Annotated in this window: 45 protein-coding genes and 1 pseudogene (1 of these 46 running past the window's edge); 19 read left to right on the top strand and 27 right to left on the bottom strand. The window is 34.6% G+C overall.

All coding sequences use genetic code 11. The features are described 5' to 3' along the window. The 5 genes from B5X55_RS03075 to B5X55_RS03055 form a co-directional block, all read right to left on the bottom strand. On the bottom strand, nucleotides 1-85 hold the 5' portion of the coding sequence (locus B5X55_RS03075) for a VCBS repeat-containing protein (protein WP_079511142.1). Its footprint begins 3,170 nt before the window's first position; the window shows 85 of its 3,255 coding nt (coding positions 1-85); its start codon is at nucleotides 83-85; the stop codon falls past the left edge of the window. Further along, nucleotides 75-3,425 (bottom strand): VCBS repeat-containing protein, encoded by a 3,351-nt coding sequence (locus B5X55_RS03070; protein ID WP_079511584.1) that lies wholly within the window; start codon nucleotides 3,423-3,425, stop codon nucleotides 75-77. The genes B5X55_RS03075 and B5X55_RS03070 overlap by 11 nt, the downstream gene beginning before the upstream one ends. A gap of 1 nt (nucleotide 3,426) precedes the next feature. Further along, nucleotides 3,427-6,720 carry a VCBS repeat-containing protein gene (locus B5X55_RS03065; protein WP_079511141.1) on the bottom strand — a complete coding sequence of 1,098 codons (3,294 nt, stop codon included), beginning with the start codon at nucleotides 6,718-6,720 and terminating at the stop codon, nucleotides 3,427-3,429. A gap of 162 nt (nucleotides 6,721-6,882) precedes the next feature. Further along, nucleotides 6,883-8,514: a RagB/SusD family nutrient uptake outer membrane protein gene (locus B5X55_RS03060; RefSeq protein ID WP_079511140.1), complete on the bottom strand. Its 1,632-nt coding sequence runs from the start codon at nucleotides 8,512-8,514 to the stop codon at nucleotides 6,883-6,885. 19 nt (nucleotides 8,515-8,533) lie between these two features. Then, nucleotides 8,534-11,665 (bottom strand): SusC/RagA family TonB-linked outer membrane protein, encoded by a 3,132-nt coding sequence (locus B5X55_RS03055; protein WP_079511139.1) that lies wholly within the window; start codon nucleotides 11,663-11,665, stop codon nucleotides 8,534-8,536. A 354-nt stretch (nucleotides 11,666-12,019) separates the two neighbouring features. On the opposite strand from B5X55_RS03055, the gene B5X55_RS03050 reads away from it, so the two are divergent. The 7 genes from B5X55_RS03050 to B5X55_RS03020 are packed head-to-tail and all read left to right on the top strand — an operon-like array spanning nucleotide 12,020 to nucleotide 20,478. Beyond that, nucleotides 12,020-13,042, top strand: coding sequence for a LacI family DNA-binding transcriptional regulator (locus B5X55_RS03050; protein WP_079511138.1), 1,023 nt, complete (start codon nucleotides 12,020-12,022; stop codon nucleotides 13,040-13,042). Nucleotides 13,043-13,055: 13 nt separating this feature from the next. Then, complete coding sequence (gene pgmB / locus B5X55_RS03045) at nucleotides 13,056-13,730, top strand: beta-phosphoglucomutase (protein ID WP_079511137.1); 675 nt, start codon at nucleotides 13,056-13,058, stop codon at nucleotides 13,728-13,730. 50 nt (nucleotides 13,731-13,780) lie between these two features. After that, nucleotides 13,781-16,084, top strand: a complete 2,304-nt coding sequence (locus B5X55_RS03040; RefSeq protein ID WP_079511136.1) for a maltose phosphorylase MdxK — start codon at nucleotides 13,781-13,783, stop codon at nucleotides 16,082-16,084. Between the two features lie 48 nt (nucleotides 16,085-16,132). Continuing rightward, entirely contained in the window at nucleotides 16,133-17,908 is a 1,776-nt protein-coding gene (locus B5X55_RS03035) for an alpha-amylase family glycosyl hydrolase (RefSeq protein WP_079511135.1), read from the top strand. Between the two features lie 58 nt (nucleotides 17,909-17,966). Continuing rightward, the gene (locus B5X55_RS03030; protein ID WP_234999652.1) at nucleotides 17,967-18,656 is read left to right on the top strand and encodes a glycerophosphodiester phosphodiesterase; all 690 of its coding nucleotides are present in this window, start codon (nucleotides 17,967-17,969) and stop codon (nucleotides 18,654-18,656) included. Beyond that, on the top strand, nucleotides 18,656-19,933 hold the full coding sequence (locus tag B5X55_RS03025) for a BaiN/RdsA family NAD(P)/FAD-dependent oxidoreductase (RefSeq protein WP_079511133.1): 1,278 nt from the start codon (nucleotides 18,656-18,658) through the stop codon (nucleotides 19,931-19,933). The genes B5X55_RS03030 and B5X55_RS03025 overlap by 1 nt, the downstream gene beginning before the upstream one ends. Beyond that, nucleotides 19,933-20,478, top strand: a complete 546-nt coding sequence (locus tag B5X55_RS03020; RefSeq protein WP_079511132.1) for a DUF1697 domain-containing protein — start codon at nucleotides 19,933-19,935, stop codon at nucleotides 20,476-20,478. Before B5X55_RS03025 ends, B5X55_RS03020 begins: the two co-directional genes overlap by 1 nt. Before the next feature lie 24 nt (nucleotides 20,479-20,502). On the opposite strand, the gene B5X55_RS03015 is transcribed toward B5X55_RS03020, so the two are convergent. Further along, a complete protein-coding gene (locus tag B5X55_RS03015; protein ID WP_079511131.1) occupies nucleotides 20,503-20,976 on the bottom strand; it encodes a TspO/MBR family protein in 474 nt (157 codons plus the stop codon). An 81-nt stretch (nucleotides 20,977-21,057) separates the two neighbouring features. Here B5X55_RS03015 and B5X55_RS03010 point away from each other — a divergent pair, with 81 nt between their 5' ends. The 6 genes from B5X55_RS03010 to B5X55_RS02985 all read left to right on the top strand — a co-directional run bounded on the left by B5X55_RS03010 (nucleotide 21,058) and on the right by B5X55_RS02985 (nucleotide 27,278). Then, a complete protein-coding gene (locus B5X55_RS03010; RefSeq protein ID WP_079511130.1) occupies nucleotides 21,058-22,140 on the top strand; it encodes a diphosphomevalonate decarboxylase in 1,083 nt (360 codons plus the stop codon). Nucleotides 22,141-22,275: 135 nt separating this feature from the next. Next, nucleotides 22,276-23,214, top strand: coding sequence for a mevalonate kinase family protein (locus B5X55_RS03005; protein ID WP_079511129.1), 939 nt, complete (start codon nucleotides 22,276-22,278; stop codon nucleotides 23,212-23,214). Between the two features lie 12 nt (nucleotides 23,215-23,226). Next, the gene (locus tag B5X55_RS03000) at nucleotides 23,227-24,132 is read left to right on the top strand and encodes a geranylgeranylglycerol-phosphate geranylgeranyltransferase (RefSeq protein WP_079511128.1); all 906 of its coding nucleotides are present in this window, start codon (nucleotides 23,227-23,229) and stop codon (nucleotides 24,130-24,132) included. 75 nt (nucleotides 24,133-24,207) lie between these two features. Beyond that, nucleotides 24,208-25,050 (top strand): pseudouridine synthase, encoded by an 843-nt coding sequence (locus B5X55_RS02995; protein WP_079511127.1) that lies wholly within the window; start codon nucleotides 24,208-24,210, stop codon nucleotides 25,048-25,050. Nucleotides 25,051-25,086: 36 nt separating this feature from the next. Then, a complete protein-coding gene (locus B5X55_RS02990; protein ID WP_079511126.1) occupies nucleotides 25,087-26,148 on the top strand; it encodes a zinc-binding metallopeptidase family protein in 1,062 nt (353 codons plus the stop codon). A gap of 242 nt (nucleotides 26,149-26,390) precedes the next feature. Then, entirely contained in the window at nucleotides 26,391-27,278 is an 888-nt protein-coding gene (locus B5X55_RS02985) for a YihY/virulence factor BrkB family protein (protein WP_079511125.1), read from the top strand. Here the strand turns inward: B5X55_RS02985 and argH are convergent. From argH to B5X55_RS19325, 15 genes and pseudogenes are all read right to left on the bottom strand, one after another. Beyond that, nucleotides 27,275-28,552, bottom strand: coding sequence for an argininosuccinate lyase (gene argH, locus B5X55_RS02980; RefSeq protein WP_079511124.1), 1,278 nt, complete (start codon nucleotides 28,550-28,552; stop codon nucleotides 27,275-27,277). The genes B5X55_RS02985 and argH overlap by 4 nt on opposite strands. A 63-nt stretch (nucleotides 28,553-28,615) precedes the next feature. Then, nucleotides 28,616-29,680 carry a M20 family metallo-hydrolase gene (locus B5X55_RS02975; protein WP_079511123.1) on the bottom strand — a complete coding sequence of 355 codons (1,065 nt, stop codon included), beginning with the start codon at nucleotides 29,678-29,680 and terminating at the stop codon, nucleotides 28,616-28,618. A 1-nt stretch (nucleotide 29,681) separates the two neighbouring features. Next, a complete protein-coding gene (gene argB / locus B5X55_RS02970) occupies nucleotides 29,682-30,461 on the bottom strand; it encodes an acetylglutamate kinase (RefSeq protein WP_079511583.1) in 780 nt (259 codons plus the stop codon). A gap of 1 nt (nucleotide 30,462) precedes the next feature. Next, nucleotides 30,463-31,218, bottom strand: coding sequence for an SDR family NAD(P)-dependent oxidoreductase (locus tag B5X55_RS02965; protein ID WP_079511122.1), 756 nt, complete (start codon nucleotides 31,216-31,218; stop codon nucleotides 30,463-30,465). A gap of 4 nt (nucleotides 31,219-31,222) precedes the next feature. Beyond that, complete coding sequence (locus B5X55_RS02960; protein ID WP_079511121.1) at nucleotides 31,223-32,164, bottom strand: Rossmann-fold NAD(P)-binding domain-containing protein; 942 nt, start codon at nucleotides 32,162-32,164, stop codon at nucleotides 31,223-31,225. After that, nucleotides 32,161-32,925, bottom strand: a complete 765-nt coding sequence (proB, locus tag B5X55_RS02955; RefSeq protein WP_079511120.1) for a glutamate 5-kinase — start codon at nucleotides 32,923-32,925, stop codon at nucleotides 32,161-32,163. The genes B5X55_RS02960 and proB overlap by 4 nt, the downstream gene beginning before the upstream one ends. A gap of 96 nt (nucleotides 32,926-33,021) precedes the next feature. Then, nucleotides 33,022-34,218 (bottom strand): glutamate-5-semialdehyde dehydrogenase, encoded by a 1,197-nt coding sequence (locus tag B5X55_RS02950; protein WP_079511119.1) that lies wholly within the window; start codon nucleotides 34,216-34,218, stop codon nucleotides 33,022-33,024. Continuing rightward, nucleotides 34,215-35,342, bottom strand: coding sequence for an aspartate aminotransferase family protein (locus B5X55_RS02945; RefSeq protein ID WP_079511118.1), 1,128 nt, complete (start codon nucleotides 35,340-35,342; stop codon nucleotides 34,215-34,217). The genes B5X55_RS02950 and B5X55_RS02945 overlap by 4 nt, the downstream gene beginning before the upstream one ends. 48 nt (nucleotides 35,343-35,390) lie before the next feature. After that, nucleotides 35,391-36,185 (bottom strand): pyrroline-5-carboxylate reductase, encoded by a 795-nt coding sequence (gene proC, locus B5X55_RS02940; RefSeq protein ID WP_079511117.1) that lies wholly within the window; start codon nucleotides 36,183-36,185, stop codon nucleotides 35,391-35,393. Between the two features lie 130 nt (nucleotides 36,186-36,315). Continuing rightward, nucleotides 36,316-37,290 (bottom strand): N-acetyl-gamma-glutamyl-phosphate reductase, encoded by a 975-nt coding sequence (gene argC, locus B5X55_RS02935; RefSeq protein ID WP_079511116.1) that lies wholly within the window; start codon nucleotides 37,288-37,290, stop codon nucleotides 36,316-36,318. A gap of 63 nt (nucleotides 37,291-37,353) precedes the next feature. Next, nucleotides 37,354-38,538 carry an argininosuccinate synthase gene (argG, locus tag B5X55_RS02930; protein WP_079511115.1) on the bottom strand — a complete coding sequence of 395 codons (1,185 nt, stop codon included), beginning with the start codon at nucleotides 38,536-38,538 and terminating at the stop codon, nucleotides 37,354-37,356. A 68-nt stretch (nucleotides 38,539-38,606) separates the two neighbouring features. Further along, nucleotides 38,607-39,236, bottom strand: coding sequence for a GNAT family N-acetyltransferase (locus B5X55_RS02925; protein WP_079511114.1), 630 nt, complete (start codon nucleotides 39,234-39,236; stop codon nucleotides 38,607-38,609). Between the two features lie 237 nt (nucleotides 39,237-39,473). Next, a complete protein-coding gene (locus tag B5X55_RS02920; protein ID WP_079511113.1) occupies nucleotides 39,474-40,817 on the bottom strand; it encodes an MptA/MptB family glycosyltransferase in 1,344 nt (447 codons plus the stop codon). A gap of 52 nt (nucleotides 40,818-40,869) precedes the next feature. Beyond that, nucleotides 40,870-41,652: an agmatinase gene (speB, locus tag B5X55_RS02915; RefSeq protein ID WP_079511112.1), complete on the bottom strand. Its 783-nt coding sequence runs from the start codon at nucleotides 41,650-41,652 to the stop codon at nucleotides 40,870-40,872. 101 nt (nucleotides 41,653-41,753) lie between these two features. Further along, nucleotides 41,754-41,894, bottom strand: a pseudogene (locus B5X55_RS19325) (nuclear transport factor 2 family protein); the annotation flags it as partial. 74 nt (nucleotides 41,895-41,968) lie between these two features. Here B5X55_RS19325 and B5X55_RS02910 point away from each other — a divergent pair. After that, complete coding sequence (locus B5X55_RS02910; RefSeq protein WP_079511111.1) at nucleotides 41,969-42,262, top strand: Dabb family protein; 294 nt, start codon at nucleotides 41,969-41,971, stop codon at nucleotides 42,260-42,262. Nucleotides 42,263-42,475: 213 nt separating this feature from the next. Here the strand turns inward: B5X55_RS02910 and B5X55_RS02905 are convergent, their stop codons facing one another. Then, nucleotides 42,476-43,192, bottom strand: a complete 717-nt coding sequence (locus tag B5X55_RS02905) for an SGNH/GDSL hydrolase family protein (RefSeq protein ID WP_079511110.1) — start codon at nucleotides 43,190-43,192, stop codon at nucleotides 42,476-42,478. A 124-nt stretch (nucleotides 43,193-43,316) separates the two neighbouring features. Continuing rightward, entirely contained in the window at nucleotides 43,317-44,843 is a 1,527-nt protein-coding gene (locus tag B5X55_RS02900; protein WP_079511109.1) for a carboxylesterase/lipase family protein, read from the bottom strand. A 302-nt stretch (nucleotides 44,844-45,145) separates the two neighbouring features. Here B5X55_RS02900 and B5X55_RS02895 point away from each other — a divergent pair, with 302 nt between their 5' ends. The 3 genes from B5X55_RS02895 (at nucleotide 45,146) to B5X55_RS02885 (ending at nucleotide 48,250) form a co-directional block, all read left to right on the top strand. Further along, nucleotides 45,146-46,948: a DUF885 domain-containing protein gene (locus tag B5X55_RS02895; RefSeq protein WP_079511108.1), complete on the top strand. Its 1,803-nt coding sequence runs from the start codon at nucleotides 45,146-45,148 to the stop codon at nucleotides 46,946-46,948. Nucleotides 46,949-47,039: 91 nt separating this feature from the next. Next, nucleotides 47,040-47,717, top strand: a complete 678-nt coding sequence (locus B5X55_RS02890; RefSeq protein WP_079511107.1) for a class I SAM-dependent methyltransferase — start codon at nucleotides 47,040-47,042, stop codon at nucleotides 47,715-47,717. Between the two features lie 116 nt (nucleotides 47,718-47,833). Then, nucleotides 47,834-48,250 carry a hypothetical protein gene (locus tag B5X55_RS02885; RefSeq protein WP_079511106.1) on the top strand — a complete coding sequence of 139 codons (417 nt, stop codon included), beginning with the start codon at nucleotides 47,834-47,836 and terminating at the stop codon, nucleotides 48,248-48,250. 605 nt (nucleotides 48,251-48,855) lie between these two features. Here B5X55_RS02885 and B5X55_RS02880 read toward each other — a convergent pair. The 3 genes from B5X55_RS02880 to B5X55_RS02870 form a co-directional block, all read right to left on the bottom strand. Then, nucleotides 48,856-50,019, bottom strand: a complete 1,164-nt coding sequence (locus tag B5X55_RS02880; protein ID WP_079511105.1) for a hypothetical protein — start codon at nucleotides 50,017-50,019, stop codon at nucleotides 48,856-48,858. Between the two features lie 55 nt (nucleotides 50,020-50,074). Further along, complete coding sequence (locus B5X55_RS02875) at nucleotides 50,075-50,650, bottom strand: Crp/Fnr family transcriptional regulator (protein WP_079511104.1); 576 nt, start codon at nucleotides 50,648-50,650, stop codon at nucleotides 50,075-50,077. 136 nt (nucleotides 50,651-50,786) lie between these two features. Next, nucleotides 50,787-52,310: a glycosyltransferase family 39 protein gene (locus B5X55_RS02870; protein WP_079511582.1), complete on the bottom strand. Its 1,524-nt coding sequence runs from the start codon at nucleotides 52,308-52,310 to the stop codon at nucleotides 50,787-50,789. Between the two features lie 725 nt (nucleotides 52,311-53,035). On the opposite strand from B5X55_RS02870, the gene B5X55_RS02865 reads away from it, so the two are divergent. Next, nucleotides 53,036-54,880, top strand: coding sequence for a PLP-dependent transferase (locus B5X55_RS02865; RefSeq protein ID WP_079511103.1), 1,845 nt, complete (start codon nucleotides 53,036-53,038; stop codon nucleotides 54,878-54,880). Nucleotides 54,881-54,898: 18 nt separating this feature from the next. Here the strand turns inward: B5X55_RS02865 and B5X55_RS02860 are convergent, their stop codons facing one another. After that, a complete protein-coding gene (locus B5X55_RS02860; RefSeq protein ID WP_079511102.1) occupies nucleotides 54,899-55,879 on the bottom strand; it encodes a PLP-dependent cysteine synthase family protein in 981 nt (326 codons plus the stop codon). A gap of 425 nt (nucleotides 55,880-56,304) precedes the next feature. Here B5X55_RS02860 and B5X55_RS02855 point away from each other — a divergent pair, with 425 nt between their 5' ends. Next, nucleotides 56,305-57,360 (top strand): IS110 family RNA-guided transposase, encoded by a 1,056-nt coding sequence (locus B5X55_RS02855; RefSeq protein ID WP_079511101.1) that lies wholly within the window; start codon nucleotides 56,305-56,307, stop codon nucleotides 57,358-57,360. Nucleotides 57,361-57,671: the final 311 nt, after the last annotated feature.

Below are 57,671 nucleotides of genomic sequence, written 5' to 3'. Positions count from 1 at the left end.
GTTTCTTAAAAACCTCACCTTCATTTTTTGTGGAACAGCTTATTAGAAAGGAAAAGAAGAATAGTATTAGGATGCTATTTTTCATTTAATCGATAAATTTTCGGCTTCTCATTGTTAATGGCAGCGATTAAGAAAACACTGCCCATTTTGTCTTTGAACAATTCTAAATGTTTGACTTCTTCTTTTATGAAAATACCACTTTTATTATAGTTTTGCCAATCGAAGCCCATTTTACCATCACCTAACAAAACATTACCATAATTGGCATCTAATCTAGAAAATTGAGGTTTAAATTCGAAATTATTACCTGCCATAATTAAATCTAAATTTCCATCGTTGTTTACATCTGTACATTGAATACCACATATGCAAGAAAATTGTACGCGTGCCGGTAATTCTTGTATTGTAAATGTTCCATCTCCTTCATTTATGGCAATGACAGATTCAGCAATCGAAGCTTTTTTAACGATTGTATTTGCAATGATCTCTTTAGAGAATAGTTCGTCAATTGTTTTTTTAGCATATTCAGAAGCCTTAATGTTTTTTTTCTTTAATGCCAATATTTGGGTGGTAAGTTCTCTTTTTTGATGGATAGGGTAATCACCGCCATCATAATTTTGAGTTACGATTTGTTCAATAGTTCCATCATTGTCAAAGTCATTTACCCACATTTTCATGGGTTGATTTTTTTTAGGCTTGTAATGAAGATTGCTTCCAGAATTACCTAATACTAGGTCTAAATCACCATCATTGTCCAAATCTTTGGCATCTAGTGCTCCCCACCATCCGTCAAGACTATCTAAATTGGTAGAATACTTGCTAAGGCGTTTGCCAGAATTTTTAAAAATATTAGGTCTCCCCCAATCAGATACTGTTACTAAATCTTTTTTACCATCACCATCCATGTCCAGCCATTTCGCATCGGTAATCATACCCGCATTTTTAAGGTCGTATGCAGAACGTTCAGTTACATCGGCAAATGTATTGTCGCCATTGTTTAATAACAATAGATGATTGGGTTCAATACCATATGTGCCAACCACACTTCTTGATCCTACAAATAAATCTGTGTACCCATCATTATTAAAATCATAGGGAGCTATTACTGAAATATTTACATTAACTGTAGGCAATTTATCTTTTATTTTCTTGAATTTTCCCTTACCATTATTTATAAATATTCTAATGCCGTATGTGTTTTGCATACCTAATTCATTACCACCATTACCTACCACTAAATCGAGGTCGCCATCATTGTCCATGTCGAAAAAGGCTGCAGATGTATCTTCGTAATCTGAATCATTTTCGAAAATAGATGTATTTGGTATACCGAGATTGCCATCACCACTATGTAGATAAATAGCCGCGGTCTCGCCTTTGGCGCCGCCGACAAATATATCTTCATTACCATCGCCATTAACATCTCCTACAGCTAATGCAGGGCCTTCTTCATCTAAAGATTTATAGATAAGGCCTTCATTGTTAAAGTCATTGTAATCATTTTCATGATGGGTTAATAAAGTTTTATTGGAAATTTCATTTAGTAATTTAGAATTGGTTTTAAGATTATTCGCCTTATAAATACCAGTAGCATCAGTATAGTCTATAGTAATATCTGAATTGACTGCTACATTGGTTAGTTTTTGCGTTGTATCATCTGGCCAAATGATTCTTATAGAATCTATTTTAGTGGTACTACCAATACCAATAGTCATAGGATAGTCGACAGATGATTGAAAACCTCGTGAAGGAATCAAAGTTTGGTCTATTATTTGGTCTTTATAATATACTTTGGCGTTAGTACCAATTGCAAACTTATTTTGGTCTGGTCCGATAAATCTTAGCTTTATATAATTATGGTCTTTAAGTTTATCACTGTTATTTTTGTAAACAAAACTTTCCATGTTTACATTGTTGACCACTAAGTCTAAATCTCCGTCATTATCCAAATCACCATAAGAAGCTCCATTTGATTTACTGGGTAGTTCGAAGCCCCATTGCTTGTTGAAGTTACTAAAGGTGATATCGCCGTTATTGTGATAAGCATAATTTGGTAAAGGACTCATTGGCATTTTGCTTATTATAGAATCTATAGATTCCTTTTTACCTGTGAGTGCCATTTTTTGGATAATTTCATTTGCGAAAAAATCAACAAAATCAAGGTCGGTTAAATCATGATTGATACCGTTGGTAATATAGATATCTTTTAAGCCATCATTATCCATATCAAATAGTAACCCAGACCAGCTCCAATCAGTTGCCTCTACACCACTATAGTATGCAACCTCTGAAAATGAGCCATTACCATTGTTAAGTTGAAGTGTGTTTTGAATATACTGCTGGTGAAAATCTTTGCTTTGTTTTAGTTTGAAAATATTATACCCTTCAAATTCCATGACAGACTTAACACGTTGGTCTGGTTCTGGGAGCATATCGGTAATAAAAATATCAGATAAACCATCATTATTGATATCTGCAATGTCAATGCCCATAGCAGATAAACTTAAATGGTTTGTCCATTTTTTTATTTCTTCAGTAAACGTACCGTCTTGATTATTTATATATAGATAGTCTCTTTCGTAAAAATCATTCGAAACATATAAATCTGGGTAAAGGTCTTGATTGATATCTGCAACCATTACTCCTAAGCCGAAACCTATTAAGCTACCATATATTCCAGATTTTTCACTTACGTCTATAAATTTACCATCATCATTTCTCAATAACATATCACCGACGCCCTTAAAGATATCAGGTACACCTTCCCAATCTTGCGCTCTAACATTTCTTTGTTCTGCATATCCAAGGCTACTAACAGGAATGTTGCTATTGTTCAAAATATAAGCATCTAAATCTCCATCTTTATCATAGTCAAAAAATGTTGCATGTGTTGAAAAACCTGTTTTAGCTAGGTTGTATTCTTCCGCTTTTTCAGTAAAAGTTAAATCGCCATTGTTAATGTATAAATCGTTGTCATGGTTGTTACCTTCCATGTTGCCTGCATTACTAACATAAATATCCAATAAGCCATCGTTATTTATATCGACCATTACAACCCCTGTAGACCAAGGTTTGTTTCCTGTGGTGCCTGATTTTAAGGTTATGTCATCAAATTTAAAGTTCCCTTTGTTCAAATAAAGCTTATTCGGCACCATATTTCCGGTCAAGTAAATATCAGTTAGCCCATCATTGTTGATATCGCCTAAGGCAACACCACCACCATTATAGAAGTTTCGGTATTTAAAAATGTTGAACTTTTTCTGGTTTTCAATGTGATTAATAAAATCGATACCTGAGCTGTCAGAAGGGACTAATGTAAATAATGTATTTTCTTTTGAACTGCTAGGTACAATTTCAGATTTCTCTTTACAAGAGAAAATCAGCACTCCTAAACACAGCAAAATTGTAATATGAAATCTGTTCATTTTAGTTATTATAAATATAAAAAAAAGGTGATTTGTTGTTTCTGCCAACTATATAGGTGTCAACTCCTTTTATTTTAATTTTATGTATTTCTCGTGAGGCACCGTTTATTTGAAGCATGTTATATGCGTCGCTAAATTGCACATTTTTATTTTTAGAATTAAACAAAATTAACCCATGAAGGGCATCTAATCTGCCTAATTGAGTGCTAATTTCGAAGTTGTTGCCAACAATTAACAAATCTTTAAACCCGTCAGAATTGAAATCTTCTGCTATAATGTCGTTAATGGAAGATATCTGTGCTATTGTAGGCAAAGGTTGTTTTGTAAAATTACCAGAACCATCATTTCTAAACCAACAACTTTGTAATTCATAGACTTGTTTTTTATCTGCTTTGTTTAACGAGTTTTGCCCAAATAATTCACTGATACTAGCTAAAGCGAAATCTGAATAGGATAGGAATTTTTTATTTAAATAGGGCATTTGTTTTGCCAATTCATCTTTTGAAGCAAATGGGGTTTCTATGTCTTTATGATAATAAGTGATTATTGGGTCTAATTGTCCATTATTATCAAAATCATAATTGTATAGGGTTATAGGATGTGATTTAGAGGCTTTAAATTTGGTGTTTGTTCCCCAATTACCGCAAACGAAGTCTAAATCCCCGTCATTATCTAAATCAGTAACAAGAATTGAATTCCACCATCCATTAGTTTCTTTAAGTGGACTAGAGTCTACTAGATTTAATTTTTTACCGTCATTTAGAAATATGGATATTGGCATCCAATGGCCAACCACTATCAAATCATCTAGTCCATCACCATTTACATCAGCCCAAGACATATCTTTTACATTACCTATTAATTTTAATTCTGGTGCAATAGTATCTATTTCATTGACGAATTTTCCATTACCTTGATTTTTGAAAAAATATTGTTCTGGGGTAATGCCATATGATGAAGGTTCTTGGTCTGCGGTAATAACCACATCATTGTCACCATCATCATCAAAATCATTCACAGTAATTTTAGAGGCATTTAGTGCAATAGTATTAAAAGCTAAAGTGTCTTTGCTAAACGTTCCGTTATTGTTAATGTACAACCTTGGTTTTAATGGAGCTCCATTTAAAAATTCATTTCCTCCACTTGCTACCAATAAATCATCTTGTTGGTCACCATTGGCGTCAAAGAAAACACTAGTTATGTCTTCATTGATTGCACTTTCTTCAAATAGTTCTGTTTGGCTATCTGAAAATTCACCATAAGCCGATTGAAGGTATAAATGAGACGATTGTGCTTTAGCACCTCCTATGAAAATATCATCAAACCCATCATTATTTATATCGGAAATTGAAATTGTTGGCCCCTCATTTGAATTGGCGAAAGGAATTAGAGGTTCCTTGCTAAAATCTAATGTTGGTTTTTCATTATGAACAAATTTTAGTATTGGTGCTTGTATGGTATCAAAGTATATTTCGTTATTAGTGCCTTTAATTCTTGGTTCATAACTGTTATTGTAATCCAATAGGACTTCTTGGTTGTATTGAAGATTCACTATTGTTTGCTCTCTATTATCTGGCCATACTATACAAAGAGAATCTATGACAGTATCTTTTTCAAGTCCAAATAATAATTTGTTCGAACTGGATGATAAATAGCCGTTAGTAGTGTAATGCTCAAGAACTTGAACGCCGCTTTGTGTATATAAAAAAAGTTTAGCGCCTAAACCAAACCTGTTTTTTTTAGGGCCGTTTAATTTTAAGGTTATATAGTGTGAATTCTCTAATGTGTTTTCTAAAATATAAAGTTCATCATCAATGTTATTTACAACAATATCCAAATCACCATCATTATCCAAATCGGCATATGTGCAGCCATTACTGTAAGAGGGTTCGGCGTTAAGCCATTGGGCAGACATATCATCGAATTTTAAATCACCTTTGTTTTTAAAAAAATAATTTGAAACTTTTTTTTCGGGTATTTCTTTAATGAGGGGCATATCTGTATTATCCATGCCAGTATCTATACGTCTTTGTATTTTTTCATTGGCAATGAAGTTCATGTAGTCCATATCATTAGTAGCTCCCTTGATGCCGTTTGAAATGAATAAGTCTTTGTATCCGTCATTGTCAAAATCTGCTAATAGTGAGCCCCATGACCATTCGGTGGCTGAAATACCACTTAAGTTACCAATCTCTGAAAAATTATGACCATTATTGTTGATATGCAAGGTGTTTTGCATAAACTGCGGAGCGTAGCCATTTTTAATATACTGTTGATAAATAGGGTAGGCATATTCTAAACCTGAAGTTTTGTAAGTATATAAATCTTCTGGTAGCATATCTAGGGATACAATATCTGTGAAAGAATCATTGTTGATATCTGCAATTGCATTTCCCATTGAATAGTGGGTGGTATGGCCTAATTGATGTTCGTCGTTAGATATAACTTCTTTAAAAGTTCCATTTTTCTGATTCATATATAGGTAATCATTTTCGAAAAAATCATTACCAACATATATGTCTGGATATCCATCATTGTTCAAATCACTAATTGAAAGCCCTAATCCGTAGCCAGTCTTACCTTGAAAAATACCTGATTCGTAACTTGTATCTTCATAATGCCCATTATTGTTAGTGTAAAGTCGGTCTCCTGAAATGGAACTGATGATTTTACGTTGCGTACCCTTTCCATAATTAATGTTTGGGTGAACCGAATGGTTTAGAAGAAACATATCTAAATCTCCATCTTTGTCATAGTCAAAAAATGCAGCTTTCGTTGATAGGCCAGAAAATGCCAATCCATAATTTTCAGCCTGTTCTATAAAAGAGGGTATGCCGTCGTTATTTATTCCTTGATTTACATAAAGTAAATTTTGCCCTGATAGGGCTCTATAGCCAGAAGCCTTACAGATGTAGATGTCTAATAAGCCATCATTATTGATGTCAACTTGAGTAACTCCAGTGGTCCAATTTCCTATTTCAAGATTTTGTTTGGGCAATTCAATTTCTATGAATTTTAAGTTTCCTTGATTCAAGTAAAGCTTGTCTTCGGTTTGGTTAGCGGCACAATAAAGGTCAATAAGGCCGTCATTATTAAAATCGGCAGTTATTACCCCAGCGCCATTATAATAATAGAGATAATTTAGAATGTTTAGTTGAGGTGAATTGGTTAATTGGTTGGTAAAGGTTACGCCAGTTTGTTTGGAAGATAATTTTTTGAACAGCGGTTTTTGCTTTTTACCGCATCCGAACAGTAAGCATGAAAATACTATAAATAAGATAAATATTTTTTGCATGAGAGGTTATCTGCTGTGCGAATGATATATTGAAAAGGATATTTCAATTTTCTTTAAAATTTGACAATAAACAAGGGTTGATGTATACGTATTGGTAGTAAGAAAAAAGAATCCCTTAAAGTTAAGGGATTCTTTTAATTACTGTGGTATTTAATATAAATCTTAATACCCTGGGTTCTGAACCATACTAGGGTTGGCTAAAAGTTGTGGTAAAGGAATTGGAAATAATAATCTTTTGGTATTACCGATTTCGGTATCACCTTTAAATTCCCATTCTCTCAAATATTGTCCAAAACGAATTAAATCATTTCTTCTATATCCTTCAGTATATAATTCTCTAGCTCTTTCGTCAAGTAAATCACTTTCATTAATAGATCCTAACGGTGTCGCACCTCTTAATACACGTAAGGTATTTATCATATCAGTTGGATCTCCAGAACTACGAAACATTGCTTCTGCTTTCATTAAATAGGCATCGGCGAAACGAAATTGAATTTTGTGATTTGTGTTTTGGCCAAAACGAGGATTATACTTTGTAATACGTATACCCGTTCTTTCGCTATTATTAATCAAATTTTTGGCGCCTGTACCATCTACAAAATCTCTTGAAAATTTAAGGTCGTTACCTTGTCTGTCAGCTAATTTAGTACCATCTAAATCATATTGTTGATTTATTAAAAATCCAAAACCAACATTTGAACCGAATTCATAGCCTTCAGCATCGGTTGTTCCAGCTCTAGTGGCATCAAATGTCAAACCTTCAGATGGAACACCACCTCTTCTTTCTTCTTGGCTATCTAAAGCTGTAAGATCAGTTTCAACACGGTTGCTTTCTGCATCACCTTCAAAAAGGTCGTAATACTCAGCTAGGGTACTAAAACCGTTCCAGCCACCACCACCGGCAAGTCCAAATGAGTTAAGGTGTAAAGGAGCATAGATTAAATTCTGAACATTTGATTCTGTAAACCAAATTGTCTCACTATCTGCAGTACTTCTGAAAATATCAAAATAACCTGCTTGTAAATCATGGCCGTCATCAGCTATTTGGTCTACCAATGAAATTACTTGTGCCATATCTGCAGCTGCTGGAGAACCGCCACCACCTGCTAGTTGATTTTCATAAACATGCTTGTTTAATAAAATTTTAGCCTTTAAAAAACGTGCAGCAGCCTTACCTGGTCTTTTTAATTCATCTCCTGAATTTGCTGTACGCGATGGTAAACCGGATATACATAGTTCTAAATCAGCTAAAATAAAGCTAACAGCTTCTGCACCTGAATAAACTACAGGTAGCTCAGTAGAAGGTAAACTTGTATCTCTAAACGGTACTTGTCCATATAGATCAAGAATCCACCACATGGCATATGCTCTTAAAAAACGAGCTTCTAATTTCACGTCTTCTGGTGAATTACTTCTGTCGTCTAGAATTTGTGAAGCCGATAATTGATTTTTGTTCCATTGTTCAAATGGTGTAATTACATCTGAATCCTCCAAGCCCCATTCATGTTGATGCAATTTTCTCCAACGACCATTATCACCCCAGTCAGCTCCTCTTGTTGGGATGAGTTGGGCATCAGTTGTTACTTCCGCAAGGGCATAAGTGTTAGCTTGATCAGATAATTGACCTCTAACATCACCGTACAAGGCCTCAAGTGCAGAGGTTGGATTTTCTAGTCCTTGAAAACCATCGGTTATAAAAGAGTCTGTTTCTTCAATTTCCAAATCGGTACAGGACACAAACCCCCAAGCCAAAAGGAAACTTGATAGATAAATTTTAATTTGATTTCTATTCATGATTTTACAATTTTTTTAATTAAAATGAGGCGTTGATGCCAAATGTTACTGTTAAGGGGTTAGGGAATGTCATAAAGTCAATTCCTCTAGTTGGTAATTCTGCTGAATTTAAATTACCTGTATTAACAGTTACTTCAGGATCTATACCGCTGTAATCAGTTATTAAAAATAAATTTTGACCAGTCAATGATAAACGTAAGTTTCTAAGTGTTCCTTCTCCTGAAAGTGGTACGTTGTAACCAACCGATACATTTTGTAGTCTTATGAAATCTCCTTTCTCTAAAAATCTAGAAGAAACTGCAGTCGATGCCCCTGGATCTTCACCAAGACTTAATACATTATTAGTAACATTTCTAGCAGTACCAATTTGACCGGCATTAAAGAATGAGTTAGCCGTGTTATTGTACACTGAAAAGCCAAATTGACCTGTTAAATAAGTGGCAACATCCCAATTTTTAACTTTTAGGTTCAAAGATAATCCTGAAGTAATATCAGGTAAAGCATCTTCACCAACAAATGTCTTATCAACATCTGGATCGCCTACTCCATTTCCATCTATATCCGTGTAAATAGGGTTTCCAGTACTATCAAAACCTTCGAATTGCGCCATGTAATATGAGAATAAGGAATATCCAGATTCAAAACGTTGTGCAAATGCACCTGTTAAACCAGGGCCGTTAATTGGGCCTGAATTAATTGCACCAGCAAAGTTTTGAATTTCATTATCATTGTAAGAGATATTAAAGTTTGCTGAGAAATTAACATCTTCTTGTTGTATGAAGTCGTAACCTAAAGCAAATTCAATACCTTGATTGATGACATTGGCATCTACGTTACCAAATTGAAACGGCGTAGTTGCAGGAAAAGCTGGAGGTGTTTTTAATAAAAGATCTTTCGTGTCTCTACGATATACATCAACACTACCGTTTAAACGATCATTATTAAATCCAAAATCCAATCCTACGTTGAAATCCAATGTACTCTCCCATTTTAAAGATGGATTGTCAGTAGCAACAATGGCAAGTCCATTCGCTTGTATTTCATTACTATTGTTAATACCCAATCCTCCAAAACGTTGTCTCGCTACAAAGTTGCCATAACCTAAACCAGCTTGGTTACCGGTAAGACCAGCACTTAATCTTAATTTAAGTGTTGAAACATTTTCACCGATGAAATCTTCTTCTCCAATTTGCCAAGCAAATGCACCAGAAGGGAAATAACCATATTGATTTTCTGGACCAAATCGAGAAGAACCATCAGCTCTCATAGTCGCTGTAAATAAATACTTGCTATTTAAGCTATAGTTAACCCTTCCAAAAAGTGACTGTAACTCATCTGTATTGTCATAAGTATCAGCAGTAAGTGCAGTTACGTTTCTATCAAATGAATAAGGCACATTATCGGTTACTGAATTTGGGAATAAACGGTTAACAACTAAGTCGGTAGTGTTAGCAGCATAATAATATTGCTGAAAAGATCCACCAATTGAGTTTTGTGCTCCATTTACTGAATTCACCAAATCAACACCCATTGCATTTAAATCAGTAGTTGAAAAACCACGAGCAACTGCATTACGACCACGAGTTCTAAAATCTTGGAAAGCATAACCAACAATAACATCGAAGTTTGAATTTTCAAATTCTTTTGCGTAATTAATAGTGGTTTCCAAGGTTTTGTTGTCTCTATCTAATGTGTAATATGTTCCAAATCCATTATCAGAAATACCAGGATAGTTAATGTTTTTTGCACTCAAAACAGAAACGTTCCCACTTTCAGATTTATCGAGACCTACATTGACTTTTGCAGAAAGTTCTGGAGTAAATTTGTATTCAGCAGAGCCATTTAAAAGCAATCTGTCTGTTTGACTGATATTTTGAGATTCAACCAAAAGGTTGATTGGGTTTCTTGAAATACTACCATCTGGTTGAAAGGCAGTACTATTAGGCCATGTTGGATTTGCAGAATATGCAGCACCTAAAATATCGCCTTCAACACCTGCCGTTGAATTTAATGGTGGTTGTGATTTATTTACCCTAGAAATTGACGTTTGAAAGGTTAATAAAAGTTTGTCCTCTAAAAACCGTTGGTTTAGATTAATTCTACCTGTTATTCTTTCGAATTCAGATTTCTCTATAGTACCAAATTGTTTTTGATAACCAAAAGTTGCACGAACGTTTCCTGAACCGTAGTTATTAGAATACGATAAATTATTATTAGTAGATGCTGAAGATCTAAAAATTACTTCTTGCCAATCAGTATTAGAGCCAAAATCATTTGCAGCTGCATCGCCACCATATTGTGGTAAAGCAGATAAGAATTCCTCTCGGTTCAATAAGTCAAATTGTCTTACTGGTGTCGCAACGCTTAAACTAGTAGAAAAATCCCAAATTCCTTTTTGGGCAGCTTTACCAGTTTTTGTAGTTATGATAACTACACCGTTAGCACCTCTAGATCCATAAATAGCTGTAGCCGATGCATCTTTTAAGATACTCATACTCTCTATATCATTAGGATTCAAGAAATTTAAAGGGTTACCAGTTTGACCACTTCCAGTACCACCGGCATTAGAACCTGATGCTTCTGTGCTTTCTCCAAAAAGAGGAACACCATCTACAACGAATAAAGGGTTATTATTGGCTCTTACAGAGTTAGCTCCCCTAATATTGATTTGAATACCAGCACCTGGCTCACCAGTTGTTTGCTGTATATTCACACCAGCGGTCTTACCTTGAATAAGTTGCTCAGGTGAGGATATTGCACCGCCATTAAAATCTTCAGAGGTTACTGCAGCTACCGATCCAGTTGCATCTTTTATAGTTGTTGTACCATAACCTATGATTACTACCTCTTCTAAAGCTTCTGCATCTTCTTCTAATGTGAAATTAATTGAAGTTCTGCTATCTACAGATACTTCTTGACTTTTGTATCCGATATAACTGACTATTATTGTAGCGCCATCATTTACGGTTAAACTGTAATTGCCATCAAAATCTGTCTGTGTCCCGTTGGTGGTGCCTTTTTCTAAGACACTTGCACCAGGTAGCGGACCACCTGCATCTGAAACAGTACCAGATACTTCTTGCGCCTGAGAAATACCGAAGGAAAGAAATGCCCCTAGCACTAACAGACTTTTAAGTAGTGTAATCTTCATAAATTGTTGATTTAAGTTGAGTTAAATAATTTCAATTGTTAAAAATATGTAAAATTCGTAGCTTTTTGGATCTGTTTCTTGAAGTTTATTTGCGAAAACGTTTTCGTGTTGACAACTTTTTATTGTCAAAATCATAAAAATATGATTTGGCTTTGTTGTAATTAACAAAAATTATGAGGCTAATATAGGAATATAGGATAATTTTTTAAATATATGAAATTTCACCCATTTTCTAATTCATAATATTCATGATATTCAAATCATAATAACATATTGTGCTTTTGTATAGGTGCTTTATGTAAAAATATTATTAGATTAACGTCAAATGAGATGTAATCTAATAAAACCTATTTTTTGAAACCAAAAATTACACTGAAGGACATTGCCAACGAACTTAGTGTTTCTATTTCTACTGTATCAAAAGCATTAAAAAATAGTGATGAAATAAGTAAGGATACAAAGGATAAAATAAAGGCATTTGCAAAATTCTATAATTATCGCCCTAATAATATAGCGCTCAGTCTCAAAAATAAGAGAACTAAAAATATTGGTGTTATCATTCCAGATATCGTCCATCATTTTTTTACCACCGTTTTTAGGGGAATTGAAAAATATGCAAATGAAAAGGGCTATAATGTTATCGTTTGTATTTCAGATGAATCTATTGAGAAGGAAGTTATTAACATGGAGATGTTGGCTAATGGCAGTATAGATGGTTTTATTCTTTCCTTAAGTGCAGAAACCCAATTAAAAAATGAATACACTCACTTGAAAGAATTATTGGATCAAGGTATTCCTATTGTTCTTTTTGACCGTGTAACTTCAGAAATTGAATGTGATAAGGTTGTATTGAATGACAACGAAATAGCGCGCGAAGCTGTTGAGCATTTTATTAGTACTGGATCAAAAAATATTGCATTAGTTACTACGGAAAAATATTTTAATGTAAGTGAAAGTAGGCGTTATGGATATTTAGATGCTTTAAAGGCTCATAATATAAAAATTGAAGAGAATTTGATTCTGACGCTTCCTCATGATATGGAAAACGATAGCCTTATAACAGAATTTTTTCAACATAATAAAGTTGATGCTGTTTTATGCGTAAATGAGATATTTGCCATTCAATGTATGAGTATTATACAGGAACTAGGTTTTAATGTGCCTAACGATATTTCGATAATCGGTTTTACTGATGGCATATTGTCAAGATTTTCCGTACCTAGACTTACTACGGTAGCTCAACATGGTGAATTGATGGGTGAGCGAGCAGCTAAATTATTGATTGATCGTATGGAGTGGGTAGATGAAGTTGAAGAACCTTTTAAAACAGAAGTAATAAATGCCACATTAATTAAGCGAGGTTCATCAATCAATTAATACTTTTGTGATTATGAAAAAAGTGGGATTTATTTTTGATTTAGATGGCGTAATCGTAGATACGGCTAAATACCATTATTTGGCTTGGAGGAAACTAGCCAATGAATTGGGGTTTGAATTTTCAAAAGAGCAGAACGAACTCTTTAAAGGAGTAAGCAGAAAAAGATGCTTAGAAATTCTATTGGATATCGGTAAAATTAAAGCTACACAAGAGCAATTTGATACTTGGATGATAGATAAGAATGTAGATTATTTGGCTTACATAGAAAAGATGGATGCCAAAGAAATACTACCCGATGTACCAAGAGTGCTTGAATATTTAAAGAAAAAAAACATCCCAATCGCATTAGGTTCAGCAAGTAAGAATGCTAGGCCAATTTTAGAGAAAGTGAATTTAGTATCCTATTTTGATAGCATTGTAGATGGCAATAGTGTAACAAAAGCAAAACCTGATCCCGAGGTATTTTTGATTGCGGCTAATAATTTAGGTGTCAATGCGAGTTCATGTATCGTTTTTGAAGATGCCGTTGCGGGTATACAGGCGGCAAATAGCGCAAAAATGACTAGTATAGGTATTGGTGATTCTGATATACTTGATGAAGCTTCCTATAATTTTAAAGATTTCACCGAAATAAGTGATAGTTTTTTGGAATCGCTTTTAAGTAAAAAATCGAAAGAAATAAACTAAACAATTTATTTAAAGTTCAATTATTTTTGATGACAATTCAATTGTAACTAATGAATCAGAATTATATAAAAGCAGATAAGTGGTGCATCATTGAGGAAGGTTTTGATACAGAAAATGTAAAATCTTCTGAGAGCATTTTTAGTATCGGTAATGGTGCAATGGGGCAGAGAGCTAATTTTGAAGAGAGCTATTCTGGTGAAACTTTTCAAGGAAGCTATATTGCGGGAGTTTATTATCCAGATAAAACCCGTGTGGGTTGGTGGAAAAATGGCTATCCAGAATATTTTGCAAAAGTATTGAACGCCCCTAATTGGATTGGCATCAAAATTTACATAGATGATGTTGAGTTTGATCTAGCCACTTGCAAAAAAATATCGGGCTTCAAAAGAGAATTGAACATGAAAGAGGGTGTTTATACCAGAAACTTTCAGGCGGTTTCTTCAAATAATGTAGAAATAAATGTAATCGTTAAGCGTTTTTTAAGTTTAGATATTGACGAAGTTGGCGCTATTTCATACTCCATTAAAGTACTTAAGGCCGATGCTAAAATTGGTTTTGAACCATTTTTAGATAGTGGCATTACTAATGAAGATAGTAATTGGGACGATAAATTTTGGAACACCACCAATGTAAGTGTTTCTCAAAATCGTGCTTTTATAGAAGCACACACCATGAAGACGAATTTTGAGACTTGTACATTTATGCAGGCGTCTCTTAATTATAATGGTAAAGAAGTATCTGCTTTGCAAGGTGAAAAGTCTGAGACATATGTTTCCTTAAAATTCGAACAAAATGTAAAAGCAGGTGAAACCTTAATATTAACTAAATTTGGAGGTTATACGGTAACAAGAAATCATGATGCAAATGAATTAGTAAGTGCAGCCAATGATACTTTAGATAAAGCTTCTTCATTAGGATTTGATGTCTTATTGCAAAAACAAAAAGAAGCTTGGGCTTCAATTTGGGAAATGAGTGATATCGTCATTGAAGGCGATGTGAAGGCGCAACAAGGTATCCGATTCAATATATTTCAATTGAATCAAACCTACTTGGGTACAGATTCGAGATTAAATATTGGTCCAAAGGGATTTACGGGAGAAAAATATGGAGGTAGTACCTATTGGGATACCGAAGCATATTGCATTCCTTTTTATATGGCGACCAAAGATGACAAAGTAGCTAGAAAATTATTGAAATACCGTTATAATCATTTAGAAAAAGCCATAGCTAATGCTACCAAGCTTGGGTTTTCTAATGGTGCTGCCTTATACCCAATGGTAACCATGAACGGCGAAGAATGTCACAATGAGTGGGAAATCACTTTTGAGGAAATTCACAGAAATGGTGCTATTGCTTATGCAATACATAATTACTATAGATATACTGGCGATTACAGTTATATACCCGAAATGGGATTAGAGGTGTTAATTGGTATCGCAAGGTTCTGGCATCAAAGAGTAAACTTTTCAAAAGACAAGAATAAGTACGTAATGTTAGGTGTTACAGGACCAAATGAGTACGAGAATAATGTACATAATAATTGGTACACAAATTACTTGGCCAAATGGTGTATCAACTATACGTTGACCCAAATGGCAAATGTAAAAAATGGCTACCCTGATGATTACCATAGAATTATGGGGAAGACAAAACTTACGGATAGGGAATGTGATAAATGGAAGAATGTTGCTGACAACATGTATTTTCCTTATTCAAAGGAATTCGGTGTGTTTTTACAACAAGACGGTTTTTTAGATAAAGATTTGGTCAAGGTTGATGATTTGCCAAAAACCGATAGGCCTATCAATCAAAAATGGAGTTGGGATAGAATTCTAAGATCACCTTATATTAAACAAGCTGACGTTTTACAAGGTTTCTATTTTTTTGAAGAAGACTTTTCATTAGAAGATCTTGAAAAACATTTTGATTTTTACGAACCGTTTACCGTTCACGAATCCTCGTTATCACCTTGTGTGCATAGTATTCAAGCTGCCAAATTAGGTAGAATGGAACAAGCGTATAATTTCTATTTAAGAACATCTAGGTTAGATTTAGATGATTATAATAAGGAAGTTGAAGAAGGGTTGCATATTACCTCAATGGCTGGTACTTGGATGAGTATTGTTGAAGGTTTTGGAGGTATGCGCGTTATAGATGACAAATTATCGTTTAAGCCTCAGATACCCAACCAATGGAAAGCCTATTCGTTTAAAGTAAATTTCCGAAATCGTATAATTAAAGTGAAAGTAACCACAGAATCTACCACCTTCGAATTATCGGGCTCTAAAGAAGTATCGATACGAGTAAATGGTAAGAAAGTAGAGTTATTTCCAGATGAGTTAGTTACTGTATAATCACCATAATAGTATCCAAAGTAAGTTTTAGAATTCCAAAATAGGCGAATGAATAAAAAGATTGTTATTTATCATGTGTTCACTAGACTTTTTGGCAATACCAACACGAATAATAAACCTTGGGGTACAATTGAGGAAAATGGGGTTGGTAAGTTTTCTGATTTTACTAAAAAGGCGCTAACCGAAATAAAAGATTTAGGCATAACCCATATATGGTATACTGGGGTTCCACATCATGCTGTAATAAATGATTATACTGTCTATGGTATTTCTAATGATGACCCAAATGTAGTGAAGGGCAGAGCAGGTTCTCCTTATGCAGTTAAAGATTACTATAATGTAAATCCTGATTTAGCTGTTAATCCGAAGAATAGACTCAAAGAGTTTGAGGCTTTGATTAAACGTACTCATGAGGCCGGAATGAAGGTGATTATTGATATTGTGCCTAATCATGTTGCAAGACGATATGAAAGTATGACCAACCCAAAAGGAGTGTCTGATTTTGGTTTTGGAGACGATACATCTGTGGAGTATCAAAAAGATAACAATTTCTATTATATACCAGAAACGGAATTTAAAGCTCCTGAATGGAGGGATGGTTATAGGCCTTTAGGTGGAGAGGACATAAATTTGACAGATTCAAAATTAATTGAAGTGCCCGCAAAATGGACGGGTAATGGCTCAAGAAGTCCCCAACCCGATATGAATGATTGGTATGAGACCGTTCGTATCAATTATGGTGTTAGACCGGATGGCGGATTAGATTTTGATATGCTGCCCAATGATTTTGGTGAACTTGATTATAATGTACATTACAACTATTGGAAGAATAAAGTAGTGCCAAGTTCTTGGAGAAAGTTCAGGGATGTAGCCTTGTATTGGTTGAAAATAGGTGTTGATGGCTTCAGATACGACATGGCCGAAATGGTTCCTGTAGAATTTTGGAGTTTTATGAATTCATCTATAAAAATGGAAAATCCTAATGCCTTTATTATGGCAGAGGTTTACAATCCAGATTTATATAGAACCTATATTCATAAGGGTAAAATGGACTATTTATATGATAAGGTTGATTTTTACGATGGGTTAAAACATATTATGAAAGGTTATGGTTGGTCAGACCATTTACCTGTGGTACAGAATGGATTGCAAGATATTGAGCATAACATGCTTCATTTTCTAGAGAACCATGATGAACAGCGAATCGCTAGTCCTGAATTCGTGGGCAATCCAGAAATCGGAAAACCCGCAATGGTAGTTTCTGCTACAATTAGTACCTCACCAACTATGATTTATTTCGGACAAGAGGTAGGTGAGCCAGCGGCAGAGAATGCAGGTTTTGGTAGTGCTTCACGAACTTCCATATTTGATTATGTAGGCGTTCCTAATCACCAAAGATGGGTAAATGACAAGAAATTTGACGGAGGGCAATTAAAGCCAGAGGAAGTGGCATTGCGTGATTTTTATAAAAGACTTTTAAATTTCACTATTAATAGTGAAGCCTTGATGGGTGCCTATAGAGAAATACATTTTTATAATAAAGAAATTACAGAGAATTATAATCATAGGGTTTTATCATATGTACGTTGGTCAGAGAATCAAAAATTAATAATCATCTCAAATTTTGATTCAAGTGTTCATTTCTCGTTTGACTTGAAAATACCAGTAGATATTATTAATCAATGGCAATTGAAGGAAGATGCTTATGAATTGAATGATGTTCTTTATGGTGATTCAAATACACTAAGAATCAAGAATGATGAAGGTCACATATCAATCGAGCTAAATCCGTTAGAATCCTTTATTTTTGAATTAAAATCATAATTACATGTTTAGTAGAATTACATTATTATTTATTTGCCTCTCATTATTTTCCTGCGATATGAAAAAACCTTTAGTTATTGGTCATAGAGGTGCCATGGGGCATGAGACTGAGAACACTTTGCCATCAATTCAAAAAGCGATGGATTTAGGTGTTGACATGATTGAAATAGATGTTTTTAAACTTAAAAGTGGTGAGGTTGTAGTTTTTCACGATGATACAGTCGATAGGCTTACCAATGGCCCAGGTAGTATTGAAGGGTATAATATTATTGAATTGAAAAAACTGATTGTAAATGGTGGCCATCAAATACCAATTTTACAAGATGTATTAAAACTTATCGATAATAAGGTAGCTTTAAATATAGAATTAAAGGGAGCTGGTACTGCAGACAGGGTCAATTTTATAATGAACTATTATATTAATAAAAAAAATTGGTCGCCAGAGAATTTTATTATTTCTAGTTTTAATTGGGATGAATTAAAGGAAATGAGAAAATTAAATCCTGATGTGGCAATTGCAGTTTTAACAGAAGAAAACCCTATAGATGCCATACCAATGGCAAAGGAACTACAAGCAGTTGCAATTAATCCATATTTCAAAAAATTAGATTTAGATGTAGCCAATCAAATACATGATGCTGGTTTTAAAATATATACGTGGACGGTAAACGAACCTGAAGATATCGATGCTATGAAAAAACTAGCAGTTGATGGTATCATTACTAATTTTCCTGAACGAGTTAATTAATGTATGATGTTTTAGTAATAGGGGGTGGTGCAGCAGGTTTTTATGCTGCAATTCATATTGCAGAGGCTAGACCGAACACTAAAATTGCAATACTAGAACGAGGAAAAGAAGTACTCACCAAAGTGAAAATATCTGGCGGTGGTCGTTGTAATGTAACCCACGCAGAATTCGACCCCAAGGAATTGAACAAAAACTATCCTAGAGGTGAAAAGGAACTTTTAGGCCCGTTTCATACGTACGCTAGTGGAGATACTGTTGGTTTTTTTGAAGAAAGAGGGGTTTCTTTAAAAATTGAAGAAGACGGCAGAATGTTTCCTGTTAGTAATTCTTCACAAACTATTATCGATTGTTTTATATCTGAAACAGAACGGTTGGGAGTAGAGGTTAAAACACTTTGTCCTGTAAGTGGTATAGAACAAATACAACATGAAGATGATACTTTATGGAAAGTTAAAGTTGCAGAAAATTTCCTGTTAGCAAGAAACTTAATTGTAGCCACGGGCAGCAACCCAAAAATCTGGAAACATATTGAAGAACTAGGTCACACCATTGTGCCGCCTGTACCTTCACTGTTCACTTTTAATATTAAAGATGAACGTATTTCGGGTATTCCTGGTTTGGCAACCTATGCAGAGGTTACTGTTATGCCGAAAAAAAAACATGGCTCTAATTCTAAAAAGGCAAAATTGGAAACGGCTAATCTAATCTCAGACGGACCTCTATTAATTACGCATTGGGGCGTGAGTGGACCGGCAATATTAAAGCTTTCGGCGTGGGGTGCAAGAGTTTTAGAACAATACAATTATCAATTCAAGATTCAAGTGAATTGGGTGCCAGAATATCATAAAGACGGACTTTTAGAACTGTTTTTAAAAGTAAAACAAGATGAAAAAAAGACTGTTCTTAGAACTAAGGTATTAGATGTTCCCAAGCGATTGTGGGCAAATTTGATTAAAGCTTCACATATTGATGATAGTACAACGTGGCCTGAGGTTTCTAAGCAACAACTATTGGCGTTGGCAGAGCAATTAACAGCTTGTGTTTTTCAAGTGAATGGCAAAAGTACTTTTAAGGAAGAATTCGTGACTGCAGGAGGTATTGATTTGAAAGAAATTAATTTTAAGACCTATCAAAGTAAAATTTTACCAAACTTATATTTCGCAGGCGAAATTATAAATATTGATGCAATCACCGGAGGTTTCAATTTTCAAAATGCATGGACAGGTGGTTTTATAGCCGCTAAAGGTGTGGTTGAAGATTTAAATAAAAGTCAATAATGAAACTAATGACTTATGTTGCCTTTTTGCGAGGTATAAATGTTAGTGGGAAAAGAAAAGTTCCTATGGCAGAACTTAGGGCTATGTGTGAAAGATTGAATTTGCGAGACGTTAAAACCTGTATTCAGAGTGGGAATATTGTATTTAAAAGTTCAATTGGGCAAACAAATGAGGTAGCTATTTTATTGCATAATGAAATTCAAAAACACTTTGATTTTGATGTTCCGGTGATTGTAAAAACTATTGATGGCTTAAGTCAAATTATTGAGAAAAATCCGTTTGTTTCTCAGGAAGATATTACCGCAAATAGAATATATTTTGTGCTACTAAATAGCCTTCCTGCTATTGAATTACTTAAAAATTTAAGCGAAGAAACATTTGAGAACGAAGCATACGAAGTGGTTGATAATTGTTTGTATTTAAAGTGTGCTTTAGGCTATGGTAAAGCCAAATTGAATAACAATTTAATTGAGCGTAAGTTGAAAGTTATAGCGACAACCAGAAATTATAGGACTATGGGTAAATTGCAGGAATTGTGCAATTAGTAAATTGTAGAAGAAGATATTTTTTTAATTCAACTCCCATATTTTATAGTTCAAAACGGTAGCGAAACATACCCAAAGTAAATAGGGAATCAATAAAATAGCAGCTACTTTGCTCACCACCTTAAACCATTTAATAGTTAATATAAGAACCACCAATAAGGTTAAAATCACCAAAAGACCCCAGAATGGTTGTTGTAATCCGAAGAATACGATGCTCCATAAGCCATTTAATAATAATTGGAAACCAAAATGGTACAGTCCTGTTTTTACCCATTTATGATGAAATCCTTTTGCCCATACCCATCCAGCAGAAATTCCCATTAAAATGTAAAGGGCTGTCCACACGGGAGCGAATATCCAATTTGGTGGATTAAAACTCGGTTTGTTCAGAGTCATATACCAACCATTCACAGAACTTTGAGTAACAACACTGCTAAGAAACCCTATGGTAGAACATATGACAATTCCGATAATGATGTAGGTGAGTTTTCTTTTCAATTGGTTGGTGTTTAGCTCTAAAATAAGGATTAATTTTAATTGATAGCCCTAAAAACTATCTTTGCACAAATTAAAATTTCAATGACAGAAAAAGATTTTAGTTCAGTTTCCTATACAACATTGAAAGAAGAAGGCGTAGTGGCTTATTCTTCACCTAGTAATATTGCGTTAGTGAAGTATTGGGGGAAAAGAGAAAATCAAATTCCTGCGAACCCGTCTATCAGTTTTACTTTGGACGCCTGCACTACCAAGACAAAAGTTCATTATAAAAAGAAGAATAATAAGAATGGTGAATTTTCTTTTGACTTTTTATTTGAAGGAGAAGAGAAAGAGGAGTTTAAACCAAAAATCAAGACATTTTTAAAGAGAATAGAAAGATATTTACCTTTTTTGAAAGATTATCATTTTGTCATAAACACATCAAATACTTTTCCGCACAGTAGCGGTATAGCATCATCTGCTAGCGGAATGTCTGCATTGGCGCTTTGTTTTATGCAAATGGAAAGGTCATTTGTTGAAAATATGACAATGGAGTATTTTAATAGAAAAGGTTCATTTTTATCTCGATTAGGTTCTGGTAGTGCATGTCGAAGTATCGAAGGTCCTTTGGTGCAATGGGGAGAAAGTAAAGTAATAGAAGGTAGTTCAAATCTTTACGGAATTAAGTATCCTTATAATGTGCATCCAATATATGATAATTATCACGACACAATTTTGTTAGTTGACAAAGGTGAAAAACAAGTGAGTAGTTCTGTTGGGCATGAATTAATGCATGGCCACCCATATGCAGTAAACAGATTTGCTCAAGCAGACACTAATTTAGATAAATTAAAGGCCGTTTTTTCAAATGGCAATTTAGTTGATTTTATAAGTATAGTTGAAAGTGAAGCTCTTACGTTACACGCTATGATGATGACTAGTAGTCCATATTTTATTCTCATGAAGCCAAATACTCTTTCTATAATAAATAGTATTTGGAAATTTAGAGAGCAATCTAAGACCCATGTTTGTTTTACGCTAGATGCAGGAGCTAACGTACATGTATTGTATCCTGAGAGCGAAAAAGATGTGGTTTTTCCGTTCATAAAAGAAAAGTTGGTTCCTTTTTGTCAAAATGGGCAGTATATTTGTGATCGAATAGGACTGGGTGCTAAGAAGTTGTAAGTTGTTTATGTACGATTACATCCAAAATCCCGTTAGTAAATGAGCGATTCAACTATATTGTTTAACAAAAAAGAGGGAAACGTTCAACTTTGTGTATATTTATAAGTAACATTTGATAATTGCCCAGTTTTTAAAATGAAAGGACCACTGTTTTATTCCAAAATTCTTCTCTTCGGAGAGTACGGTATCATAAAAGATTCTAAAGGATTATCTATACCCTATAATTTTTATAAAGGAGCTCTAAAATCAGATGCAAATGCTTCAAAAGAAGCAATGAAATCAAATGAAAGTTTAGAAGCTTTTGCTGCCTATCTTAAAAAACTAACTAAAAAGGAACCTAATTTGGTTTCTTTTGATTTAGATCTGCTAAAGGCTGATATAGCTGCCGGTATGTATTTCGATAGCTCAATACCACAGGGTTATGGTGTAGGTAGTAGTGGTGCGCTAGTAGCAGCAATCTATGATAAGTATGCACATGATAAAATAACGGTCTTAGAAAATTTGACTAGAGAGAAATTGTTAAAATTGAAGGTTGTTTTCGGTAAAATGGAATCTTTTTTTCATGGTAAATCGTCAGGTCTTGATCCTTTGAATAGTTATTTAAGTTTACCTATTCTTATTAATTCTAAAGATAATATTGAGTCTACAAGTATTCCTTCTCAAAACGCGGAAGGTAAAGGAGCTGTGTTTTTATTAGATAGTGGCATAGTTGGTGAAACAGCACCAATGGTTCAGATTTTTATGGAGCAGATGAAGAATGATGGTTTTCGAAAGATGCTAAAGAATCAATTCATAAAACATACCGATGCATGTGTTGAAGATTTTGTTAATGGTAATATTCAATCTTTGTTTGGAAATTTAAAACAATTGTCTCATGTTGTTTTAGATAACTTTAAACCAATGATACCAGCTAAATTTCATGAGTTATGGAAGAATGGTATCGATACCAATGATTATTATCTGAAACTATGCGGTTCTGGTGGTGGGGGGTATATTCTTGGTTTTACAGAAGATTTTGAAAAGGCAAAGACTTCGCTTAAAGACTACAAACTTGAAGTAGTTTATAATTTTTAGGAAATTTCCAAAATGCTTAATAGAAAAAACAAACTCTTACTTTTAAAGGTATTGAGTCTTTTTTCGGTAGTTAGAGGGTATAATATTCTTGTTATTGCTTTAGCACAATATTTGGCATCCATTTATATTTTATCGCCAAATCTACCATTGCGACAAGTTGTTTTTGATGTTAATCTATTTGCCATCGTTATTGCCTCTGTAATGGTAATCGCTGGGGGCTACATTATCAATAATTTTTACGATGCTGAAAAAGATTTAATAAATAAGCCTAGAAAAAGTATGCTTGATCGCTTGGTTAGCCAGCGATTTAAACTAACTACGTACTTTGTGCTGAATTTTATGGCTGTAATTGCCGCTAGTTATGTGTCGTTTAGGGCAGTATTCTTTTTCTCTTCCTATATTTTCGGAATTTGGATTTATTCACATAAGTTAAAAAGAATTCCTTTATTGGGGAATTTCATATCGGCAACTTTGGCCATTACACCTTTCTTTGTGGTATTCGTATACTATCGAAATTTTGAAACGGTCATTTTCGTACATGCATTTTTCTTATTTCTCTTAATTCTAGCACGTGAAATGATTAAAGATTTAGAAAATCTTTCAGGCGATATTGCACAAAACTATAAAACCATTCCAATAATTTACGGGGCAAGAACTTCTAAAATTATTATAACGCTTTTAATATTGTTAACTCTACTACCATCGCTTCTTCTTATTTTTAAGTTCGATGTAGGTTATATGAATTTTTATTTCGCTACATGTGTATTATTATTGGTACTATTCATTTTTCTACTGTCGAGGGCAGAAACTAAAAAAGACTATGTTTGGTTGCATAATATTTTAAAACTGATAATTGTGGTGGGGGTTTTCAGTATTTTACTGATTGATGTACACCTAGTATTAAATAGAATACTATAGTTCTTGTTAATATGTTCAATATAACTATTTGAACGGCAATGCAATTTCCTACCTTTGTGCAAAATTGGTACAGTTATGAGTAGGGACGATTCTAGTAGAGAGAAAAAATCTTCGGGAAGACAAGGGGGTAATTTCAAAAAGAAGAGCTATGCACGTGGCAATGCTCCTGTGAAGAAAAATGCAAATCCCAGTAAGCCATCAGATCCTAATTCTATTCGACTTAATAAATATGTAGCTAACTCTGGTGTTTGTTCACGTAGAGATGCAGATATATATATTGCAGCAGGAAATGTAACCGTTAATGGAAAGCCAATCATTGAAATGGGCTATAAAGTAAAATTGACCGATGAAGTAAAGTTTGACGGACAGTTATTGAACCCTGTAAAGAAAGAATATGTATTACTTAATAAGCCAAAAGATTTTGTAACTACTATTCGTGATGAAAAAGGTAGAAGACATGTATCTGGATTAATATCAAGCGCATCTAAGTCAAAATTATTGCCGGTTGATAAATTGGAAAAAGAACATACTGGTTTACTTTTGTTTACGAACGATGGTACCATGACCAAGACCTTGAAAAGTCCTATAAATGGTTTGCGTAAAATATATCATCTAGTATTGGATATGGAATTGCGTAGTGCCGATTTAAAGAAAATTCAAGAAGGTGTAATTGTCGACGAGAAAGTAGTTCGTGTTCAAGATATAAGTTTTATAGCCGATTCTCCTAAACGAGAAGTAGGTATTGAAATTTTTAGTTCTAGAAATAAAATTGTAGAACGTCTATTTGAAACTTTAGGCTACAAAGTTCAAAAATCTGATAGAGTTGTTTATGGAGGTCTTACTAAAAAAGATTTACCAAGAGGACATTGGCGATATTTGACCGCCCAAGAGGTGATAAACCTTAAAATGATTAAATAATACATTGTCCTTGTCTAATAAAGGGCAAAAGGATATATGAAACTATTTCAATGTACCAACTGTAAGAATACGGTTGTTTTCGAAAATCATACGTGTGTAAATTGCGGCTATTTTTTAGGCTACTCTTCTTATTACAATACAATTGTTTCGTTAGACACCAATGCTTCTCAATGGAAATTGATTGATTTAGAGAATAAAACATATGTTTATTGTGAAAACCATAAACATGATGTGTGCAATTGGTTGGTAGAAACTTCTCAAGAATCTGAATTTTGCTTGGCTTGTTCTTTGAACAGGACTATCCCTCAATTATTAGATGAGGAAAATTTAGAAAAATGGAAACATATTGAACTTGCAAAACATAGATTAGTATATCAACTACTACAGTTCAGGTTACCTATCATTAGTAAAATCGAAGATAATCAAAACGGACTATGTTTTGATTTTTTGTCTAAAGATGACTTAGTAAAAGCATCAAAAGATATTAAGACTGGGCATGCCAACGGTGTAGTGACCTTGCTAATTTCAGAAGCTGATCCGGTAGTTCGAGAGCAAGTTAAAAAGCAGATGGCTGAACGCTACAGAACCTTGTTGGGTCATTTTAGACATGAAGTAGGTCATTACTATTGGGATCAATTAATTTGTGATGATGAGCATGTTTTACAAAGTTTTAGAAGTGTTTTTGGTGACGAATCTGAATCATATTCCGATTCTTTACAAAGACATTACGAAAATGGCCCTAAATCTAATTGGCAGCAAAGCTTCATAAGTAAATATGCATCTTCTCACCCTTGGGAAGATTGGGCAGAAACATGGTCTCATTATCTTCATTTAACCGATGTTTTAGAGACGGCCTATAATTTTGGAATGCAAACTGATCCTAAAATCACCTCACCAGAGAGTTTGAAAATGAACGCTAGTTTTAACCCTTACAAAGAAAGTAGTTTTAATAAATTTATGGATACCGGTATTCCACTTCTATATGCTTTAAATAGTATGAATCGGTCTATGGGAGAAGATGACCCTTATCCGTTTATTATTTCAGAGCCAGTAAAGAAAAAATTAGAATTCATTCATAATTTATTAAAAGGAATATGAATGCAAGAAGACAATCTTTGTCTCTCCTAAATCCTTCTCCAAAACAAGAGGTGGCAATGATACTTTGTGTATTTCCTAAAGGTGAATAGTTTATTTTAGTTAAATAGCCTTGCTTAAAAAACTATCGGCCTAGTCACTTAAATTTTTGGAAACATTTTAATGGAGGTAATATTTTTTGTCAATAGGATAACTAATACAAAGAACCTAGCTGTATTTTTAAAAACTACTAAATTTGTGTTTATATGGCATCCGAACAAAGAAATAAAAAGCAAGGCAATAAGTTCAAGTTATCTCATTTACCTAAATTGTTAGTGCGAACATTTCATACATGGATGGAAAAGCAACCATTTCAAATAAGTGCGGTAATAGCCTATTATGCCATACTTTCTCTTCCAGGTCTTCTTATATTAATATTAGAATTGGTAGGTGGTATTTGGGGAAAAGAAATAGTGCGTGGAGAATTATTTGCTGAAATCTCATCGGCTATGGGTCCAGAAACGGCACAATCGATACAAGAAATGATTGCGGATAGAGGAAGTGAAAATACTTCTTTAGTGGCTACGATATTAGGTGTAGGAGTATTGATTTATGGAGCCACAGGAGTTTTTTATCAGCTTCAAAATGCATTGAATGATATATGGAACGCAAAACCGAAATATTCAAATGAAGTGTTATTAACGCTTTTTATGCGATTGAAAAGCTTTGGATTTATTCTTATTTTTGGATTTCTGCTTTTGATAAGCTTTGTTTTGACCTCTTTCTTATCGGCCTTCTCAAAGCAACTTTCACGAATACTACCCGAGGGTATGCTAGAACTAGGTTTTGTATTAGATATCGTTCTATCACTAACATTTATTTACGTACTCTTCGGTGCAATGTTTAAATATTTACCTAGCAGACATGTACGATGGAGAGCCGTAAAAGTGGGTGCAGCACTTACCGCACTGTTATTTTTAATAGGTAAATATGCTTTAGCCTTCTATTTTGGAAAAGCAGAACCAGGTTCTACATACGGTGCTGCAGGTAGCATAATTTTAGTGATGCTTTGGGTTTCCTATTCGAGTTTAATAGTGACGTTTGGGGCACAGTTTACCAAAATATATTCCGATAAATATGTGAAAGTGAATTAAACTTTTTTCATTTTATCATTAATCTCTTTCAAGCATAAATTCCCTAAACTGCCTTCGTGTGTGTGATGAATATCTCTTTTTGGCGTAAATGTACCTTCGTTAATTTCCTGACCCATTTTCTTGTAGGCATCTCTAAAAGGCATTCCATTTTGCACGAGTTCATTTAGAGTATCGACGCTAAATAAATAATCATACTTGGGGTCGTCCAAAATATTTTCGTTCACTCTTATTTCCTTAAGACTAAAGGTCAATATTTCTAAACAGGCCTTCATGTCTTGTATCGCCGGAACGATTATTTCCTTTACCAATTGTAAATCTCTATGATAACCACTAGGTAGATTATTGATGATTAAAGTCAATTGATTTGGTATAGATTGTAGTTTGTTGCATTTTCCTCGAACAAGCTCAAATACATCCGGATTCTTTTTATGTGGCATAATACTCGAGCCTGTTGTCAACTCATCTGGAAAAGAAATAAAGTTGAAATTCTGACTCATGTACAAACAAATATCCATAGCCATTTTTGAAAGGGTTGCAGCGATATTTGCAATACCGAATGCAGTTGCTTTTTCAGCCTTTCCTCTACTCATTTGAGCGGCGACTACATTATATTTTAAAGTGCTAAAACCCATTTCTTTAGTAGTGAAACTACGGTCAATAGCAAATGAACTACCATAGCCGGCAGCACTACCTAAAGGATTTTGGTCTACAACTTTGTAAGCAGCATCAATAAAGTATAAATCATCGATTAGGCTTTCGGCATATGCAGAAAACCACAAGCCGAAGGAAGAAGGCATTGCAATTTGTAAATGGGTATACCCAGGCAACATAACATCTTTATGTTCTTGAGCCTTTACTAACAGAAGGTTAAAAAGTGATTTAGTCATCGACTTAATTTCTTCTAACTCATCTTTTAAATAAAGATGCATAGCCACTAAAACCTGATCGTTTCTAGAACGTGCTGTGTGAATTTTTTTACCAGTATCTCCTAAACTAAGGGTAAGCATGTATTCAATTTTCGAATGCATGTCCTCAAAAGATTTTTCTATAGAGAAAGTACCCTTTTCTATTCTTGCAGCAATATTGTTTAGCTCATTAACAAGTTCTTTGGTTTCTTTGGGAGTTAACAAACCAATTTCACCTAGCATTTTAGCGTGTGCTTTTGATGCGATAACATCGTACTTGGCTAAGTGCAAATCTAATTCTCTATCATTGCCAACAGTGAAATGGTCAATCTTTTTATCAGTGCTAAATCCTTTATCCCAGAGTTTCATTTTAAGTCAGTTTTCAATTATCAACGAACAATTGTCAATTGTGCATTGCTAAAAGATTATTGTTTATTGCAAGAAGCCTTTTAATATTTTAATATACAAATCTATACCCTCTTCAATTTCCTGAACATAAATAAATTCGTTGGCGGAATGAGAACGTGTACTATCACCAGGACCTAATTTTAGTGATTGACAACTTAAAGCCGCTTGATCCGAAAGTGTAGGTGAACCATAGGTTGTTCGACCTAAAGCAATACCTGATTTCACTAGCGGATGGTCTATATTTATCTTAGATGAATTGAGACGTAAAGATCGCTCCTTTAATTCGCATGGGGCATCCTTCTTTAATAAATCTGCAATTTCCTTATTTGAATAAGAATCGTTTACCCGCACATCAACCACCATATCTACTTGTGCCGGTACTACATTGTGTTGCGAACCTGCACTAATTTGGGTAACCGTCATTTTCACATCACCTAGTGCCTCTGATGTTTTTTCGAATTTGTAATTTTTGAACCATTCTAAAACAGCGATTGATTTATAAATTGAATTATCTGCATTAGGGTGTGCAGCATGTGAAGGAGTGCCTTTTACAATAGCGTCAAAAACGACGAGTCCTTTTTCAGCAATGGCAAGTTGCATTAAGGTGGGTTCGCCAACAATAGCAACATCTATTTGTGGTAGCTTCGGTAGTAAACCTCGCAAGCTGTTTTCTCCAGCATTCTCTTCTTCTGCCGAGGCCACCATCAAAATATTATGATTTAAGTTTTCGGCGTGGTAATAATGAACAAAGGTTGCTAAAAGAGATACCAAGGGTCCGCCCGCATCATTACTTCCCAATCCAAATAATTTTCCATTGTCAACATGTGGGTGAAAAGGGTCTTTTGTATAAGCGGTATTGGGTTTTACAGTATCATGATGTGAATTTAACAGTAGGGTAGGCTTAGAATTATCCCAGTGTTTATTCTTGGCAATTACATTGTTGAGGTCTCGTTCTGTTGGTACATTGAATTTTGCTAACCAGGTTTGAATAGCATCAGCAGTTTTATCCTCTTCTTTAGAAAAAGATTCTATTGAAATCAACTCTTTCAATAATTCTATTGCACTTTCTATAAGTTTTGTTTGATTCATTCTATAAGGTTAACGTGGTGAACAATTCAGCGTTTTTATCTAACATAGAGTCATCACCTAAGCATACTTTTTCTACATCGTTCTCTAATGCATGAAAACAATTGTGAAGTTTTGGTAACATACCATCTGCTATTATTCCTTGGGATAATAATTCTTTGTATTTGGCAGTATTTATATATTTAACAACACTTTCACTATTATTTATATCTAATAGAACGCCTTTTTTCTCAAAGCAATAATATAGAGTCGTATCGAAATCTGATGCCATGGCAATCGCAATTTCTGAGGTAATCGTGTCTGCATTCGTATTCAATAATTGACCTTTGCCGTCATGGGAAATTGCACAAAAAACTGGAGTTAAATTTATTGATAAAAAGTTTTTTAGTAATTCAGAATTTACACCATCAATATCGCCAACAAATCCATAATCTATATCTTTTACCGGTCTTTTATGTGCTTGTATGCTGTTGCCGTCAGCACCACTCAAGCCTATGGCATTTACTTTTTTAGACTGTAGCTGAGCAACAATTTTTTTATTTGCCAAACCAGCATATACCATGGTGATAATATCAACGGTAGCTTTGTCGGTAATGCGTCTACCATCGACAAGATTAGATTTAATGCCAAGTCGTGTTGCTAGTTGTGTTGCTAATTTACCTCCACCATGTACCAATATTTTTAGCCCTTCTAATTTTGAAAATGCAGTAAGAAATATATCTAGTGCCTTTTCATCTTCAATTACATTACCGCCAATTTTTACTATGGAAAGTTTCTCTTTCATTTTATGCATTTAAAATTCCTCCATCAATAGTCATTGCGGATCCTGTTATCCATGAGGCATCTTCTGAAACTAAAAATAACGCAAGATTAGCTATGTCATTAGGTTTGCCTAATCGATTTAATAATGTTTTGCTAGCTGCATTTTCAACAGCTTTTGTTGGGTCACTAAAGGCCCTTGCAGAATCCCAAAGTAGTGGAGTATCTACTGGCCCAGGACATATAGCATTCACCCTTATTTGTGGAGCGTATTCAACTGCCATTTGTCGCATTAATGCAAGTGAACCTGCCTTTGAGGCACAATACGCAGGATGATTTGGAAAACTTTTATAGGCTGCAATCGAAGCATTGATTAAAATGGATGAACCTTCGTTCTTTTCCATTTCGGGGATAGCGTATTTAGAAAGATAAAAAATGGATGATAGGTTGGTGTCCATTGTGTTCTTCCACAAGGCATCCGGTAGTTCGGTAACGCTTCCTAATCCTAAAATACCAGCGTTCATTGAAAGGATGTCTAGTCTTCCGAAATGTTCAATAGCCGAATTAACAAGTTGCTCATTGTAGGCTGAATTTCTAACATCACCAGCGATAAAAATAGAGTGCTCACCTAATTCTTTTTCTAATGCTTTGCCACGTTCTTCATCTCTACCCGATAAAATGACCTTAGCCCCATTTGCAACAAAAGTATGCGCTATGGCTTTTCCCATGCCGCTTGTTGCTCCGGTAATAATAGCTACTTTATGTACTAGTTTGTCGGCCATTTTTTTAATTTAAATTTTCCAGTATTTTTTTTAAAACCAATTGTGCGGCAAACGTTCTATTATTCGCTTGCTCAATAACTAAGGATTGTTTGCTGTCTAATACCTCATCTGCTACGACCACATTTCTACGAACAGGAAGGCAGTGCATGAATTTGGCATTTCCTAATTTCTTTAAGGTCATTTGCCAGGTTTTATCTTGTGATTTTATTTGACCGTAGTCAGAGTAGCTGCTCCAATTCTTTACATAAACGAAATCAGCATTTTCTAAAGCTTTATCTTGATCGTGTTCAATCTTAGAATCTTTGGTAATGTTCGGGTCTAATTCATAACCTACCGGATGCGTAATTACAAAATCGGCATTTTGCTTCTGCATCATTTGAACAAATGAATTGGCAACGGCATGCGGTAAAGCTTTTGGGTGAGGTGCCCAAGAAAGAACCACTTTCGGATCGTTTTTAAAATTCTGTTCCTCCATCGTAATAGCATCTGTGAGTGCTTGTAAAGGATGGCCAACAGAACTTTCCATATTTACGATTGGTACGTTAGCGTATTTTTTAAAACCATTTAAGACTTCTTCAGCTTCATCCTTTTCTTTATCAACTAAACCAGCAAAAGCACGTATGGCAATAATATCGCAGTATTGAGAAATTACCTGTGCTGCTTCTTTTATATGTTCAGAAGTACCTTGGTCCATAATAGTGCCATCGGCATATTCTAGTGCCCAACCTTCACTTCCAAAGTTCATAACAATAACTTCCATGCCCAAATTCATGGCTGCTTTTTGAGTGCTTAAACGAGTACGTAGTGAGTTATTAAAAAACAAAAGGCCGATTGTTTTGTCACTACCTAATTCTTTAAATTTTCTAGGTTGTTTTTTAAGGGAAATAGCTTCTTTTACCCATGTGGATAAAGAGTCGATATCATTTATGGAAAGGTAATTTTTCATGCTTTAATTTTTGTAAAAATGCTCCTATTTTCAATAGCATCGGTTATGAAATTATCGGTTAGACCATTCGTAATCCATGTTTCAATACCTGCTTTTTTAGCAATAGTAGCTGCGTCGATTTTTGATTGCATTCCACCAGTACCATGACTTGATTTTGAATCACCAATTTCGTGTTGTAATTCACTTAAATCTGAAACAACTTCAATAGTTTTTGGTGAAGCTGTAGATAAAGACGCCTTTGTATAAATACCATCTGTATTGGTGGCAATAATTAAAATATCTGCAGATAAAAGTGAAGCCGTTAGGCCTGCCAATTTATCATTATCGCCAAACTTTATTTCATCTGTGGCTACCGTATCATTCTCATTAATAATGGGGATGAAATTATTGGCGACCAACACGTTTATAGTGTTTTTGATATTCACTCTAGACTGTTCTCTTTCAAAGTCGGAATAGGATAGAAGGCATTGTGATGTAAATAGACCTAACTCACGAAAATTTTCTTGAAAAATACGCATTAGATGTGGCTGACCAATTGATGCAAGAGCCTGTTTTACATTAATTTCCTCACCGTTATGTTCAAGTTTCACGAATTGTTTAGCAGCTGCAATTGCACCAGAACTTACAATTATGAATTCGTAATCTTCTTTTAAGGCTGCTATTTGCCTACCAATATCCTCAATCTTACCTCGAGAGATATGGTCGGTATCTTTGGTTAACGTATTGGAGCCTATTTTTAATAAAATTCTTTTTTTTAACATTCTAATTTTACTTTTGGCTTCTAGTAATTTTCGTTTAACTTTTGGGTCTCGATTTTGCTCAACCGTACATTATAATTTATTTTCATCAACCATCATCTATCTAATCTGCCCATTACCTTTTACAAACCATTTGTTGGTTACCAAATGTTGAAGGCCAATTGGGCCGCGTTGATGTAGCTTGTCAGTGCTTATGGCTAATTCGCCACCAAGACCAAATTGTCCGCCATCGGTAAAACGAGTCGATGCATTATGGTATACGGCTGCCGTATCTACAGATTGCATAAATGTATCTGCTTCTTCTTCGTTTTTGGTGATGATTGCTGCCGAATGGCCGCCACCATAGGTGTTGATGTGCTGAATTGCTTCGTCAACATCAGGTACTTGACCGATAACGATTTTATAATCTAAAAACTCTTCGTACCAAACCGATTCATCATCCATTTGTGAAGTACCTTCTAATCCCGCTAATTTAGCATCGGTTAAAATTTCAACATTATACTTTTTTAAAGACTGTACTAAAAGATTTAAGAATTCCATTTTTCGTGGTAAATCCCTTGAAATAATAACTTTGTCCGCAGCATTACAAGCCGATATTTTAGTTGTTTTAGCATTTATAATAACGTCTAAGGCCATTTGTAAATCTGCCTCATGTGAAACATAGACAAAATTATTGCCTCGACCACTAACGATTACGGGGCACTGTGCATGCTGTTTTACAAACGAAATCAATCGCTCACCACCTCTAGGCACAATTAAGTCCAATTTTTCAGTCGGCTTTTCTAAGAATTTCTGAGTCTCTTCTCTTGAAAAATTAAGATAGGTTATCCAATCTTTAGCACAATCACACGCTTCTAATGCCTTGTGCCATAGGTTTACGAGTACTAAATTTGAATTCAACGATTCTTTTCCACCTTTCAATAAAATTTTATTTCCAGATTTAAAAGCAATGCCCGCAGCTTCAATAGTTACATCAGGTCTAGATTCATAAATAATCAGTATCGTACCAAAAGGTGCGGTTTTATTACTTATTTCAAGTCCGTTATCATGTGTAAATTGAAAACGTTCTATATGTAAAGGGTCGTCAAGTGCGGCCAGTTGTTTTAAAGAATAGACCATTTCGCCTACCTTTTTTTTATTCACCTTTAATCGGTCGACCATCGCGATGTCATCAGATTCAAATGAACTCAAATCTTTATCATTGGCAGATAGTAATATTGATTCTTCTTGTCGTACCAAGTCGGCCATACGCAATAGTACAGCATTCCTTTTTTCTAAACTGAGAATTTTTTTCATGCTAAAGCAGTCTTAAGAGCTTTAAAGAAAATATCTAAATCTTGTTTTGTAATATTCAAAGCAGGTAAAATTCGTAACACCGTTTTGTCTTTGGCGCCCCCTGTAAATAGGTGATGGTCGTATATCAATTTTTTGCGTAAATCAGCTACTTGAAAATCAAACTCAAGTCCAAGCATTAATCCGCGACCTTTTACACGTTTTACTTGTGGAATTTCTTTTGCCTTTTCATTGAAGTAAAGGCCTAATTCTTCAGCATTCTTTATAAGATTTTCTTGTTCTAACACTTCAAGAACTGCTAAAGTAGCCACACAGGCCAAATGATTGCCACCAAAGGTGGTGCCGAGCATCCCGAATTTAGCACTGATACCTTCATGAATTAAAATACCACCTACAGGAAATCCATTTCCCATTCCTTTTGCAATACTTATGATATCTGGTTGTATATCGTGATGCTGAAATCCGAAGAATTTACCGCTTCTCCCAAATCCACATTGAACTTCATCTGCAATTAAAAAAACACCATTCTCTTTACAGAGTGATGCAACTTTTTGAAAAAATTCTGTGGTTGGTTCATCTAAACCTCCAACACCTTGTATCGATTCAATAATTACTGCGCAAACATTCTTTTTAACAATCTCATTTTCAAAACCTTTAATGTCATTAAGTTCTAAAAAGTTTACTTTTTGTTGTTGGTTGATAGGTGCATTAATTGAAGGATTATCCGTTGCAGCTACCACAGCCGATGTACGACCATGGAAACCGTTTTTAAATGCAATGACTTTAGATTTTCCTGTCACAAATGAAGCCATTTTAAGAGCATTCTCATTTGCCTCTGCACCAGAATTACACATAAATAAATTATAATCTTCACAACCCGATTGTCGGCCTAGTTTTTCGGCCAACTCTTCTTGAAGCGGATTTTGAACTGCATTGCTGTAAAAACCGATTTTGTCTAATTGGTCTTTTAAGCGTTTTATGTAATGAGGGTGAGAATGGCCAATAGATATAACGGCATGGCCGCCATAAAAATCTAAATAATCTTGGCCTTTATCATCAGTAACTACAATTCCTTTAGCCGAAACCGGAGTTACATTATATAATGGGTAAACGTCGAATAATTTCATAGTTCAAAAAATTCAAGTTCAAATTAGAACTAATTTGGTAAAGGTGTTTTACTTTGTTTTAAATTCTGTAATCTTATCATAAGATGCAACAATACCGCGAATTAACGATGAGCTAAGACCCTGGTGTTCCATCTCGTTTAAACCGGTAATAGTACAACCCATTGGAGTAGTTACCCTATCTATTTCTTCCTCTGGGTGATTGCCAGATTCAATAAGTAAACTAGCGGCGCCATTACAGGTGTGCATGGCTAATTCTTGTGCTTCTTGAGCATCGAAACCTAGCTGTATAGCACCTTGGGTGGTGGCGCGTATTAAACGCATCCAAAATGCGACACCACTGGCGCAAATTACTGTTGCAGCTTGCATTTGGCTTTCAGGAATTTCCATAGAATGTCCCATTCTATTAAAAATAGCTTTCGCTAAGTCAATTCGCTTTTTACCTTTCTCGTTACTACAGATACAAGTCATTGACTTACCTACCGATATAGCTGTATTGGGCATACTTCTAATAATATAATTGTCCTTGCCAATAACCCCTTCTATTTTGTCGATGCCAAAACCGGTTATGGTAGAAATAATCACATGATTTTCGTTCAATAAATCTTTTACACTTTCTAAGATTCCTGCAAAATGAACAGGTTGTACGGCAAATATTAAAATATCTGAATTCTGAATAGCCAAACGGTTATCAGTCGTTACAGTCACCTTGTTGTGTTTTTCAAAATCGAGAATAGATTTTGTATCTCTTTTGGTAAGGTACATGGTAGTAGCACCATTACTGTTTAGAATTCCGTTTGCAATTGAAAGACCTAAGTTGCCCGCACCTATAATGGCTATTTTCATAATTTTATTTGTGTTTAGTAATGAGTTCAGCGTAATAAGTACGTTTTAAGAACAACATTGAATTCATCACTTATAATTTCTAAATCCCATTCTTGGGATAATAATTAAATTTTATTTTTCATCAACCATTTTAAAATACACCAGCTTTTAAATTGAGACCTAAATCTTCTTCTAGTCCGAATATTAAATTCATGTTCTGTACTGCCTGACCCGATGCACCCTTTATTAAATTGTCAATAGCTGATGTAATTAATAGAATATCATCGTGTTTGTGTAAATGCACATGACATTGATTGGTATTCACTACTTGTTTTAAGTTGATAGGTTCCTCAGAAATTTGAGTGAATACGGCATTCTTATAAAAAGCATGATAAATTTTTTCTGCATCTGCCAACTCACCTTCAAATTTGGTATACGAAGTAGCTAAAATTCCACGAGTAAAATTCCCTCTATTCGGCATAAAAAATAAATTCCCAGAATTTTCCTGTAGGGAATGTATACTTTCATTGATTTCGCCCAAATGTTGATGGGTAAAAGGTTTGTACCAACTTACGTTATTGTTTCTCCATGAAAAATGCGAGGTTGCTGACGGACTAACACCTGCGCCAGTACTACCCGTAACGGCATTAATATGAACTTCATTCTCCAATAAATTTGCCTTCGCTAAGGGAAGCAATGCTAATTGAATAGCAGTTGCAAAACAACCCGGATTGGCAATATATTGGGCATTTTCAATTTCCTTTTTGAAAAGTTCTGGCAGACCGTAAATAAATTTCTTTCCATCAAAATCCGCATCTTTATGTAACCTAAAGTCATTACTTAAATCAATGATTTTAGTATCAGATGAAAAATCATGCTCCTTTAAAAATGCTGTAGAATTACCGTGGCCCAAACATAGGAATACAACATCTACATTCAGGTTTATATTTCCTGTAAATTCTAAATCTGTAACTCCCAATAAATCGGGGTGTGCTGTGGTTACTCTTTTACCAGCTCTTGTAGTACTGTATACAAAATCGATTTCCGTAGCCGGATGGTTTAATAGGATTCGAATAAGTTCGCCCCCCGTATAACCTGATCCGCCTATAATACCTGCTTTAATCATTTTTTTTAACTTTTTAGGTCTCGACTGCGCTAGACCGGACAGTATAATTTGTTTTCCAATCTTCTAAATATTTCCATTTACATGGTTATAAATTTTACCTGAATTGGAAAGAATTTTTATAAAGCCTTTAGCATCATCTGCAGACCAGCCTTTATTAACCTCTCCATATTTACCGAAAGCCTCGGTCATTAAATCATGTTTAGATGAAATGCCATGCAACCTAAACTGAAAAGGGTACAAGCCAACAAATACATCACCAGAAACTGTTTTTTGAGTGTCGGTCAAAAAGGTTTCTATATTTCTCATTACCGCATCTAGGTAATTGCCTTCATGCAATAGCATGCCGTAGAAATTACCTTGTTGTTCTTTTTGGTATTGTTGCCATTTGGTAAGCGTATGCTTCTCCAATAAATGATGCGCTTTTATAATTAGTAGTGCAGCAGAGGCTTCAAAACCGACTCTACCTTTAGTACCAATAATAGTGTCGCCAACGTGAATATCTCTGCCAATGGCATATTTAGATGCAATGGCTTCAACCTTTTCAATATTACTGACAGGATCGCCTTTTACGCCATTTACCGCAACCAATTCTCCCTTTTCAAAAGTTAAGGTGATATCTGCAGGATTTTTTTCTTGTAACTGGCTTGGGTATGCATTATCGGGCAAAGCCTTGTCAGAAGTTAAAGTTTCCTCACCACCAACTGAAGTTCCCCAAAGTCCTCTATTTATAGAGTATTTGGCTTTCTCCCAAGGGTAATCAACTCCATTTTCTTTCAAATAAGCTATTTCAGCTTCTCTGGCCAATTTATTATCACGAATAGGGGTGATGATTTCAATTTCTGGAGCAATGATTTGAAAAATCATATCGAAACGTACTTGGTCGTTACCAGCACCTGTACTGCCATGCGCAATATATTTGGCACCTACTTTTTTAGCGTAGTTGACAATTTCTATGGCCTGAACAATTCGCTCTGCACTTACCGAAAGAGGGTAGGTGTTGTTTTTAAGCACATTGCCGAAAATTAGGTACTTTACTACTTTTTCATAGAATGTCTGTACAGCATCGATTGAGGTATAGGAAGTCGCACCTAGTTTAAGTGCTTTTTCCTTAATTTCCTTAATTTCTTCAGCTGAAAATCCACCAGTATTTACACTTACCGCGTGTACTTCAAATCCTTTGTCTTTTGATAAATATTTTGCGCAGTAAGATGTGTCTAATCCACCGCTATAGGCTAAAACTAATTTCATTTTAATGTGTTTTTCTGTATTTGATTGTTATGGAAGTGGAATGATGATTACAAACACTCTTTTAACAATTACTTACTTTTTTCTTCTTTTTTTCTAAGGAACAAACTTTCCTTGATACTTTTTAATCTTGTAAAGGCTTTACTGTTTACTTGTTTGACTTCGTCAGTTTTTTTCTTTCCGTTAGCATCATAGAGCATACCGGTACATAAACACATTTTTTGCTCTGTACGTGTAAGTATATCAAAGTTTTTACATGTTTGACAACCTTTCCAGAATTCTGGGTCATCGGTCAGTTCTGAAAAAGTCACAGGTTTATACCCCAATTCATAGTTGATTTTCATAACCGCTAAGCCTGTGGTAATACCAAATATTTTAGCATCAGGAAATTTCTTCCTACTCAATTCAAAGATTTTGGCTTTTATGCTTTTTGCAAGACCTTGGCCTCGATAATCAGGATGGACGATAAGCCCTGAATTTGCTACAAATTTCTCATGCCCCCAGACTTCAATATAGCAGAAGCCGGCAAATTTATCTCCGTCTAAGGCCAGTATGGCATTACCGTTAGATAGTTTTCTCCGAATATATTCAGGAGTACGCTTTGCAATACCTGTTCCACGAATTTTTGCAGAATCTGCAATAGTATCACAAATATCTTGGGCGTATTTAAAATGTGATTCGTTAGCAACAATTAAGTTCATTGCCAAATAGATTTAAAAGTGTAAAAAATAATTTTGATTTTCTGTGCGGAAATGGACTCACCTAATTCCATAAATATATCTTACCCTTACGGGCGACGACGGCGAGATGTGAACGGACGCGCAAGAGCAACTGGGCTTACGGTACTATATAAAAAGTAGATTTTTTCGTTCATTACAGGGTAAATGTACAAATTATATTTATTTGACATCACCCTTGCGAAAATTTTTACAAAAACTTTACTTTTTGTTATTATGTGCAACTATTTCATAAATTAAGAAGCCATATACTGAAATATATTCAAGAGCGAGCAGCCATAAGTTTTCTTTAAAATCTGGCTGGGAATACGCAAAATAACTTAGTACGATGGCAGCAGACCATATAATGGCATAACGGTAAGAAGTAAAGATGGCGAGAAGAACTAAGAAAATACAATACCAAGGGTGCATCGTGGTCGACATGAAATAGTATATAGCCAATACCCACATCATTGAGGCAAGTACCTTATTTAAATCTTTTCTTTTAGGTAGAAATGTAAAAAGCACTACCACTGTAATAGTCAATATAGGGGTGATTTTACCATATATTTTTATGAATTCCCATGGCTTGGCATTAAATTGAACTGCCGTGCGCTTTACTATATTATAGATACTTGCATTAAACTCAAAATTTGAAAACCAAAGGCTTAAGGTTTTGGTATAATTACCAATGAACTCTGGTGTGTAGAAGGGTATAAAAAGTAGAACAGAGGTACTTCCTATGATTAAATAGAACATGATACTTTTCTTCCATCCTAAATAGGTGAAGAAGAGAGGCAAGAATAATAAGGGTACTAATTTTATAGAAATGGAACATGCCAAAATTACTGCAGCCCATTTCCATTTCTCTATAGATAAAAGAAACATAGAAGAAATAAAGAAGAATAACATGACTCCCTCAAAATGTAGGTTGCCTGTAAGTTCAATAATGACTAACGGATTTAAAAAGTACCAGAAAATTAATTGGGGCGATTTGTTGAGGTTTTTCAATAGTTTTCTTCCGAAATAGAAGATACCGAGGTCAGCTAAAATAATCGTAAATCGCATTACTACTAATGAGCCAAACATACTTTTACCGCCAATAAGGGCTGCCAAACCGAATATAAGCTGATTTAATGGTGGGTAATTACTGTAGTGTTTTGCACTTAAACTACCCATGCTTTCATAAAGCTGATTGGCATTTGGTATTATAGTCGCAATGTTTTTTATCAACTCATTGGGCGTGTGTAAGTAAGGGTTAATGGCATTGGCTACTAAGTGCCCATCCCATATAAATCGATAAAAGTCTTGTGAAAGATTGGGTTCTGTAAATAAAAATATAAACCTAAAAATAACACCTATCCCTAAGAGAAATTTGAAGTTTAGCTTTTGAAACTGAATTAATTTGAAGCAGAGAAAAAATAAAGCAAAAAATAAGGTGAGTAGTTTTATAAAGTCCGTTCGCTCTAGGTGGTACGCAAATGTAAAGTAGAAAACGAAACTTAATACCGCTAATAAAAATGAAATCTTATGTAGTTTCAAAAATGTACTTAGGGTATTGGACATCGTTGGTTTGGTTTTGAGAAAGCTCAATATAAGGTTTTAACGGAATATATACTTAGCGCTCCATCATTTTGCCTAAAAGCTCTTTCATCATCTTGGCAGCCAAATAAGCAGTCATATCTTGAAAATCACGGTCAGGGTTATATTCTACAATATCTGCACCGACCACTACCGTATCAATACTTTGAATTAAGTTGATGACCTGTCGAGATGAAAGTCCGCCTGGTTCATGATGAGATACGCCAGGCGCAAAGGCAGGGTCAAAACCATCCATATCTAAAGAGATATAAAGTGGATTTTCGAATTTAGGAATGTTGTCTAAATTTAAATTACGCATCTCATGTATTTCAACCTTGTATTTCTTTGCCTGTGCCGCTTGATGTGGATTTAAAGTTCTGATACCTACTTGAACCAATTTCACTGCAAAACCATTTTCCATAATTCGAGCAAAAGGGCAAGCATGAGAATAGGGGTCGCCTTCATAATCATGATATAAATCGGCATGCGCATCTATATGTAAAATGTCAAGTTTCGGGTACTGGTCATGATAGGCTTTTATAATAGGAAAGGTGATAGAGTGGTCACCGCCCAAAGTAAGCACTTTTGAATCTGTTGAAAGATGCTTTTTCGTGGTCGTTATAATATCAAAATAATCTTTGATGATAAAATCACCTTTGTCTGCAATGGTATCGGTATCAATAGAGATGCCATACTCATTACATAGATTCATTGAATCGCTATAAAGTGCTTTTCTAATTAAGTCTGGTGCTTTTGCTGGACCCTTTTGAAACGAAGATTTGGCATCCCAATTAATACCTTGTATTATTATATTTTTCATCTTGTTTAAATGTTTAAATGTTTGATTTTTAAAGTTTTTAAAAGTAGTTAATACATGGTATTCGGGTTTTCAGATTTTTCAGGAATCAATTGAATGGAATCTCAATGCTCACAAATTTTTTCATTTGTATCAAATCTAAAAAAACCCATGGTAACATACTGATCATTGCCAGGCCATGTTTGGTGTGTATGTAGTGCAACCAAATTCTCTTCACCTATACATCGAACAAATTCGTTGCTTTGTTATTTTCTAGATTCAAAATTATAATTATAAACGTATATATTTTCTGTACTTTGCCAGCTTTAAAATTATACAAATGATTAAACATACCGTAACGTTTAAACTAAAGTATGCAAAAGGTTCTGCGGAAGAATCAATCTTTTTGAAAGCTGCCACAGAACTCCGTTCAATACCCGGAATTAAAAATTTTGAATGTCTACGTCAAATTAGTGCGAAGAGCCATTTTGATTATGCACTTTCTATGGATTTTATTTCTATAGAAACGTACAACGAATATAACCAACATCCAGAACATACCACTTTCGTTAATACCTACTGGACTGCATTCGTTGAAGATTTTTTGGAGCTAGATTATGAATTGATGCAGTAATTGGGTATTTAACTTCATTAGTAAATTAATTGTTAAATTCAACAATTAATTATGCACTTCTTTGGCAAAGTATTTTTTGATGGCATGTGTGTAAATGTAATTATAGATTTTTATTTAAAACAAATGGGTTAAAGCAAATGTTTCATTCTCATTAAGTAACTATATATGTGTCATCTAGCACGTAATCAATTTTTTAAAGGGTACCGTTTCTTACTACGGAAAAGCTAAAAATGAGACTTGTAATTCACCTAGTTTTTTATAGCCCACTACATTCATATGAATTGGGTCACGATAATACAAATCCTTATTGTATATGTTGTAACCCCCTAAAAGAAACTGGTCAAGAACCGGAATACCATGGAGTTCACAAATCATTTTTTGCATATCAACATGCTGTACCATACCTTCTGTGTAAAATGGATCATAGGCGCCTCTATCATTAAAAGCTTTACTTGATGTAAAGAAGTATATAGTTGCATTAGGGTTTATTTCATAAATCTTTTTAATACAATAGTTAATGCCTCCAGCCTGGGTGGTTAGTTTTTCAGCATTATAATTGTCAAATTCTGTATAATCAGTATAGGAACCTACTTCTCTATTATTCGTATAATCATTTGTTGAAGCCCAAAGTATATAAATATCAAATACACCCGCTTCATCTACTTGCTGCTGCATAGATTTTCCTTGTAAAGAAGAAAAACCAGCACCTGGAACTCCATAGTTTGTAATGGTCAACCCTAAATGTTTCTCCCATAAAACTTTTGCGCTATCACTTTCCGGAATAACGGAAACAGAGCCACCAAATACGGCTACAGATTTGCCAAAATTAAAAGACGCTTTTATTGATAAGGAATCTAACGTTGTTTGTGCAAAAATACTGCCAGATAATAAAAGAAATAGAAAGGTTAAATAATTGAAATGTATCTTCATGGAACTGAATATTTTAAATGTTAAAATCAAGTTATTTGTAGGTGATGACAAATAACTTGATGTGATTAAATATAGTGCTTTATAGTGTGTTTTTGTCAGCTATCGTAATGGTTTAATCTTGGATTTATAATTCCGCCAAAAAATCTAATTCACTTTTCAGAAACCCAACTTTTGAACTTAATGTTGTGTCTTCTATGACCATAATGTTGCCAGATTGTTTGTCGTACGTATTCCAATTGGGTAGGTTGTCACCATTCGGATTTCCTGTTTTTGCAAAATTAACCCAGTAGGAGGATAGAGCGTCCTCTATTGTTTTATCCAAAGGTTGCCAATCTCGATTCCATGTATGTAGCGTATGCAGTGCATACGGTACTTCTGAGGTGTGAAAAGCACCGTAGTTTGGGAAGTTTTGTTTTTCGGGGGGTACATGGCCGAACTGATATAAATAACTTGATTGTGTATTATAATTTGCCAATAGGTGTGAAGGCACCCCCGCAAAATTTAGCATACCTAATTTACTTTTCATTTTTTTGACATCCTCATTTGTATCTGCCGGAAAAAGCGCTAAAAAAGAGGCTGCTTTATCACCATAATTTGCAATTGCTTCTTCCTTATATTTTTCAACAGTCATTTCATTTCCCCCTAGAAAATCTCCATCACCTGTTACCCAACCAGAAATTACTGGTATCTGTTGCTGTTTGCCATCTTTAAAATAAGCTAGTAAACCTTTCGGTACAACGTAGCCGTCTTCTGTAATTCCGACTCTACCTATTTCTGAATCATTGCTTATACTTTGCAATTCTTCTGCAGGTAATTGCCGCAGTTCTTCAATGGTAGTTACTTTAGCTTTTTCCATAAATCGTTGCCCTGTAGCCTCAGCCTCATTTAAGGTTTGTGCCCTATTACTCCCTAATAATCCGCCACTTTGTAAAATGGCTTTGTGAAAGATGTTTTCGGCAAGGGGAGAGGCAATTAAGGTATTTACGCTGAATGCCCCTGCAGATTGCCCAGCGATTGTTATATTATTAGGGTCGCCCCCAAATGCATTGATATTTTTTTTCACCCATTTTAGTGCTGCTATTTGGTCCATAAAACCATAATTACCCGATGCATTATTGCCAGATTCTTTGCTTAACTCAGGGTGCGCCATAAAGCCAAGTATGCCAACACGGTAGTTGATGCTTACAAATACAACACCTTTTTTAGCCAGTTCTTCACCATCATAAATATCACAATTGGCAGAGCCGCTGGTGAGTCCGCCTCCATAAATCCAAACGATAACCGGCTGTTTTTCGTTTTCTGATTTTGCGGTTGTCCAAACGTTGAGGTATAAACAATCTTCATTTATGGGTTCGGGTTTGGCGATAAATTCTTCGGTCCAACAATAGAAAGGTTCAGGTGCATTTTGAATTGGGCTCGGTCCAAACTCGGTGCATGGTAGAATACCATCCCAAGCGGCTGTAGGTTGGGGAGCTTTCCACCTTAAATCACCTATAGGTGGTGCAGCAAAGGGTATTCCTTTAAAAACACGAACTGTTTTGTCTACGTTGAAACTACCTTCAATTTTACCTGTGTCTGTTGATATAACTGTTTGCTGAGGTTGATTACACCCAAAAAGCAGGCAACATATTAGAATGAAAAGTTGTTTCATAGTCTGATTTTATTAGCTTACAAAAGCTTAGATAAAGGTGATTTAGAATAACCTTCTATTGAGCTTTCCTGTCGTTGTTCTAAGATACTACATACAGATGATTTTATCGTAAATGGAATTTAACGAACATCTTATCAATCTATAAAAAATTTCATCAAATTAAGAATGTTGTTTTATTAGGAATTCTTTAGGTGAAAGAATGGGTTTCAACAATTTGGTATATCTTTAATCTCCTTCCAAATTTATTTGGTATTAGCATTGACTAACACAACGATGACGGACTGAAATCAAACTAAACAATTATGAAAAAACTAATTACTACAGCCATTGCAACTACCTTCTCAATTGCTTTTCTACTACTATCATCTTGTAAAGAAGAAGTGAAGCCAGAAATTGACCAAACGGCGGAATTGAACAAATGGTTCGATGATAAATACGAAGAGCAATTACAAATGAGTCCGTTAGGTCTTACCGCTCAAGGACGCAAAGACCAGTATGATAAAATTGATGATTTAAGTAAGGCTGCAGAGGAGAAAGAATTGGCTTGGTATGCAGAAAGCACAAAAGAGCTAAAAGAAAAATTTGACTATGATAAACTAAATGATGCAGACAAAACTTCTTATGATTTATGGGTGTATCAATACGAAATCATGAAAGAAGGTGCAGTTTTTGAAAATATGGATTATGTGTTTGACCAAATGCGTGGCTTGCATACGCGACTTCCAAGTTACTTAATCAATTTTCATAAGGTAGATAGCCTTTCAGATATGAATGCCTATATATCTAGAATTAAGGAAACAGCCAGAGGTATAGACCAATTGATAGTAAGAGCAAAAGAGCAGGCTGCTGCCGGTATATTACCTCCAAAATTTGCTTTTCAAACCGTTATTGTCCAAACAAAGGCATTGAAAGATGGTACACCGGTATTAAATGATATGAATGGTAAAATTGATGCCCTGGTAACTTCCGAAAAAATAACTTCTGATGAAGCTGCATCCCTTAAAGAGCAGTCTGATAAGGCAATAAACGATTATTTTAAACCCGCTTATTCCAATCTATTAACTTGGTTAGAGAGTGAAGTGGATAATGCTGAAGCGACACCCACGGGCGTTAGTCGCCATGAGAATGGAAAAGATTTTTATAATTATAGATTAAAGGTTTTTACAACAACAGGATTAACTGCTGATGAGATTCATGAAATCGGATTGAAGGAGGTTGCCAGAATTAAAGGAGAGATGATGGCTATTAAAGAAAAAGTTGGGTTTAAGGGTGATTTAAATGCATTTTTCAATTTTGTAAATACCGATAAACAATTTTTCTTTCCGAATACAGATGAGGGAAGACAAGGCTATCTAGATGAGTCAACGAAGTATTTAGATGATTTGACAAAGAAGTTACCAGACTATTTCGGAATCTTACCAAAAGCAAAATTACAGGTAAAAAGAGTGGAAGCATTTCGTGAGCAAGATGGTGCACCACAACATTATTCGGCAGGTACGCCAGATGGTTCTAGGGCAGGAACGTATTATGTTCACTTATCAGATATGAATGCGATGCCAAAATCTACCATGGAAGGTGTCGCTTATCATGAAGGAAACCCTGGGCATCACATGCAAATTTCTATTGCCCAAGAGTTAGAATCGGTACCTAAGTTTAGGACACAAGCAGGTTTTAGTGTTTACAGCGAAGGTTGGGGATTATATTCAGAAGCATTGGCAAAAGAAATGGGCGGTTACCAAAATCCGTATTACGATTTTGGTCGTTTAGTGAACGAAATTTGGAGAGCTATTCGATTGGTAGTCGATACAGGAATACATGCTAAAGGATGGACAGAAGCTGATGCCATTAAATACTTCACCGAAAACTCCTCTATTTCTCAAGGTGCTATTAAGGCAGAAGTGCAACGTTATATGGTAATGCCAGGTCAAGCAACTTCGTATAAAATAGGAATGCTTAAGATTCAAGAATTACGCAAAATGGCCGAAACAGAATTGGGCAATAAGTTTGATATTAAAGGATTTCATGATATTATTCTAGGTGGCGGTGCCTTGCCATTAGAATTATTAGAACGTAAAGTAAAAGCTTGGATAAGCATACAGAAGTAAATAATAACTTTTTAAACCAAAGTGCAGTAAGGTATATTTATCTTGCTGCACTTTGTATTTAAGGTAGTTTGAGCAACTCAAATAAGTTCATGTGACGAAAAAAGAAAATGAAGCGAAAAACTTAAAGAAGCCATGGCCAACTAAAGATGCTATGGAGCAGGTGTATGTTATGCAACTTTGGGGGAAAAATGATTCTGTTTTTTATTCTGGCGATGGGTCACATTATCCTGAAATTGTGAACCCTTATATCGACGTTGTAGCCTTCTTTTTAACCTCCTTTGAAAGACCTATAACCGTTTGCGACTTAGGGTGTGGAGATTTTAACATTGGCAAAGAGCTAGTAAAGTATTCGGCGAAATATGTTGCTGTAGATATTGTAGAAGACCTAATAGAATATAACAAGAAAAAATATAAACAGGAAAATCTAGAGTTTCAATGTTTAGATATTGCTGTCAATGATTTGCCAACTGCCGATTGTGTGTTATTGAGACAGGTATTACAACACTTGTCGAATGCAGAGATTGAAAGTATTGTACTTAAGCTAACTGCTTTTGAATATGTAATACTAACAGAACATTTACCCGAAGGTGATTTTATACCTAATATAGATATTATTTCAGGACAGGGAATTCGGCTAAAAAAGCAAAGCGGAGTTAACCTTTTGGCTTCGCCATTTAATTTGAAAGCTAAAGAGGTAAAACAATTATTATGTTTCAATTTAGAAAAAAATAAAGGAGTCATTGTCACTACGATGTACCGACTTTTTTAATCGCGTATGTATAATCTAGCGAATTTTTAGAAAAACAAATTAGTCTATCTGATAAATGTCATATTATTAATAGTAACCGTTGCCTAGTTTTGAATGTAAAATAAAAATAAAATTACATGAGCAAGGTAGAGATAAACCAAGGAGAGATAAAAGTGAAGTTTAATGAGTCAAGTTCGGGTAAATTATCATTTGCTGAATTAGGAATTAAAGATGAAGATGTAAATGTTGATGGTGGTTTACTTCGTTTAGTTTTTGATTTTGAAGCAATAGATGATTTCAAGTATTATCAAACCCCAACGATAGAATTATTTTACGAAGAAAATATGGCTGAAACTCATTGGATATGTGAGTTTAATGGAAAAACAGTTTTAGATAAATTGGATAATCATGGTCACTCAACTATTTTGTTATTGAACAGAAAGGTTTTAAATAATCTAGAACAACATCATGAGAATACATTAATTGTACATGCTGAATTTCCCCAACCAGCGAACTTAAATCTTAAGGAATCTTACGTGCATTTTTTTAAATAAGATTAAAAAGGGAAGATTGCTCAAGATAATTGAGCTACGAACAGTACTGAAACTAACTAACATTTGCTTTCAACCTAATATTTCGTGAACTTTATTGCCTGCCTTCTCAAAAGGCAGGCATTTTTTTGAGATAGTTATATGCTGGATTATGTCAAAGTTATGCGCAGTGCGTAAGCAAGGAAACTTTTCATTTTCGTCTGCCTTCCGATAGGCAGGTCTGAGGAGGTGACAAAACTTATCGACCGCTCGAATGTACCTTTTATGGTACGGGCAGGTTTTAATTTATTTTTTCTATTCTAAAGCTAAATCCAAAAGATATTGCTGATTTGATAAACCTACAGGCAGGCAGATATACACTGACCTTGGTGAAAAAACTAGGAGTCTGTATTAAGTATACAACATCGGAGTTAGTAATCTAGTGACTTTATAGTGTTTAACAAAAAAACATAAAGCAGAATAAAGTTACTATAGGTTTAGGAACTTTATTCTGCTTTTTAAATATTAAAATTCGATTAGTTCATAAGGTCTTTACAACCTGCATCAAGGGTGATGTATTGCAATTGCTGGGGTTCTTTTTAAAATAGAAGCTATTAAAAAAACAATTTTTATTTCAAGAATAATCCTACGCCTAATTCTGAACCTATAGACCCAGGTTTTAGATGAAGATAATTTTTACTGGTAGGATTTTTATCCAATTCAACAGCACCTTTTTTCTTGATAATGACATCATTTTTATAAATTAATTTTGATGTATCTGCAGGCTCGCCGTATCCAAATGCGCCACCATTTTTATTCAACAATTCATTATAACCAAGTACAATTGAATTTGATAGATTATAGGTCATCTGCTCGTTTTTGCCAATTTCCCAAAATACATTCGTATTGGATACAACATTATTATAATATTTAAAATCTGAGGCTACTGTCCAAGCCCAAACAGCACCACCGTAATTATTAACTATCAAATTATGATGCATAGAACAACCTACTGCAGGTTCATTTGTTTGCCAAAATACAACTGCATCTTTCACTCCATAAAAAACACAATGGTCTACCTCTATTCCGTGACCACTAGCAAGGATTGATAGGTGATTCGGTATAGCATGAATATCGCCTAAAAAAAGACATTGTGTTATTCTTAAATCAGTCAAGTCCATACCTTCACGAACTATCGGGTAATTTCTTTTAACATATCCTTCTTTGGGGGTTTCATGAACAGGGGTTCCTAAAATACGCAAACCTTGAATGGTTACATGGCTTGTTTCAATTTGAAGTCCGTAAGAGGCTCCATGTAAAGGGTCATCATTGCCATATGGTTTGAAGTTTAAAGGCATTGTTGAAATAATAACTGGCATCTTGCCTTGATCCCAACTAACACTATCTGGCAAAATTTCTGCTCTAATAGTCAAACGGTTTTCTTTTGTAAAGTGCCAGTTTGCAGGATGAAAAGTTACAGTCTTGTCCAAACCATGTATACCTTCTGATAGATATATAGTTATTGACCCTTTTCCGTTTGCGTGATTTATGCGTTGCGCAGCTTCATAAACCGATTTGATAGGATGATCTTTAGTGCCTTTATTTAAATTATCTCCAAATTCAGGATTTACAAAGATTTCCCCATCCTTTGGTATTGAATTTAATTGAGCTGTTGCAACACATCCCCAAGAGATAAATAAAATAATGAGTAGTGTTCTAATAGGTTTATACATGGTTTCTGGATTTTTTTGAATACTCGATTTGAAAATATTTTTTTCAAAGGTATTCAACATTTCCACCTTGTTTCATTGACATTTGTCAAGAAGTCAAGAAGACTTGGGGTATTGATTAATCAACAATCTTTGCTCGAAGGCGGCTAAGTGTTTCTGGGGATACCCCTAAATGCGAGGCTATCATATATTGAGGTACTCTTTGAATTATACTTGGGTATGAAGTGTTGAAATTTTTATACCGTTCTTCTAGAGATAAACTAATCAAATCAGATGTTCTGCTTAGGCTTGCCATGTAGGCGTTAGTCATTAAAATTCTCATGTAAGATTCAAAGGCTGGTATGGTTTCAATTAATTGATCATGGGCTGTTTTGCTAATCATGGTGAGTTCACAATCCTCTAAGGCATCAATATAGAATCTTGCAGGTTGTTGCTTCATAAAACTGTTTAAATCTCCCGCAGTCCACCCTTCAAGCCCAAAAAATATCACATGCTCAAATCCACTTTCATCCTTCAAATACGTTCTTAATACCCCCTTTTCGATGAATACGATGTGATTGCAAATTTCATCGGCACCTAGCAGAAATTGGCCTTTCTTAATTTCTTTGCTTTTAAGATTTTCACCGATAGCCGTTTTTTCATCATTGCTCAATGCAACTTTTTCCTTAAAGTTTTTAAAGAATAATTTAAACATGTCTTACTCTTGGCTTATTTGATTATTAGTATCATTTTTTTTCATATTCTAAATGCCAAATTTATTAATTTGGACACCTTTACAAAGGGCATAACCTTTTTATTTAGCACTTGCTAGCTATATGTAATGCAATGTATTAGTGGAGGTTTTTTACTTCTTCAATTTCACTTTCTATTCTTTTATTAATATCGACTTTAGCATTTGTAAAAACAAAGAGCATTGTTTTATATTCTCTTGCATATTGATTGGTTATTGAATCTGCCAAAGATGCTGATTCAAAATATGGACTAGTTTGGTTAAACTCGTTATCTTTCTCTTTATAATTCTTAATCCTTATGAGGTTAATATATTGTTGTTCAAGATTAAACCAGTTAATATAATCTGCATTAAAAGAAACCGCTTTTAAACCTTCTTTAGTATAATAATTTATCGCTCCGGCTTGTCCATAATTATCACAAAGTATAAGTGTTTGGCTTGCGTTGGGTATTTTAATATAAATGGAATCTACTTTTTTTGCTAATTCTTTCCACCCAAGCATATCTGCATAATCTTGTGGTAGCAAATGGTCTTTACCATCTTCCCAACGAAGTAGTCCCAGCTTTTTATATTTATCAGAATGCTCAATTATATATTCCGGACTTTTATTTGGGAATGCAATATTGAACATTGGAATAAAAATTAATATGGGAATTGAGATAGCTAGTGGTTGTAAATATTTTTTCCATCCATCCTTTAAAACATGGGCTAGAAATACTGAGCCAAATGAAATATAGATAGGATAGAGACCTATTGCGTAATAGTCTTTAGCTTTAAAAAAAATAAAAACGATTAGTGTGCAAAAAAATGCCCAAAAGAAAGGTCTATATGTTTTGAAAGGTTTGTAGAATAGTAGCGCATATAAAGCTGAAATGATTACGAATAGAGAACCAACGAAAAACAGTAATTGTGATTTTAAAAAATCAATCCTGTCCACATTTACCAATTGTGTATCAGCTAACTCATTTAAATGATGAATAATAGGAAAATTATTATTGTATTGCCATAAAAGGTTAGGCGCAATTAGAAATAATCCTAAAAGCATAGCTTCGTATAATTTCTTTTGACCGAAAACCTTACGTTGTTGGCTCATTAGAATTGCGGGTGTCAATCCCAAAAGCAAAAAAACGATATTGTACTTGTTTAAAAATCCCAGAGCAAATACAAAGGCTGCCACAAAAAGCCATTTTAATTTTTCAGTGTTGAAATATTTAATAATAATGAAGTAAAATAGGGTCCAGCTTAAAACGTCAAAAGAATTAGGCTGATATAAGGTGTTAAGGCTTAAAAGGGAAGAGAATAAAACACAGGTTGCTCCTAAAACTAATGCAAATAAATTACCTTTTAATTCCTCAATTGCTTTCCAAACTGTAAGAATGGTCAAAGCGCCAAACAAAGCCGGAAAGAACTTAATCCAAAAAACTGAATTTCCTAAAAGGTAAATAATTTTCGAAATCCAAGAAGTGAATGGTGGAACAGATAAATATCCCCAAGCCAAATGATGACCTAAATCAAGATGAAGATACTCGTCTCGTTGTAAGTCATATTCAGGGCTTATTAAGGTATATTGTAGTAAAAATTTTAAAATTATAAAACCAACTAAAATTAGTCCCTTCTTTGTCATTGAATTCTGAAGTTTTGTTAATTTATCGAAAACATGATTGTGCATGGTTAAGTACCTAATTTAGCAAAATGAACTAACTATAAGAATTTTCAAAGGAAATTTAAGTTAAGCTGGAATCAAGTAATGAATTATTCATGGTATTCTACGCAGCTTTTTATTTCATCTAATGTTATTTCCAGTTTTCCATTACGTATGCCTGCGAATTAGGCAAGAGAAAGCATTAAATGACTTCCGGAATATAATACTATATTCTCTAGTTATGTATTCTGATTTTTTTTCAGATTCTTTGTTTAAAAAGTTCACCGAAAATAGACCTTCTCCAACAACTTCGACTAAGTCGGCTCCTGTGAAGGCTCTATAAATGGTATATAAAAGTGTAATACTCCCTAAAATAGTTAACAATAGCTTTGTCCTTTGCTCATATTTGACTTATTAAATAGTTGATGAAATAGCTTTTTTAAAAATTACTCAGAATGGTTTTGTGCATTTAAATACATGGTTGATTTTCCGCCAAGTAAAATCAGGCGCATAAACTTGAGTACACTTTAAGACTTGACAAAAAGTGAGCATTAATTATGACACATTGTTAGCAATAGTTTTATGAATTTAACCTAGAGTAAAAGTGTAAGTTTTTATCGATTATAAATGCTATATCAAAACGCCTTGTAATACTTTAAAATAAATTTAATTATTATGTACTTTCGACCTGTCTAAAGGCAAAAACTATGGAAGGTGATAAGATGCTCGATTATATTAAAGATGTACTAAAAAATATGCCAATTGGCTGGTTGAATCTAACAACACATCGATTAGATATTTATGATGAAAAATTGGCTAAAGTTGAATTTTTAGATCAGTTTGAAATCTTAGCAAATGATAACAACTCTAATTTATCGGCACTCAGTGAATTGCCTACGGCTTTCGACTATATCCGCCTGGGTCATCCATTGTCTTGTATATTAGAATGGGCAATTGCTAAATTAAACGACCTATCACCAGAACAGGTAATAAGTTTTTTGTCAAAGACAAGTCCTATTTTGGCAATTTTAAGAAAGAATTTATTAGACAATAGAAACACTCAAATCGCTTATGCCGGTGAACTACCCAGTTCTTTTGATATTGAAGTTTTAAGAACTATTTATGGGTATACGTTTGAACTAAAGAAGGTCGATAAAGCATCGGACATATTAGAATTTGATGGTAGTACAATTTTCGTATCACAACAAAATGAAATTTCTAATGTTGACCGTAACCCAAATATTGACTTTTATATAAATCTTCATGATGCTTTTGGGAGTGTTCTTTTGGTTAACGGAGTACAGAATAACAACTATATTTCAGACATTCAACACGTAAGAAGAAGAGAGACCGTTGCAATGACACCAGCCAATTGTCTTGGTGCCTTGAAGTCTTTAATAAAACAACCTGCTTCTGATACTCCTAAAACGAATGTAACTGAGAATAAAGCTACTGTGTTAGATTCCATAAAAGAGGTTAGTGGAGCCAATACAACCCCACTTGTTGCGTCAAGCGGACTATCGGTTCAATATGCTATTTTAATGGGGCTAGTGCACAATGCAAAAGAAAATCATAAAGGAAAGGCAATCAAAATTGTTGTTCCTCCTAATTGTTATGGCGGAACTAACGATCAAGCAAGGCGTGTAGCTGCCTGTAGTGATGCTATTGAAATAGTCGATTTACCAGTTGATGGTGACAATGATATGGTTCAAAGTATTGCTATTGTTTTAGATAAAATTGCTAATGAAGATGCCATCCCTTATATCATCGCTGAAATTCCAACAAATCCTAGGGTTGAAGTTCCAGATCTTCATAAATTAATAGATGTTTTAAGTGCAAAACGAAAAACTGCAAGTGGTAATGAGGCTATAGATCCAGTTTTTATCTTAGACCAAACGTTTTGTCCTAATGTTAACTTTTTAGGTGAAGCCGATATACTTTCAACAGTTAGGACTATTTCATTTGCTAGTGGGTCAAAATTCCCGAGCGGCGGTAAATGCACAGCAGGCTATTGTGTAGCCAATAAAAAAGGCGAAACCTTAATGGATAAAATAGCGTTGCATTTAAGACTTTGCGATAATGAAGCTACAGACCTGCAAATGGAAATATTGGCAAAGCAAATGCCATCGATGAAACAAAGAATTTATGAAGCTTATTTGAATACACTTGAGTTTGTAAACTTTATTAAGGATACTTTACCAGCTGCCAAAATCAATTTTGTTTCAGAAGAATTGGCAAAAGAAGGCTTTACGCCATCTGTTTTTTCATTAGATCTCCCCACGAAAGGAGATTCCGCTGAAGAAAGAGAAACTTATAAAAGAGAGCTCAATCATAAATTGATTCATCTGATGATTAGTGAAATTCCTAATGAGAGCAAATACTGTGTAAGCTATGGTCAGTTAAATGGCTGTTATTGGACAATACCTGCAACATCTACTCAAGGGACCACGAAAGAAGATGACAAGGATTATATAGCTCGTGTGTCACTTTCTCCAAATATGGATGTTGAACTTCATAAGAAAGTCTTTTTGAAGTTTGTGGAAAGTATGTAAAGGCTATTATAGGAAATATTAGTCTATATAGCCTTGCTTACGCATCCAATCATCATTGTACATTTTACCTATGTAACGACTTCCGTGATCATGGAACAATACTACGACCACATCGTCTTTTGTAAAATGCTCTTTTAGTTGCAACACGCCTTTAATTGCAGATCCAGCAGAATTACCCAAGAACATACCTTCTTCTTTGGCTAAACGTTGCGTATAAACCGCTCCATCTTTATCGGTTACCTTGGTAAAACCATCGATGATGCTGAAATCAACATTTTTGGGTAAGATATCTTCACCTATACCCTCGGTTACATATGGGTAAATTTCCTTTTTATCAAAAATTCCTGTTTCATGGTATTTTTTAAAAACACTTCCGTAGGTATCAATTCCCCAAATTTTAATGTTCGAATTTTGTTCTTTTAAATACTTCCCTACGCCCGAAATTGTTCCTCCTGTTCCCACTCCAACAACAAAATGTGTGATTTTTCCGTCGGTTTGTTTCCAGATTTCTGGTCCGGTACTTTCGTAATGTGCTTTCGCATTACTGGGGTTGTCATACTGGTTTACGTACCAACTATTTGGTGTTTCTTCAGCCAATCGTTTAGAAACCGAATAATAAGATCTTGGATCTTCAGGCACTACTGCTGTTGGGCAAACAATGACTTGTGCGCCTACCGCTTTTAAAATATCGCACTTTTCTTTTGATTGTTTGTCAGCTAAAACAAAAATGCATTTATATCCTTTTACAATCGCTGCTAATGCCAGTCCCATGCCTGTGTTTCCCGAAGTTCCTTCAATAATGGTTCCGCCAGGTTTTAGTCTTCCATCTGCTTCTGCATCTTCAATCATTTTTAACGCCATACGATCCTTAACCGAGTTGCCAGGATTAAAAGTTTCGTACTTAGCTAATACTAAACAAGGTAACTCTTCCGTAAGCTTATTGATTTTAATAAGAGGCGTATTACCAATTGTTTCTAGTATATTTTTTGCGTATTCCATAGCTGCTTTTAATGTGCATCAAAAATATAAAACTAGATTGACTCAATGCTATTATTGTTGCAGATACATCAATAATTGTTGTGCTTTTATATGTAGGTCTTAGATGAAGTAAAAACTAAAGTTGGTGATAGCCTTTAAGAATGTAGCGTTTTCCTAATGATGAATTTATACATTAAAAACTTGTTTTTTGACGTCTAAGCTAAGCGTAGTGTGGATGTAAGGAAACTTTTCGTTTCCGTCTGCGCACGAAGCTAAAGCTTATTGTTTAGTTTTATTTTTTCTTGTCCAAAGCTAAATCCATAAGATTTAGCGACATTATAAATATGCACAGACCTTTCGGTTTTGCCCTAAAGTCCGCATTACGTTTAGCATTGATGAAAAAGCAGTAAGTCGAGTATCTTTAAAATGAACTAAAAATTAAAGATATGATTACTCAAATTACTGCTATACCGAAGTTATATATTGGCATCGACATACACAAACGAAGTTGGAAGGTACATTGTGCAACAGATTTGTTTGCAGGTAAGTCTTTCAGTATGTCTGCAGATCCAAAGCAATTACAAACTTATGTTTCCAAACATTTTCGGGAGTATGAAGTAACAACTGCATACGAAGCAGGTTGCTGTGGTTATCATGCACACCGATGTTTTGAAGGTTATGGTTGGCGAAGTTTAGTTGTGAACCCGGCAGATATTCATCGCAAGGGTAAAGAGAAGCATACAAAGACAGATAAGATAGATGCGCAGTTAATTGCTAGAGAACTTAAAGATGGTCGTTTAGAGAGTATCATAATACCAAATAAGAAACGAGAAGAGCTTCGCAGTCTGTTTAGACGAAGAAATGATTTGGTTAAAGATTTTAGAAGAGTAAAGAGTTATATCAAGATGCAATTATTGTATTTCGGTATTAAAGAGCCAGAGGAGTTCGATAATGACCATTGGAGTCATAAATACAGAAATTGGTTAGATGATATGGTTTTTGAATACCCAACGGCGAAGTCTACTTTAGATAGTCGACTGCGTTTCTTTCGTTTCGTAGATCAAGAGCTACGTGATGTCTCTACTGAGCTAAGGAGGTACTGTAAAACGCATTACAAGAAAGATTATATGCTGCTAAGAAGTATACCCGGTATAGGTGGCATAGTAGCCTGTGGTATATTATGTGAACTAGGAGATTTAAGACGTTTCAACAACATTAAACATTTGGCAGGCTATGTTGGTCTGGCACCAAGTATATACCAAAGTGGAAATAGTCAAAGGACAATGGGAATGACTCCACGGGCAAACCGTTTATTGAGAAGCTATTTTGTGGAAGCATCATGGCAAGCAATACGAGCAGACCCAGTTATGCAGGCTTACTATCGTAAACATCAAGGGAAGAACGTAAAAAGTATCATTGTCAAAGTAGCAAGAAAGTTACTTAGTAGAACCTTAGCCGTAATTAAAACGGAAGTGCCTTATACCATAGGTGTAATTGAATAATAAAATACGAATTCAAAGAAATAGGAATCATAACAAAGCTCTAAAAAAGTAGTAAGAACTGTATCACAAAACAAAACCCGTGACCTGTATTGTTCAGGATCACATTTTTAGCAAGTGACCGGTTCTATTATAATTTATAATCATACAAATGCCGGTGACGTTTCAGGTTTCGAACCGATCACATATAGGAGTGCGAGCAAGTTATATTAAAAGAAAAAAAGGTGGTTTAAAGTAAAAAAGAAAATATTAATTAACTTTAAAGAACTGGACGAAGGCTTTTCATAGGAGGTTTTGTTGGCAACAGTTATTTT

Source organism: Maribacter arcticus (assembly GCF_900167935.1).
GTDB lineage: Bacteria > Bacteroidota > Bacteroidia > Flavobacteriales > Flavobacteriaceae > Maribacter > Maribacter arcticus.
The sequence above is the reverse complement of the archived record's forward strand: the minus strand, read 5'-3'. Positions and strand labels throughout refer to the sequence as shown.

Coding starts and splice junctions, on each gene's coding strand:
- B5X55_RS02855 (WP_079511101.1), top strand. CDS start 56,305: ATGATTACTCAAATTACTGCTATACCGAAGTTATATATTGGCATCGAC.
- B5X55_RS02860 (WP_079511102.1), bottom strand. CDS start 55,879: ATGGAATACGCAAAAAATATACTAGAAACAATTGGTAATACGCCTCTT.
- B5X55_RS02900 (WP_079511109.1), bottom strand. CDS start 44,843: ATGAAACAACTTTTCATTCTAATATGTTGCCTGCTTTTTGGGTGTAAT.
- B5X55_RS03035 (WP_079511135.1), top strand. CDS start 16,133: ATGAATAAAAAGATTGTTATTTATCATGTGTTCACTAGACTTTTTGGC.
- B5X55_RS02865 (WP_079511103.1), top strand. CDS start 53,036: ATGGAAGGTGATAAGATGCTCGATTATATTAAAGATGTACTAAAAAAT.
- argG (WP_079511115.1), bottom strand. CDS start 38,538: ATGAAATTAGTTTTAGCCTATAGCGGTGGATTAGACACATCTTACTGC.
- B5X55_RS02905 (WP_079511110.1), bottom strand. CDS start 43,192: ATGAAGATACATTTCAATTATTTAACCTTTCTATTTCTTTTATTATCT.
- B5X55_RS03055 (WP_079511139.1), bottom strand. CDS start 11,665: ATGAAGATTACACTACTTAAAAGTCTGTTAGTGCTAGGGGCATTTCTT.
- B5X55_RS02895 (WP_079511108.1), top strand. CDS start 45,146: ATGAAAAAACTAATTACTACAGCCATTGCAACTACCTTCTCAATTGCT.
- B5X55_RS03010 (WP_079511130.1), top strand. CDS start 21,058: ATGACAGAAAAAGATTTTAGTTCAGTTTCCTATACAACATTGAAAGAA.
- B5X55_RS03060 (WP_079511140.1), bottom strand. CDS start 8,514: ATGAATAGAAATCAAATTAAAATTTATCTATCAAGTTTCCTTTTGGCT.
- B5X55_RS02990 (WP_079511126.1), top strand. CDS start 25,087: ATGAAACTATTTCAATGTACCAACTGTAAGAATACGGTTGTTTTCGAA.
- proB (WP_079511120.1), bottom strand. CDS start 32,925: ATGTTAAAAAAAAGAATTTTATTAAAAATAGGCTCCAATACGTTAACC.
- B5X55_RS02870 (WP_079511582.1), bottom strand. CDS start 52,310: ATGACAAAGAAGGGACTAATTTTAGTTGGTTTTATAATTTTAAAATTT.
- B5X55_RS02950 (WP_079511119.1), bottom strand. CDS start 34,218: ATGAAAAAAATTCTCAGTTTAGAAAAAAGGAATGCTGTACTATTGCGT.
- B5X55_RS02965 (WP_079511122.1), bottom strand. CDS start 31,218: ATGGCCGACAAACTAGTACATAAAGTAGCTATTATTACCGGAGCAACA.
- B5X55_RS02920 (WP_079511113.1), bottom strand. CDS start 40,817: ATGTCCAATACCCTAAGTACATTTTTGAAACTACATAAGATTTCATTT.
- B5X55_RS02880 (WP_079511105.1), bottom strand. CDS start 50,019: ATGTTGAATACCTTTGAAAAAAATATTTTCAAATCGAGTATTCAAAAA.
- B5X55_RS03065 (WP_079511141.1), bottom strand. CDS start 6,720: ATGCAAAAAATATTTATCTTATTTATAGTATTTTCATGCTTACTGTTC.
- argB (WP_079511583.1), bottom strand. CDS start 30,461: ATGAAAGAGAAACTTTCCATAGTAAAAATTGGCGGTAATGTAATTGAA.
- speB (WP_079511112.1), bottom strand. CDS start 41,652: ATGAAAAATATAATAATACAAGGTATTAATTGGGATGCCAAATCTTCG.
- argH (WP_079511124.1), bottom strand. CDS start 28,552: ATGAAACTCTGGGATAAAGGATTTAGCACTGATAAAAAGATTGACCAT.
- B5X55_RS03070 (WP_079511584.1), bottom strand. CDS start 3,425: ATGAACAGATTTCATATTACAATTTTGCTGTGTTTAGGAGTGCTGATT.
- B5X55_RS02975 (WP_079511123.1), bottom strand. CDS start 29,680: ATGAATCAAACAAAACTTATAGAAAGTGCAATAGAATTATTGAAAGAG.
- B5X55_RS02885 (WP_079511106.1), top strand. CDS start 47,834: ATGAGCAAGGTAGAGATAAACCAAGGAGAGATAAAAGTGAAGTTTAAT.
- B5X55_RS03000 (WP_079511128.1), top strand. CDS start 23,227: ATGCTTAATAGAAAAAACAAACTCTTACTTTTAAAGGTATTGAGTCTT.
- B5X55_RS03030 (WP_234999652.1), top strand. CDS start 17,967: ATGAAAAAACCTTTAGTTATTGGTCATAGAGGTGCCATGGGGCATGAG.
- pgmB (WP_079511137.1), top strand. CDS start 13,056: ATGAAAAAAGTGGGATTTATTTTTGATTTAGATGGCGTAATCGTAGAT.
- B5X55_RS03005 (WP_079511129.1), top strand. CDS start 22,276: ATGAAAGGACCACTGTTTTATTCCAAAATTCTTCTCTTCGGAGAGTAC.
- B5X55_RS02875 (WP_079511104.1), bottom strand. CDS start 50,650: ATGTTTAAATTATTCTTTAAAAACTTTAAGGAAAAAGTTGCATTGAGC.
- B5X55_RS02945 (WP_079511118.1), bottom strand. CDS start 35,342: ATGAAATTATTCGACGTTTACCCATTATATAATGTAACTCCGGTTTCG.
- B5X55_RS02925 (WP_079511114.1), bottom strand. CDS start 39,236: ATGAACTTAATTGTTGCTAACGAATCACATTTTAAATACGCCCAAGAT.
- B5X55_RS02960 (WP_079511121.1), bottom strand. CDS start 32,164: ATGAAAAATTACCTTTCCATAAATGATATCGACTCTTTATCCACATGG.
- B5X55_RS02910 (WP_079511111.1), top strand. CDS start 41,969: ATGATTAAACATACCGTAACGTTTAAACTAAAGTATGCAAAAGGTTCT.
- argC (WP_079511116.1), bottom strand. CDS start 37,290: ATGATTAAAGCAGGTATTATAGGCGGATCAGGTTATACGGGGGGCGAA.
- B5X55_RS03040 (WP_079511136.1), top strand. CDS start 13,781: ATGAATCAGAATTATATAAAAGCAGATAAGTGGTGCATCATTGAGGAA.
- B5X55_RS02995 (WP_079511127.1), top strand. CDS start 24,208: ATGAGTAGGGACGATTCTAGTAGAGAGAAAAAATCTTCGGGAAGACAA.
- B5X55_RS03025 (WP_079511133.1), top strand. CDS start 18,656: ATGTATGATGTTTTAGTAATAGGGGGTGGTGCAGCAGGTTTTTATGCT.
- B5X55_RS03020 (WP_079511132.1), top strand. CDS start 19,933: ATGAAACTAATGACTTATGTTGCCTTTTTGCGAGGTATAAATGTTAGT.
- B5X55_RS02985 (WP_079511125.1), top strand. CDS start 26,391: ATGGCATCCGAACAAAGAAATAAAAAGCAAGGCAATAAGTTCAAGTTA.
- proC (WP_079511117.1), bottom strand. CDS start 36,185: ATGAAAATAGCCATTATAGGTGCGGGCAACTTAGGTCTTTCAATTGCA.